The organism is Streptomyces sp. NPDC058231 (assembly GCF_042882275.1).
Lineage (GTDB): Bacteria > Actinomycetota > Actinomycetes > Streptomycetales > Streptomycetaceae > Streptomyces.
In genome coordinates this window covers 1-40,530 of sequence record NZ_JBHVWN010000067.1, presented here as the reverse complement: position 1 = coordinate 40,530, position 40,530 = coordinate 1, and the positions used below count along the sequence as shown (strand labels likewise).

Annotated in this window: 34 protein-coding genes and 1 riboswitch; of the genes, 14 read left to right on the top strand and 20 right to left on the bottom strand. The window is 70.2% G+C overall.

Going from position 1 to position 40,530, the window contains the following annotated elements:
• Positions 1 to 390: 390 nt before the first annotated feature.
• Positions 391 to 1,653: a glycosyltransferase family 4 protein gene (locus tag ACFVXE_RS31255; protein ID WP_389676247.1), complete on the top strand. Its 1,263-nt coding sequence runs from the start codon at positions 391 to 393 to the stop codon at positions 1,651 to 1,653.
• Positions 1,650 to 2,480 carry a hypothetical protein gene (locus ACFVXE_RS31250; protein WP_389676245.1) on the top strand — a complete coding sequence of 277 codons (831 nt, stop codon included), beginning with the start codon at positions 1,650 to 1,652 and terminating at the stop codon, positions 2,478 to 2,480. Before ACFVXE_RS31255 ends, ACFVXE_RS31250 begins: the two co-directional genes overlap by 4 nt.
• Positions 2,481 to 2,499: 19 nt before the next feature.
• Here the strand turns inward: ACFVXE_RS31250 and kdpC are convergent, their stop codons facing one another.
• Genes kdpC through kdpF form a run of 4 tightly spaced genes read right to left on the bottom strand, consistent with a single transcriptional unit; the run spans position 2,500 to position 7,096 of the window.
• On the bottom strand, positions 2,500 to 3,168 hold the full coding sequence (gene kdpC, locus ACFVXE_RS31245) for a potassium-transporting ATPase subunit KdpC (protein ID WP_389676243.1): 669 nt from the start codon (positions 3,166 to 3,168) through the stop codon (positions 2,500 to 2,502).
• Positions 3,169 to 3,200: 32 nt separating this feature from the next.
• Positions 3,201 to 5,330, bottom strand: coding sequence for a potassium-transporting ATPase subunit KdpB (gene kdpB / locus ACFVXE_RS31240; protein ID WP_389676241.1), 2,130 nt, complete (start codon positions 5,328 to 5,330; stop codon positions 3,201 to 3,203).
• A complete protein-coding gene (kdpA, locus tag ACFVXE_RS31235) occupies positions 5,330 to 6,994 on the bottom strand; it encodes a potassium-transporting ATPase subunit KdpA (protein WP_389676239.1) in 1,665 nt (554 codons plus the stop codon). The genes kdpB and kdpA overlap by 1 nt, the downstream gene beginning before the upstream one ends.
• Positions 6,995 to 7,006: 12 nt before the next feature.
• The gene (kdpF, locus tag ACFVXE_RS31230) at positions 7,007 to 7,096 is read right to left on the bottom strand and encodes a K(+)-transporting ATPase subunit F (protein ID WP_389676237.1); all 90 of its coding nucleotides are present in this window, start codon (positions 7,094 to 7,096) and stop codon (positions 7,007 to 7,009) included.
• 618 nt (positions 7,097 to 7,714) lie between these two features.
• Here kdpF and ACFVXE_RS31225 point away from each other — a divergent pair.
• Positions 7,715 to 9,583: an NAD-binding protein gene (locus ACFVXE_RS31225; protein WP_389676235.1), complete on the top strand. Its 1,869-nt coding sequence runs from the start codon at positions 7,715 to 7,717 to the stop codon at positions 9,581 to 9,583.
• 252 nt (positions 9,584 to 9,835) lie between these two features.
• On the opposite strand, the gene lysA is transcribed toward ACFVXE_RS31225, so the two are convergent.
• Together lysA and ACFVXE_RS31215 are read right to left on the bottom strand one after the other, a co-directional pair.
• Entirely contained in the window at positions 9,836 to 11,173 is a 1,338-nt protein-coding gene (gene lysA, locus ACFVXE_RS31220; RefSeq protein WP_389676233.1) for a diaminopimelate decarboxylase, read from the bottom strand.
• A gap of 38 nt (positions 11,174 to 11,211) precedes the next feature.
• Positions 11,212 to 11,643, bottom strand: coding sequence for an SAV_915 family protein (locus ACFVXE_RS31215; RefSeq protein ID WP_389676231.1), 432 nt, complete (start codon positions 11,641 to 11,643; stop codon positions 11,212 to 11,214).
• A gap of 338 nt (positions 11,644 to 11,981) precedes the next feature.
• Between ACFVXE_RS31215 and ACFVXE_RS31210 the strand changes: the two genes are divergently transcribed.
• The gene (locus tag ACFVXE_RS31210) at positions 11,982 to 12,521 is read left to right on the top strand and encodes a universal stress protein (RefSeq protein WP_389676229.1); all 540 of its coding nucleotides are present in this window, start codon (positions 11,982 to 11,984) and stop codon (positions 12,519 to 12,521) included.
• Positions 12,522 to 12,601: 80 nt separating this feature from the next.
• Here ACFVXE_RS31210 and ACFVXE_RS31205 read toward each other — a convergent pair whose 3' ends face one another.
• The 8 genes from ACFVXE_RS31205 to ACFVXE_RS31170 all read right to left on the bottom strand — a co-directional run bounded on the left by ACFVXE_RS31205 (position 12,602) and on the right by ACFVXE_RS31170 (position 25,128).
• Positions 12,602 to 13,315 (bottom strand): DUF402 domain-containing protein, encoded by a 714-nt coding sequence (locus ACFVXE_RS31205; protein WP_389676227.1) that lies wholly within the window; start codon positions 13,313 to 13,315, stop codon positions 12,602 to 12,604.
• Between the two features lie 182 nt (positions 13,316 to 13,497).
• Positions 13,498 to 14,046: a GNAT family N-acetyltransferase gene (locus ACFVXE_RS31200; RefSeq protein WP_389676225.1), complete on the bottom strand. Its 549-nt coding sequence runs from the start codon at positions 14,044 to 14,046 to the stop codon at positions 13,498 to 13,500.
• Positions 14,047 to 14,142: 96 nt separating this feature from the next.
• Positions 14,143 to 14,568: a DUF4190 domain-containing protein gene (locus ACFVXE_RS31195; RefSeq protein WP_389676223.1), complete on the bottom strand. Its 426-nt coding sequence runs from the start codon at positions 14,566 to 14,568 to the stop codon at positions 14,143 to 14,145.
• A 339-nt stretch (positions 14,569 to 14,907) separates the two neighbouring features.
• Positions 14,908 to 18,189: a GH92 family glycosyl hydrolase gene (locus tag ACFVXE_RS31190; RefSeq protein ID WP_389676251.1), complete on the bottom strand. Its 3,282-nt coding sequence runs from the start codon at positions 18,187 to 18,189 to the stop codon at positions 14,908 to 14,910.
• Positions 18,190 to 19,089: 900 nt separating this feature from the next.
• Complete coding sequence (locus ACFVXE_RS31185; RefSeq protein WP_389676221.1) at positions 19,090 to 19,875, bottom strand: SAM-dependent methyltransferase; 786 nt, start codon at positions 19,873 to 19,875, stop codon at positions 19,090 to 19,092.
• Positions 19,876 to 20,088: 213 nt separating this feature from the next.
• Positions 20,089 to 22,299, bottom strand: a complete 2,211-nt coding sequence (locus tag ACFVXE_RS31180; RefSeq protein WP_389676220.1) for an FUSC family protein — start codon at positions 22,297 to 22,299, stop codon at positions 20,089 to 20,091.
• Positions 22,300 to 22,468: 169 nt separating this feature from the next.
• Positions 22,469 to 23,698 carry an MFS transporter gene (locus ACFVXE_RS31175; protein WP_389676218.1) on the bottom strand — a complete coding sequence of 410 codons (1,230 nt, stop codon included), beginning with the start codon at positions 23,696 to 23,698 and terminating at the stop codon, positions 22,469 to 22,471.
• A 104-nt stretch (positions 23,699 to 23,802) separates the two neighbouring features.
• The gene (locus ACFVXE_RS31170) at positions 23,803 to 25,128 is read right to left on the bottom strand and encodes an MFS transporter (RefSeq protein WP_389676216.1); all 1,326 of its coding nucleotides are present in this window, start codon (positions 25,126 to 25,128) and stop codon (positions 23,803 to 23,805) included.
• 264 nt (positions 25,129 to 25,392) lie between these two features.
• Here ACFVXE_RS31170 and ACFVXE_RS31165 point away from each other — a divergent pair, with 264 nt between their 5' ends.
• Entirely contained in the window at positions 25,393 to 26,112 is a 720-nt protein-coding gene (locus ACFVXE_RS31165; RefSeq protein ID WP_389676215.1) for a hypothetical protein, read from the top strand.
• Between the two features lie 343 nt (positions 26,113 to 26,455).
• Positions 26,456 to 27,538 (top strand): AI-2E family transporter, encoded by a 1,083-nt coding sequence (locus tag ACFVXE_RS31160; RefSeq protein ID WP_389676213.1) that lies wholly within the window; start codon positions 26,456 to 26,458, stop codon positions 27,536 to 27,538.
• Positions 27,539 to 27,601: 63 nt separating this feature from the next.
• Here ACFVXE_RS31160 and ACFVXE_RS31155 read toward each other — a convergent pair whose 3' ends face one another.
• Together ACFVXE_RS31155 and ACFVXE_RS31150 are read right to left on the bottom strand one after the other, a co-directional pair.
• Positions 27,602 to 28,063, bottom strand: a complete 462-nt coding sequence (locus ACFVXE_RS31155; protein WP_389676249.1) for a DoxX family protein — start codon at positions 28,061 to 28,063, stop codon at positions 27,602 to 27,604.
• A gap of 625 nt (positions 28,064 to 28,688) precedes the next feature.
• Positions 28,689 to 29,174: a carboxymuconolactone decarboxylase family protein gene (locus tag ACFVXE_RS31150; RefSeq protein ID WP_389676212.1), complete on the bottom strand. Its 486-nt coding sequence runs from the start codon at positions 29,172 to 29,174 to the stop codon at positions 28,689 to 28,691.
• 174 nt (positions 29,175 to 29,348) lie between these two features.
• Here ACFVXE_RS31150 and ACFVXE_RS31145 point away from each other — a divergent pair, with 174 nt between their 5' ends.
• Positions 29,349 to 30,290, top strand: coding sequence for an RNA polymerase sigma-70 factor (locus tag ACFVXE_RS31145; RefSeq protein WP_389676211.1), 942 nt, complete (start codon positions 29,349 to 29,351; stop codon positions 30,288 to 30,290).
• Between the two features lie 380 nt (positions 30,291 to 30,670).
• Here the strand turns inward: ACFVXE_RS31145 and ACFVXE_RS31140 are convergent, their stop codons facing one another.
• Positions 30,671 to 31,204: a GNAT family N-acetyltransferase gene (locus ACFVXE_RS31140; RefSeq protein ID WP_389676210.1), complete on the bottom strand. Its 534-nt coding sequence runs from the start codon at positions 31,202 to 31,204 to the stop codon at positions 30,671 to 30,673.
• Between the two features lie 221 nt (positions 31,205 to 31,425).
• Between ACFVXE_RS31140 and ACFVXE_RS31135 the strand changes: the two genes are divergently transcribed.
• The 5 genes from ACFVXE_RS31135 to ACFVXE_RS31115 all read left to right on the top strand — a co-directional run bounded on the left by ACFVXE_RS31135 (position 31,426) and on the right by ACFVXE_RS31115 (position 36,325).
• Entirely contained in the window at positions 31,426 to 31,929 is a 504-nt protein-coding gene (locus ACFVXE_RS31135) for a DUF1203 domain-containing protein (protein WP_389676208.1), read from the top strand.
• 202 nt (positions 31,930 to 32,131) lie between these two features.
• Positions 32,132 to 32,356, top strand: a complete 225-nt coding sequence (locus ACFVXE_RS31130) for a hypothetical protein (protein ID WP_389676207.1) — start codon at positions 32,132 to 32,134, stop codon at positions 32,354 to 32,356.
• A gap of 376 nt (positions 32,357 to 32,732) precedes the next feature.
• Positions 32,733 to 33,941, top strand: coding sequence for an aromatic acid exporter family protein (locus ACFVXE_RS31125; RefSeq protein ID WP_389676205.1), 1,209 nt, complete (start codon positions 32,733 to 32,735; stop codon positions 33,939 to 33,941).
• A 195-nt stretch (positions 33,942 to 34,136) separates the two neighbouring features.
• Positions 34,137 to 34,496, top strand: coding sequence for a UBP-type zinc finger domain-containing protein (locus tag ACFVXE_RS31120; protein ID WP_389676203.1), 360 nt, complete (start codon positions 34,137 to 34,139; stop codon positions 34,494 to 34,496).
• Between the two features lie 889 nt (positions 34,497 to 35,385).
• Positions 35,386 to 35,571, top strand: a riboswitch (cyclic di-AMP (ydaO/yuaA leader).
• 4 nt (positions 35,572 to 35,575) lie between these two features.
• The gene (locus ACFVXE_RS31115; RefSeq protein WP_389676201.1) at positions 35,576 to 36,325 is read left to right on the top strand and encodes a transglycosylase SLT domain-containing protein; all 750 of its coding nucleotides are present in this window, start codon (positions 35,576 to 35,578) and stop codon (positions 36,323 to 36,325) included.
• Between the two features lie 141 nt (positions 36,326 to 36,466).
• Here ACFVXE_RS31115 and ACFVXE_RS31110 read toward each other — a convergent pair whose 3' ends face one another.
• The gene (locus ACFVXE_RS31110; protein ID WP_389676199.1) at positions 36,467 to 37,666 is read right to left on the bottom strand and encodes an MFS transporter; all 1,200 of its coding nucleotides are present in this window, start codon (positions 37,664 to 37,666) and stop codon (positions 36,467 to 36,469) included.
• 74 nt (positions 37,667 to 37,740) lie between these two features.
• Here ACFVXE_RS31110 and ACFVXE_RS31105 point away from each other — a divergent pair, with 74 nt between their 5' ends.
• Complete coding sequence (locus tag ACFVXE_RS31105) at positions 37,741 to 38,499, top strand: DeoR/GlpR family DNA-binding transcription regulator (protein ID WP_389676198.1); 759 nt, start codon at positions 37,741 to 37,743, stop codon at positions 38,497 to 38,499.
• A 51-nt stretch (positions 38,500 to 38,550) separates the two neighbouring features.
• Here the strand turns inward: ACFVXE_RS31105 and ACFVXE_RS31100 are convergent, their stop codons facing one another.
• Complete coding sequence (locus tag ACFVXE_RS31100) at positions 38,551 to 39,528, bottom strand: phosphotransferase family protein (RefSeq protein WP_389676197.1); 978 nt, start codon at positions 39,526 to 39,528, stop codon at positions 38,551 to 38,553.
• An 88-nt stretch (positions 39,529 to 39,616) separates the two neighbouring features.
• Positions 39,617 to 40,027 carry a DUF6188 family protein gene (locus ACFVXE_RS31095; RefSeq protein WP_389676195.1) on the bottom strand — a complete coding sequence of 137 codons (411 nt, stop codon included), beginning with the start codon at positions 40,025 to 40,027 and terminating at the stop codon, positions 39,617 to 39,619.
• 169 nt (positions 40,028 to 40,196) lie between these two features.
• Here ACFVXE_RS31095 and ACFVXE_RS31090 point away from each other — a divergent pair, with 169 nt between their 5' ends.
• Positions 40,197 to 40,430 (top strand): hypothetical protein, encoded by a 234-nt coding sequence (locus tag ACFVXE_RS31090; RefSeq protein ID WP_389676194.1) that lies wholly within the window; start codon positions 40,197 to 40,199, stop codon positions 40,428 to 40,430.
• Positions 40,431 to 40,530: the final 100 nt, after the last annotated feature.

The window sequence follows — 40,530 nt, the reverse complement described above, 5'->3', positions numbered from 1 at the left end:
ATCGGGGCGACCCTCCGCCTTGCGATCGCACGCACCAGACGCCGCCGAGCCCGCCCTCCGGGCGGACGGCGCTACTTTCGAAACACGCCCTAGGACCGATCCGAAAGGCATCCACGGCATGTGCATGCCTCACCGTCGCCTCGCGCCCTGACCCATCGGCACTCGCGCCAAGTTTCCCGGCATCGTGTGAGTGCGGCGGAACTCCACGGGGTGAACGGTTCCGCTACGGTGAAGTGGCGGAATCACGCCGGTGATGCGCCCGAACAGGTGGCTCCGACGGAAGTCCCCCGGCTACCGCTCGGGCCGGTTCCGGCCGCCGCAGTCGGACCATCTCCCTCACGAAGGCATAACGAGGGCAACTGCCGTCCCCTCTGCATGGTCTAGGGGTTCATGAAGATCTCTTTCCTCTTACACAACGCGTACGGGATCGGAGGGACGATCACCACCACGTTCAATCTGGCCCACGCGCTGGCCGAGCGGCACGAGGTGGAGATCGTCTCCGCTCTCCGGCACCGCGAGGACACCAGCCTCACCCTGGACCCGCGGGTCCGACTGCGCCCCCTCGTGGACCTGCGGCACGAGAAGGACCATCCGCTGCATCTACGGCCCGCGAAGGTGTTCCCCGCCTCCGAGTACCGTTACAAGCAGTACAGCGAGCTGACGGACCGGCGGATCGGCGAGCTGCTCGCGACGACGGACGCCGATGTCGCCATCGGCACCCGTCCGGGCCTCAATGTGCATCTGGCGCTCCAGGCCCCGGAACGAACGGTGCGGATCGGGCAGGAACACCTCACCGTGGACAACCACTCGCCACGGCTGCGCCGTGCGCTGCGCCGGGCCTACCCCCGGCTCGACGCACTGACCACGGTCACCGAGGCGGACGCCACCGCCTACCGGCGCAAGATGCGACTGCCGGGCGTACGGGTGGAGGCACTGCCCAACAGCGTTCCGGACCCGTCGCTCCCGCCCGCCGGCGGAGCCGCGCCGTACGTGGTGGCAGCGGGACGACTGGTGCCGGTGAAGCGGTACGACCTGCTCATCGGGGCGTTCGCCACGGTGGCCGCCGAACGCCCCGACTGGCAACTGCGTATCTACGGCAAGGGAGTGGAGCGCGACCGGCTGAGGTGCCTCATCGACGAACTCGACCTGCACAACAACGTCTTCCTCATGGGCGCCGCGACTCCGATGGAGGCCGAGTGGGTCAAGGGCTCGATCGCCGCGGCAACCTCCGACTTCGAACCCTTCGGCATGACCATCGTCGAGGCGATGCGCTGCGGTCTCCCCGTGGTCAGTACCGACTGCCCACACGGCCCCGCCGAGATCATCCGGGACGGCGAGGACGGTCGGCTCGTTCCGGTCGGTGACCGGAACGCCCTGGCCTCCGCTCTGCTGGAACTCGTCCGGGACGACGACGCACGCCGCCGCATGGGCCGCACCGCGCTGGACAACTCCCGGCGGTACGCACCCGGGCCCGTCGTGGCACAGGCCGAGGCGCTGTTCGACGCGTTGACCGTGGCGAAGGCCACCGGCCGGCCGGCCGCCCCGCCCGCCCGTCCGGGCCGCGCCCTGGTGGCCGGCGCGTACGCGGCCCGGGACGCCGCCCTTGCGGCGACCGACTCCATGGTGAGGACCGTAGGGAAGGCAAAGCGATGAGCGGTGACAACGCGACCGGAGAGGCCGCCGAGCGACCCCGTGCCGACTGCACGGTCGATGGGGAGAACCGGCTGGTCGTGCGCCTCGCGCTGCCGGCGGCGTACCGCCCTCAGCTCCTGCTGCGGCTGCGCCCGCCGAAAGGTGAACCCGAGAGGATCACACGCGTGGTCGACCTGGAACCGGCCGGACAGGACCACTGGCACGCCGTCCTCGACCCGGAGCCCGCCTTCGCGGAGGGGCGGTGGGATCTGTATGTCCTGCGCGCGCCCGGCGAACCCCGCAGCCGGCTGCTGCCCGGTGCCCGGGACCTGCGGGCACTCATGGCCGACAGTGCTCCCGACCGGACGCCGCTGCCGCTCGCGGTCCGTATCCCGTACACCACGCTCGACGGCTACCTCGCCGTACGCGCCTGGCTGCGCACGGCACACGCCGAAGCGGGCCGTATCGGCGTCGGCGGCCGCGCCATGACCGTACGGGCCCGGCTCTTCGGCGCCGAAGCCGGCCACGGCGCGGCGGCCGTGCTGCGCCGAAGGGGCAGGAACAGCACGGAACGGGAGGTCGCGCTCACCGCCGACGGTCGCCACGACATCTCCTTCACCGCCGACTACCGGGAGTTGCTGACCGCGCCGGGGTCCGGCCCCGCCGTGTGGGACGTATTCGTGCGACCCGCGTCGGACACGCCCCGGATCCGGGTGGCCCGCCTCCTGGACGACGTGGCGGACCGCAAGGAGGTCTTCGTGTACCGGGCGACCGAGCTCGACGGCATGACGGTCCGGCCCTACTACACGGTGGACAACGAGCTGTCCGTGGAGGTCGCGGCCGGCTGACGCCTTGCCGCTCGCCCCCTCAGCCGCGTGCGCGTCCGAGGCCCGGGGAGGCCGGATCCGCGATCCGGGCCAGAGCACGGTTGAGCTCGACGACGTTGACGCGCCGCTCGCCCAGAAAGCCCAGTACGCGTTCCTGGACGTGCCGGTCGACCAGGCTTCTGACCCGGGCGGGAGCGAGGCGGCGGGCCTCCGCCACGCGGTCGACCTGTTCGTAGGCGTACGCAGGGGAGATCGCCGGGTCGAGGCCGGAGCCGCCGGCGGTGACGGCGTCCGCGGGGACGGACCTCGGCGGGACGCCGTCGAAGGCGGCGACGGCGGCGCGACGGTCCCGGACGGCCTCGAGCAGTTCGGGGCTGTTCGGGCCGAGGTTGGAGGCTCCGGAGTTCATGGGGTCGTAGCCACCGGCGGACGGACGGGGCTGGAACCACGCGGGGTCCGGACGCAGTGTCTCGTCCGGGGCGCCGGGGTTCTTCTTCGGCAGGGCGAAATTCTGGCCGATCAGGCTGGAGGCCACCGGCCTGCCGTCCGTGGTGAGCAGCGAGCCGTTGGCCTGGTGGGGGAGACCTGCCTGAGCGATACCGGTGACGAGCAGGGGGTACGCCACCCCGGTGATGACGGTGAACACGAGCAGTATCCGCAGCGCCGCCAGATGGGGGCGGAGTACGGGGGGCAGGGCGGTGGGCGCCATGGGGTCGCCTTGTCCTCTCGTGGGGCGGTTCGTCAGCGCAGGCCGGGAACGAACTGGATGACGAGGTCGAGCAGCTTGATGCCGACGAACGGCATGACCAGGCCGCCGAGCCCGTACATCCAGATGTTGCGGCTGAGCAGTTGGGCGGCGGAGGACGGTCGGTAGCGCACGCCACGCAGCGCCAGCGGGATCAGAGCGATGATGATCAGCGCGTTGAAGACGATCGCGGAGGTGATCGCCGATGTGGGGCTGTGCAGACGCATGATGTTGAGCCGGTCGAGGCCCGGATGGACGCTCGCGAACATCGCGGGGATGATCGCGAAGTACTTCGCGACGTCGTTGGCGATCGAGAAGGTCGTCAACGCACCCCGAGTGATGAGAAGTTGCTTGCCGATTTCGACGATCTCGATGAGCTTGGTGGGGTTGGAGTCCAGGTCGACCATGTTCCCGGCCTCCTTGGCGGCCGATGTACCGGTGTTCATGGCCACGCCGACGTCCGCCTGGGCGAGCGCCGGGGCGTCGTTGGTGCCGTCGCCGGTCATCGCGACGAGCTTCCCGCCCTTCTGCTCGCGCCGGATCAGAGCCATCTTGTCCTCGGGTGTGGCTTCCGCGAGAAAGTCGTCCACACCGGCTTCCTGCGCGATGGCGCGTGCGGTGAGCGCGTTGTCCCCGGTGATCATGACGGTCCTGATGCCCATGCGCCTCAGTTCGTCGAAGCGTTCGCGCATGCCTGTCTTGACGACGTCCTTGAGGTGGATCACGCCCAGCACACGAGCGGTCTGCGTCCCGTCGCGCCGGGAGACGACGCCGACGACCAGCGGTGTTCCACCGCTCGCGGAGATGCCGTCGACGAGCTGACCGACGTCGGCGGTCGGATGACCGCCGTGGTCGCGGATCCAGCGCATCACCGCGGTCGCCGCGCCTTTGCGCAGGAGGCGGTGGTCCTGAGGATCGCTGAGGTTCACTCCGCTCATGCGGCTCCGAGCGGTGAAAGGCACGAACTCGGCGTGGTCCAGTTCGCCCTCGCCGCGTCCGCGCAGCGCGTACTGCTGTTTGGCGAGGACGACGATGGAGCGGCCCTCGGGTGTCTCGTCGGCGAGGGAGGACAGCTGGGCGGCGTCGGCGAGTTCGTCGACGCTCACTCCGTGGGCCGGCAGGAATTCGGCGGCCTGGCGGTTGCCGAGAGTGATGGTGCCGGTCTTGTCGAGGAGGAGAGTGTTGACGTCGCCCGCGGCCTCCACGGCGCGACCGGACATCGCGAGCACATTGCGCTGGACGAGCCGGTCCATGCCGGCGATGCCGATCGCCGACAGCAGCGCGCCGATGGTCGTCGGGATCAGCGCCACGACGAGGGCGACGAGAACGACGATGGTCTGCTCGGCCCCCGCGAAGACGGCGAAGGGCTGCAGGGTCACCACGGCGATCAGGAAGACGATGGTCAGGGACGCCAGAAGAATGTTGAGCGCGATCTCGTTCGGCGTCCGCTGACGGGCAGCCCCCTCGACGAGGGCGATCATCCGGTCGATGAAGGTCTCTCCCGGCTTCGAGGTGATCTTCACCACGATCCGGTCCGAAAGCACCCTCGTGCCGCCCGTGACGGCCGACCGGTCGCCGCCCGACTCGCGGATCACCGGTGCCGACTCGCCCGTGACGGCCGATTCGTCGACGCTTGCGACGCCCTCCACCACATCTCCGTCACCCGGAATGATCTGACCGGCTTCGACGACGACATGGTCACCCAGCCGCAGGCCGGCACCCGGCACCTGCTCCTCTGCGGCATCGGTGGCGCCGGGCCGCCAGCCGGTGAGCCGTCGTGCCGTCACGGCCGTCCTGGCGCTGCGCAGCGTCTCTGCCTGCGCCTTGCCGCGCCCCTCGGCCACGGCTTCGGCGAGATTGGCGAAAACAGCCGTCAGCCAGAGCCACGCGGCGATCACCCACGCGAAGACACTGGGGGAGTCGATCGCCGACAGTGTGGTCAGAAGCGCCCCGACGCCCACCACGAACATGACCGGGTTGCGGAACATCGAGCGTGGATCGAGCTTGCGCAAGGCATCGGGGAACGACCTCAGCAACTGCTTGGGATCCAGCAGACCGCCCGAGATGCGGCTCTGCCGGGAACCGGCACCCGGCGGGGTGGGACCGGAAGCGGCGGTCGAGGACATCAGCGCAGCCCCTCTGCGAGAGGTCCCAGTGCGAGGGCCGGGAAATAGGTCAGACCCACGACGATGAGGATCACGCCGGTGAGCAGGCCGACGAACTGTGGTCGGTGGGTCGGCAGGGTGCCCGCGGTGACCGGTACGGGCTGTTGGCCGGCGAGCGACCCGGCGAGCGCCAGGACGAACACCATCGGCAGGAACCGGCCGAGGAGCATGACAACACCGAGCGTGGTGTTGTACCAGACGGTGTTCGCGCTCAGACCGGCGAACGCCGAGCCGTTGTTGTTCGCCGCGGACGTGAAGGCGTACAGCACTTCGGAGAAACCGTGCGCGCCTTTGTTGAGCATGGCAGCCCGCTCGCCGGGGAGGGCCATGGCCAGCCCCGCACCGATGAGCACGAGAACGGGTGTGGTCAGGATGTAGAGCGAGGCGAACTTCATCTCCCGGGCGTGCAGCTTCTTGCCCAGGTACTCGGGCGTGCGGCCGACCATCAGTCCGGCGACGAAGACTGCGACGACGGCCAGCATCAGGATTCCGTAGAGCCCGGAGCCGGTACCGCCCGGCGCGATCTCGCCGAGCATCATGTCGAAGATCGTCATGCCGCCGCCGCCCGGCGTGTAGGAGTCGTGGGAGGAGTTGGCCGCCCCGCACGAGGTGAGGGTGGTGGATACCGCGAACAGTGCCGAGGCCCAGATCCCGAACCGCGTTTCCTTGCCCTCCATCATCGCGCCGGCGGCGTGACCGGCCGTGCTGCTGACGCTGTACAACTCGTTGGCGGTCACGACGGCGACCGAGGCGGCCCAGATCACCACCATCACGGCGAGGATCGCGTAACCCTGGCGGTGGTCGCCGACCATCGCACCGAAGGTCCGCGGCAGGGAGAACGCGATCACCAGCATCAGGTAGATCTCGATCAGGTTGGTGAAGGCGTTGGGGTTCTCGAAGGGGTGCGCGGAGTTCGCGTTGTAGAAACCGACGCCGTTGGTGCCCAGTAGTTTGATGGTCTCCTGCGAGGCCACCGGGCCGCCGGTGAGGCTCTGATGGCCGCCCGCGACGGTGGTGATGGCGTGGGCGCCGTGGAAATTCTGGATGACGCCGGCGGCGACCAGAACGATCGCGAAGACGAACGCGATGGGCAGCAGGACGCGCAGGACGATCCGGGTCAGGTCCACCCAGAAATTGCCGACGCGATCGGTCGTCTTCCGGGTGAAGCCACGGATCAGTGCGGCGACGACGGCGATGCCCATGGCCGCCGAGGTGAAGTTCTGTACTGCGAGGCCCGCCATCTGGACCAGATGGCCCAACGTCGACTCACCGGAATACGCCTGCCAGTCGGTGTTGGTGACGAAGGACGCGGCGGTGTTGAACGACAGGTCCGCGGCGACCGGCTTCATCCCCAGGGAGAGCAGGAGGTGGTTCTGCAGGCGCAGGAACGCGTAGAGGAACAGCATCGACACGACGGAGAAGGCCAGGACACTGCGCAGGTAGACCGGCCAGCTCTGGTCGGCGTCGCCGTGCACGCCACCGGCACGGTAGACCAGACGCTCCACCCTCCAGTGGCGACCGGTGGTCAGGACACGGGCCAGGTGGTCGCCCAGTGGGCGGAAGGAGAGTGCCAGCGCCGCCATCAGGGCGATCACCTGGAGCCAGCCCGCAAGGGTGTCGTTCATCCGGACACGCCCTTAGAACTTCTCGGGGAGGACTAGGCAGACGACCAGATAGATCACCAGGCATACGGCAACGACGAGGCCGACGGTGTTCTCCACGCTCACAAGCGTTCAGCCCCTTTGGCGGCCAGCCCGATGAGGGCGAACACCACGACCGTGAGGCCGATGTACAGAACGTCCGACATGCCCGAGGTACCCCGCAGAGTCGTCAGGGGCGTGACTTCCTGCCGCGCCCACGCGTCGGGCTGTGCCCATGTTTGATGCTATATCGGATGATTTGCCGGACGCTCTGTCATCCTGCGGGCCGATGGGGTGACGGGCCGGGGCGAGGGGCGCGGTGGTATCGGCGGTCGGGCCGTGGACACCGGCCAGGCCGGGACGGTGGGTGCGGCGGGCCGGAGCGGTGAAGGCCGCCCGTTCCCGTGAAGGCGGTCCGGGCAGGCCCGCCCTCCCGCGAGCAGCAGGCCGGCGAGCTCGGTGCCGGTGAGGAGTGAACTGCGCGGCCGATACGGGCCCGACCCGTCGCAGTGATCCTCGCGGATCGCGGCGGCGTTCACCCCGATGGGTCCGGTGAAGGACGGCCGGGGAAGTCCCAGGTCCGATACAGAAGCTTTACGCCGGACCCGTCCGAGTCCGGAACCGGACGGGTCCGGGATCTCGTTCTTGACGTTTGTGACGCCAACTCTCCCTATGCGCGCAGGACTTGATCCAAGATCTCGGCACATGGTGATCTGCGGGGACGACGGTCTCGCGCGCCGCCTCGCCGTGGAACTGGACGCCGTGTGCGGCGAGGCCGTCACCGTCGTCCTGCCCTCCCGGCGCGACGAGCACGGCGCGGAGATCGCCGCGCTGCACCGCGACCCGCATTCGCCCGTGGAACTGCTGGTGGCCGCGCGCCCGGACGAGCAGACCCTGCGGGCGGCGGGTGTGGAGCGGGCCACCGCCCTGGCCCTCACCTACGGCGACGACCAGGTGAACATGACCGCGGCACTGCTGGCCCGTGCCCTCAACCCGTCCGTACGGCTGGTCATCCGTATGTTCAACCGCGAGCGAGGCCGCCACCTGGAACGGCTCCTCGACCGTGAGGCCGTCGTGTCCGGGCGAGCGGACGATCCGATGCTCGACGTCTCCACCACCGTGCTCTCCGACACCGACACCGCCGTGCCGGAACTGGTGTCGGCCGTGGCGGTCGGCCAGGGCCACACCCTCCAGGTCGACGGGAAGGTGTTCCGCGGTGTCGTGCGGCCCGCAGGGGCACCTCCCCGGTCGGCCGATCTCACCACCCTCGCCATACTGTCCGGCGCGCACCGGCACGACCCGGCGAGCGAGGACAGCGCCGAGACCCCCGGCGAGGAGGGTACCCAGCTGCTCCCGGACACCAGGACCGCTTACCACCGGCAGTTCACACACGGCCGGCTGATGCTCGAAGAGGTCACCCATCATCACGCGCCCGATCCGCCCTCACGCCAACGGCGCGGCAGCAGAGGCTGGTTGCGGGCCCGGCTCGCACACCTGCCGTGGAAGGTCTTCCTCGCCCGGGAGGTCATCGCCGTCTTCGGCGCGCTGGCGGCGATCGTGGTCGCGCTCGCAGCAGCGACGGCGTTGTTCGCCCACGAGCATCCGTGGTGGAAGAACGTGTACCTGCCCATGCTCGACATCTTCACCATGGGAGATCCGGCCACCGGCGAACCGGTCGCCCGCCGGGTGCTGCAACTGGTCGCCGGTTTCGTCGGACTCGCCGTGCTGCCGCTCGTCGTCGCCGCGACGATGAACGCCACCGATGCGTTCCGTACGGCGTCCGCGAGCCATCCGCCGGAGGAGCACCTGGACGACCACATCGTCCTGGTCGGCCTCGGCAAGGTAGGCACCCGTGTGCTCGCCCGGCTGCGCACCACCGACCACAAGGTCGTGGTGATCGAGCGCGACCCGCACGCGCGCGGTGTCGCCCTCGCCCGCGAATTCGGCGTGCCGCTGCTCCTTGAGGACGCCACCGCCCCGGGAGTCCTTGACCGGGCGCGCATCCAGCACAGCAAGTCGCTGCTCGTCCTGACCCGGGACGACGGCCAGAACCTGGACATCGTGATGGCGGCCCGCGAGGCCAACCCGGACGTGCGGGTGGTGATGCGGCTGTACGACGACAACTTCGCCGCCACCGTGCAGCGCGCCATGCGGGCTTCGTACCCGGACGCCCTGACCCGCAGTCGCAGCGTATCGGCGCTGGCCGCACCCTCCTTCGCCGCCGCGATGATGGGCCGTCATGTGCTGGGAGTGATGCCCATCGAGCGCGGATCCCTTCTGTTCACCGTCGTGGACGTCGCGGGCCACCCCGAACTCGAAGGGCGCACCGTGCACGAGGCGTTCCGCAGGAACGAGCGGCGGGTCCTCGCTGTCGGATCCCACGACACCGGCCGTCCGGCCTCCTCGACGGACACCCTCGCCGGACTCCGGCTCGACAGGCCCGGCTTCGACTGGCGCCCGGCGCACGGCAGGGTGCTGAGGGCGGGAGACAGGGTCGTGCTGGCCACGACACGGCGCGGCCTGGACATTCTGATGACCGGGGTACGGCCCCGTCCGGCGGACCGGCGGGGATGAGTCCGCCGTGGACGCGGGTGATCGTAGGAACGCCGGGAGGCCGGTGGAGGCTGCCGTCGGGGGCGGTGCGCCGGCGCGGACCTGTGAGAACGCCCTGCCTGGGCCCGGTGGCCGCGGCAGACCCCCGCCGACGCGGCGGGGGCGCTGCGCGTCGGCGGGGGCCGTCGGTGGGGCCGGGGCGGCCGGCCGCGCATCACCTGACGGAACGGGCCCGGCAAGGAGGGCGGTTGTGAACCTTCGGAACCATGGCGCTCACAGGCCGATGTCGCGGCCGCTGAGGTCGGCGAGGGACTCGCGGCGCACCAGGAGTCTGGCACGCCCGTCGGCGACCGCCACCACGGGTGGGCGGCCGACGAGGTTGTATCCGGAAGCCATGGACAGGTGGTAGGCGCCGGCGACCGGCACGGCGAGCAGGTCGCCGGGACGTATGTCGCCGGGGAGCGGCACATCGGCGGCGACGACGTCGCCCGCCTCGCAGTGCCGTCCGACCACGGTCACGGTCTCCGGCCCGGCGAGCGAACGGCGGCCCACCAGGCGTGGCGCGTACCGCACCCCGTACAGTGCGGGCCGCGGGTTGTCGCTCATCCCTCCGTCGACGGCGACGAACGTGTGTGATCCGGTGTGCTTGACGACCAGCACCCGGTACAGGGCGACGCCGGCGGGCCCGGCGATGGCGCGGCCCGGTTCGATGGTGAGGCGGGGTACCGGGATCCCGGCGGCCTGGCAGCCCCCGGCAAGCTCGGCGCGGATCCTGCGGGCCAGCGTCGTGATGTCGAGGGCGTCCTCGCCCGGGCGGTAGGCGATGCCGTGGCCGCCGCCGAGGTCGATCTCGGGGAGGGTGATCGAGTGCTGCTTGTGCAGCCGTGACATCAGCCCGACGACCCGGCGCACCGCCGCGAGGTAGGGCTTGACGCTGGTGATCTGCGAGCCCAGATGGCAGTGGAGGCCGACCAGTTCGAGCTGCGGTTGATCCAGTATCCGGACGATGGCGTGCTGGGCGGATCCGTCCGCGATGGACAGGCCGAACTTCTGGTCCTCGGTTCCCGTGCGGATCTTCTCGTGCCCTCCGGCGACGATGCCGGGCACTACCCGTACCAGCACCTTCTGGTGCCCGTGCGGTCCGACCAGGGCGGCGATCCGTGCGATCTCCGAAGCGCTGTCGATGACGATGCGCCCGACCCCGAGCCGCAACGCGGTGTCCAGGTCGCGGGGGCTCTTGGCGTTGCCGTGCAGCACGATGCGTTCCGGCGGGAAGCCCGTGGTGACCGCGAGTTCCAGCTCGCCGGCCGAGCACACGTCGAGGCCGAGGCCCTCTTCCCGTACCCAGTGCACCATGGCACGGCACAGGAAAGCCTTGGCCGCATAGAGCACTTCGCCGTCCGGGAAGACCTGTCGGTAGGTACGGCAGCGGTCCCGCACCTCGCCCTCGTCCAGTACGTAGGCGGGTGTGCCGAATCGTTCGGCGACCTCGGTGAGCGGGACCGCGCCGACGGCGAGGTCACCGCCGGTGAGACGGGTGGTCGAGGCCGGCCACACGGACAGGTCGTCGTCCGTGGTGAGCGGGGCAGTGGTTTCGGGCAGGGTGGTCATGGTGTGGATGCCTCCTTCAGGAATGCGGCGCGCGGCCGTCAGCCGAGCCACAGGTTCAGGGCGCCGACCAGGGCTGCGGCGCCGGTCACGCGCAGGACGCCGATCGCCTGCGGGTCCCAGTCACGCCAGGTGGAACGGTGCCGGGGAGCCGTCGCGGCGACCGGGGAGGCGGCCGGCGGAGCGACCGGGGAGGCGGCGAACTTCGGATCCACGGTCAGGGCGGTGACGCCGAGCGGCGAGACGAGGGCGCGCAGGGCGGGCTCGGAGAGCCTGATCCATGCCTGCTCGGGCCCGAGGACCGAGGTCAGGAGTGCGGGCGAGGTGAAGCCGACGGCGGTGCGGTCGCCTATCGGGGTGCGGAACAGCCTGGCTGCGCACCCTGCGGGTCCCGGCCGGACGGGGACGCACAGGAGTCCGGCCGGGACGGGTTCGGAAGGCTCCGGATCGTCGGAGCACAGGGCATCGGGCATGAGGTTCCTCCTGGAACTGAAGCCCCTCGCGAGGGCGGTGTCCCGGCCCGGGAAGGGCGTGGACCAGGACCTTCGCCAACGCTATGCCCGCTGTCCCGGCAGGTCGGAACGGCCCTGACGGGACGCTGACGGCGCGAGGGCAGGCATTGACACGATGCATACGGAGAACACGCCGTCAGAGTGTCGTCATGGTCGCCGCGCCCGGCGTCAAGACAGCGCCAATGGCCCGCTCACCGCGCTCGTCAGGCATTTCCATGGACGTATTGCACCCGCCGCCCCGGGGGAATGCCGGGGCCCGGGCCGGTGCCCGTAGGAGCGCAGCAGGAAGCGGTGAGTCGATGGACGCGGCGGAGACCGGACGCGTGGTGGCCGGAGTGAGCGGATCGCTGGGCAGCCTCACGGCCCTGCACCGGGCCGCGGCCGAGGCCCACCGGACCCACGGTGAACTGTGGGCGGTGCTGGCATGGGAACCGCCCGGCGGTGAGTCGGGTGCCCGACACACACTCTTTCCGGCGCAGCTCGACACGTGGCGCACCGCCGCGGCGGGGCAGCTCCTCGAAGCTCTCGACGCCGCCTTCGGCCCCGCCGGCCCCGGGGTACCGCTGCGCCGGCAGGTTGCGCGCGGTTCGGCGGCCAGAGTGCTGGTGGAGACCGCCGACCGTTGCGATGACGTCCTGGTCGTCGGGGCCGGTCACCGCGGTCTCCTGCGCCCGCTGTTCCCGTCCGTGGCCCGCTACTGCGTCGCCCACGCCCGGTGTCCGGTCCTCACCGTCCCCCCGTCACCTCTGGAGCGTGACTGGGAACTGGCGCACCGGCGCAACGTGTGGGGCCTGTCCCTCGACGCCGGATCACTGGACGGAGACAGGCGGAACACATGAGACGCCGCACGGAACGGCCTTGCCGGGCCCGGTCGGTCCGGGGCCGGCGGCCGGGCGGGAGCGCACCGGAGCGCCGGCTGTCAGGCGCGAGACCGGCTGTCGTCACGGCCGGGCGGACGGAGCGGGGATGTCCCTGCGGCCTGCGCGGGGTTGCTCCCCGGCAGACGGGGCGGTGGCCAGGCGGCGTCCCAGCGCCAAGCGGACCAGCGGTCCGCGTCCGCGAACGGTCCCGACCGGTCCTCGAGCATCGCGAGGACCTCGGCGCGGGCGAGTTCGACGGCCCGGTGCTCGGCATCGGAGACGATGCCGAGACGTCGCACCTGGGCGTACTCGTCCTCGTCCTTCCACCGCAGCGTGGTCAGGTCGGTGTCGATGATGAGATCGACGGCCAGATCGAAGGTGTCGAACCCGGTTCGGGTGCGGCGGGTGGGGTGCTCGAAGTTCACGTACCAGTACTGCAGTTGCTGTCCGGTGTCGGCCGCGTAGAAGGCGTCGATGCTGAACCATGCCGCGGGCGGCTTCCACAGTACGAGCACCGTGTCCTGCCACCGGCCGGACGCGAGCTCCCACTCGCCCGCTGACAGCGCCTCGAACGCTTCCGTGCGCAGCGAGGGATCGCCGTCGCTCCGGGCCCTGGCGTACAGGGCGGGCCAGAGCGTCTCCGCGCCTGGACAGCATGCGGTGACCAGAGCGGTATCGGTGTCCTCGATGACCCGCAGCGCCTGCTCGCTCCAGACCCGGCCCCGGTGGACGTCCCGCCGTACGACCGTCTCTCCCGCCTCGAACCTTCTCACCCAGCCACCTCGCTCCTCGTGCCCGACCCGCTGACCGCCGCTCGGTGCGAGCCCGGCCTTCCCGAGCCGGGCCGCAAATCGCCCACAGCGGTAGCACGGCGCTCCGGTCCCGGTGCGCACAAGCCGGGAACGGCCGAGGCCCCACCACGGTTCCGGAGCGACCGTGGGCGATCCGGCAGTGGTCAGAGCGGAGCGAGGAGCATCAGGACCTCGTCGCGGGTGTCGTCGGGAGCGAGCCTGAGCGCCCCCGGCCACCGACCGGTCTCACGCCATCCGAGCCGGCCGTAGAAGTCCTCCAGCCCCTCGCCGCCGCGGGCCGCGAGATGCAGTTGTTCCAGGTGCAGTTCGTCGCGGGCGATCCGCTGCACCTCACGGACGAGGGCGGAGCCGACGCCACGGCCACGGAGGCCGGGGCGGGTCTGAAGGTGATGGACCGTGCCCCAGTGCCCGACGAGACGGTAGGGATCGCGGTTGAGAGTGACCCATCCGGCGAGCCTCCCGTCGAACACGGCGGTGACGAGACGGCTGCGCTGCGGGTCGAGCCGGCCGAGCAGTGTGTCCACGACAGGAACGACATCGTCGGCCGTGACCGGCGGGAACGGGAACCCGGCGGCGCCGCCCGCGTCGGTGACCGCGATCCAGCAGTCGATCATCTGACGTCGGAGTTCGGGACCGACCTGGCGCGGATCGGACGTCTGGGCGAGGGTGAGCGCGACGCTGGTGTGTGGCATGGGAGACAGCATGTCAGCGGGGTCCGACAACGCTGCGGGCTCCGGCCTCGGGGGCGGTACGGCGAAGGGCGGTGGGCGATCAGGTCTGCCGCGCGGTCATCCGTACATGTTGCTGAGTGCCCACCAGCTCCAGGCGACGACGGCGACCGGTACGGTGACGGCCACCGACCCCAGAACGATTCCGGCCAGTGCGCGGCGCCGGTCGGGCTCCTCCTGCTCGCGCATGTCGCGCAGCGCGCCGACGCCGGACACCACCGCGCAGATCCCGAGCGGCACCACGAGATAGACGGGGAAGTACCGGATCCACGGCGCAATGGCGGCGGGCAGCCACGGGCATCCGATCATTGCCACGGCGAGCAGGCCCAGGAGCAGCGAGCAGGTGCCGCTCCGTCCCTGTGCCACGGTCACTTCGGGCTCCTCCGGCATTTTGGTCCCCCGATCGGTCGAGCAGACGGCGCTGCGCAGATCCGTGACCACGCGCATCAGTGGTACGTGCAGGGCCGTGGGCGCGATGCGGCGCATGACGCAAGCGTAGAGGCCCGGCGACAGCCTCCGCCTGCGGACGGCTACTCAACTGGATCTGAGTAGCCCGTAGTTCGCACATCCGGTGCCTCGCGGCGATGCCACCGGGGTCTTTCGCCGCACGCCGCCGATCCGCGTCGCCGTGCCGAACGGCGAACGGGCCGTGGGGGGCGGGGGGGGGGCCCCCGCCCCGCCCGCCCCGGCCATAAAATGATGGGTGCGGGGGGCCCCCCCGAAAAAGTGTAGAAACCCCCCGCCGGGCCCCCGCGCCGCCGGGCTCCGGGGCCGGCCGGGCGGGGTGGGCCCCCCGGCCCCGACGGCCCGTTCCGATCAGATGAGTCAGGCGGTGGCCACCGCGAAAATGTGGATCACGCCGCCGTCCGTGGTGGCGGGCAGGGTCACGCTCGCCAGCTGCTTGCCCGCCTGGAGAGCGATCGGGGCGGTGGCGAAGATCTCGGTGCCCACCGGGTCCTTGCCCCCGCCCTGGACGTCACGGTACGTGGTGTGGACCGCGATCGTGTTGCCGAACGACGGCTGCTGCGTGCCGCCGCCCAGCGTCCAGTCGCTGAAACCGATCTCGGCCTGCTGCGTGGTGCCGTCGGTGTACGTCAGCGTCACCTTGCCGCTGGCCGAGCCCTCGGCCGCGCTGCCCAGCAGGCTCAGCTTGGTGTCGCCCTGCGCGGAGGGGACGTTCAGCACCTGCGGGCTGCCGCCGGCCACCTCGATGTTGTCGGGGTCGCCCGCGCCCACCTTGGGCCAGCTGAATTCGAAGCCACCGGACGAGACCGTTCCGCCGGGTGTCGTGCCCGCCGCGGCGAGCGCCTCGGCCGAGTAGCTCCAGCCCTCACCGTCGAAGTTGGCCTGCGGGTTGTCGTCGTCGGTGGAGATGCCGGTGCTGTTGCGGTTCCACAGCATGCCGTTCTTCTCGGCGACGGTCACCGCGGCCGACGTCTTCGGGAGTTCGGCGCCGGAGGACGACTTCAGCGTCACCGGGATCGTGTAGTGCCCCTCGGCCGTGTCCGCCGCGGCCGACACGGTCAGCTTCGCACTCACCGAACCGCGTGCCGGGACGGTGAAGTCGCCTTCCGCGGGCGTGACGGTGACACCGGCCGGCGGCTTCGCCGTCCAGTGGATCTCGGTGGCCTGGGCCTCCAGGGTCTGCACCTTGACGGTCGTCTCCGCGCTGCCCGAACCGGGCTCGATCTTCAGCTGGTCCGGAGTCGCGCCGGTGAAGTACTTCACCCCACCACCGGGGAAGGACGGCGGGACGTCGGCCGCCGCGCTGCCCCAGGAGGTGTCCGCCGTGGCGCCGAGGGTGTAGTCCAGCGTGCCGCCACGGGTGACGAACGAGGCGGGGACCCACGGCTTGCCGGACGTCCTGCCGTCGACCTTCAGGCCGTGGATGTACGTGTTGTCCGCCGAAGCGGCCGGTGCGTCGACCGTGATGGTCTTCCCGTGCCCGGTGTGCACCACCGCGTGCGGGAACAGCGGAGCGGAGAGGACCAGATCGGCGCGACTCGGGTTCTGCGGGTACATGCCCAGCGCCGAGAAGACGTACCAGGACGACATGGTGCCCGCGTCGTCGTTCCCGGGGATGCCGCCCGGGGTGTCGGTCCACAGCTGGTCCATCTCCGCGCGGACCGTCTCCTGGGTCCTGTACGGAGCTCCCAGGTAGTTGTAGAGGTACGGCGCGTTGATGTCCGGTTCGTTGGTCGCGTCGTAGCGTGTGGCGTCCCGCGCGGTGAAGTCGAACTTCCCGTCCGGGGTGCGGAAGAAGGCGTCGAGTCGCTTCGCCGCGGCGTCGTCGCCGCCCATCGCGCTGGCGAGCCCCGCGATGTCCGAGTAGACCATCCAGGTGTACCGCGCGCTGGACCCCTCGACGAAACCGGTGCCGGTGCCCGGCGTGAAGGTGCCCGCCCAGGTGCCGTCGGCCTTGCGGTCGCGGATGTAACCGCCCTGCGCGGTGGCGTTGGCGTCGAAGACGTTGGTCCAGTTCCCCGAACGGTCCAGGAACTTCTTCGCGTCGGCGGTCTTCCCGATCTGCCGGGAGAGCTCGGAGAGGCCGTAGTCGGCAGCCGCGTCCTCCAGCGTCTCGGCCGCGCCTCCCCAGCAGTGGCAGCCGTCCGCCGGCACGTAACCGAGCTCCATGTACTTGTCGAGCGCGGGCCGCTGGCCCACACACTCGACATTGCAGCCCGAGCTGTCCGAGTCGTTCGCCGTCGGCACCGTCGCCGCCTCGACCAGCGACTTCAGCGCGCCCTCGACGTCGAAGTCATGGCCGCCGAAGGCGTAGATCCCGGCGAGCGCCGCGTCCGAGGGGTCGCCCGACATCACGCTCGTCTTGCCGTTCTCCAGCAGCCAGCGATCCCATTCGCCGCTGCGCTGGCCCGCGTAGTTGTAGAGGGACTGCGCGTAGTCGCTGCCCGCCCGCGGATTGAGCAGCGTCATCAGCTGCACCTGCGCGCGGTACTGGTCCCATCCGGAGAAGGTGCCGTACTGCGCCTTCTGCCCCTTGGCGAGCCGATGCGGCTTGCGGTCGGCGCCGAGATAGCGGCCGTCCACGTCGCTGGTCAGGGTGGGCTCCAGCATGGAGTGGTAGAGCGCGGTGTAGAAGGTGGACCGCTGGGCGTCGGTACCGCCGCCCACCTCGATCGCCTTCAGGGCCTTGTTCCAGACCTTGGCGGCCTGCTCCTTGACGGAGTCGAAGCTCTTCCGGGGCGAGTTCTCCGCGCGGAGGTTCGCCTCGGCGTTCTCCGGGCTGACGTAGGAGACGGCGACCTTGGCCTGGGCGAGGGTGGTTCCGTCGGCGAAGGTGATGTACGCGCCGGAGCCCTTGCCCTCCACGGGGTTGCCGGACGAGCTGTACCCCGTACCTCCGGAGGCGGAGGTGGAGTCGGGCTCGACGGTGCCGTCCGTCCAGGTGCCGACCTTCGCGAACGCCTTGTCGAAGTGGGCGGTGAAGTAGAGCGTGTAGAGGTCCTTGCGGTTGTTCGCGCTCTGCGGACCGCAGAAGTTGCCCGCGGTGACGGAGCCCGTCACCGTCCGGTCCGCCTTGTTGATCTTCACGGTGGCGCCGGTGCTGCCGCTCTCCGAGTTCGAGGTGCGGAAGAGCATGCTCGCAGGCTTGCCCGCCGGGAACCCGAACTGCCCCGAGCCGGTGCGTGCGGTCGTGGTGAGTGCCGCGGAAGCGCCGCTGGCCAGACCCACCTTGTAGTAGCCGGGCGAGGAGGTCTCGTCGGCGTGCGAGAAGGTGCTGGCGTACTTCGCGTCGGTGGTGTCCGCGGTGGGGGAGGAGTCGACGTCACCCACGTACGGCATGATCGGGATGTCGCCGTTGGCGCCGGAACACCCGACGCCGTTGAGATGGGTGAGACTGAAGCCGCGGATCTTCGTCGCGTCGTACTGATAGCCGCCGGGAGCGGGTGTCGAGACCTGCTTGCCCCTCGAGTTCTGCGGGCTCCAGGCCAGCATGCCGAACGGCTGCACGGCGCCCGGGTAGGTGTTGCCCGCGTTCGAGGTGCCGATCAGCGGGTGGACGTACGACACCGGATCCTTGACGGTGTCGTGCGGGGATGCCGCCGAGGCGGGGGCGGCCGTGGCAGCCAACCCCAGCGCGGCCATGGCGGTCACCGCGACGCAGCTGACAGCTCTGAGCCCGGGGTGCGTCCGACGGTTGTGCGTGTCTGACACCGATCCTGCCCTTCGTGTGTGACGGACGGTCAACGGGGTGGGAACGGGTGCGCCGCGACCACTCCGGAACGGCGCCGTTCCGACAACGTTGTCAACGACGTGAGGATGCTCCTCCTGCCGCTTCGGGGTGTCAAGGTTTTGCGGCGTACGACAGTCCGGGCGGGCCTCGTCCCAGCTGGGAAGCTCTGCGCGAACGGTCCGATGAGAACTCCCTGTTACGGACCGGGAGCCGACGGGGGTGGTGTGCCTGCGATGGGCGGATCGATGTCGAGGCGCCCTGATGCGTGGTGTCCGGCGGTGCGCCGTGGACGCCATCTCCCGTTACATGCGGCGGTGTTGAGGTGCGTTGTGGAGATTGTGCCCGCAGGTGTACGGCGGATCCCATGGCTCATCCGAGTGGTGACCGGGACGTGGGATCCGGAGCGAAGGTGACTGTCCGTCACGGGTGCGGCGGCTGCGGGTCGGAGTTCTCCTCGTCGGCCGGAGCGGCTCCGCCCGGGATGGTGGCTGCCGTCGCGAGACACTCCGCACGCGGTTTCGACCGCGCTGAGGCGGTGTCGAGAGCGTCCGCGCGACTGTCGGGTCCGGTGCTGCTGCCGTGGCTGCCGACCTTGCCCGCAGCCCGTGGTGGACGGTCACGGGGCCCGGGCGCCCCGACGGGCCCCCGGAAGGCCCCGCTGCCGGGCGGGTGGCGGCCAGTGGACGGGCCCGCCCGGCGGCGACGCGCGGACTGCCCGTACGCCGCCACCACCGTTGTCGCCGACCCGGGCGTCGAACGGTGCCTGGTACGCGTCTGTGTGAAAAGTGGTCAGTTCCTGTTGTGACCGCGACCTACGGGACGCGTGCGACGGCGACGTACAGGCCGCTGAACTCGGGCTCGGGAGCAGGGGTGTTCCGGAACCATTCGGGCGCCGTCGCCAGACCCGGTTCGACGATGTCGAGGCCGTCGAGGAAGCGGGCGAACTCGTTGCGGGTACGCAGCGCGAGCTGGATGCCGCCCTTGCCGTACTCGGCTGCGCCCTGCTCCCCCCGCTCGGGATTCACATCGGACGCCCCCTGGGACAGCACCACGTAGCTGCCCGGAGCCAGCGTGCTCACCAGGGTGCGGACGATGGTGTACGGATCGTCCGCGTCCGGAAGGAAGTGCAGGAGTCCCAGGAGCGACAAGGCCACCGGCCGGTCGAAGTCCAGAATCCTGCACGCGGCCGACACGATCCCGGCGGGTTCGCGCACGTCCGCCGGGACGTAGTCGGTGGCCCCCTCCGGGCTGCTGATCAGCAGCGCCTCCGCGTGACGCAGGACGATGGGGTCGTTGTCGCAGTAGACGACCCGGGCGGCCGGGTTGATCTCCTGGGCTGTCTGATGCAGGTTCGGAGCGGTCGGGATGCCCGTGCCGATGTCCAGGAACTGGGTGACCCCCTCGCCGGCGAGCCAGGCAGTCGCACGGTTCATGAACGCGCGGTTCTGGTGCGCACCGACCTTCGCCTCGGCGGGCAACTGCTCCGCGACCGCCTGGTCGACGGGGTAGTTGTCCTTCCCGCCCAGGAGCCAGTCGTACACCCGCGCGGAGTGGGGCCTACTGGTGTCGATCGGGGTGTGGGACATCCCTGCCGTCATGACATGCTCCGTTACCGATGAGTCGAACCGCTCCGACGGCGCAGTCTGCCACAGCAACTTCCCTCGGATCCATGCGCGTTGACTGACGCCCCGGAACCCGGCCCGAACCTGTGGCGGTTCGTGCCGCATGCTGGCGACGCAACGGGGTGCGTCCCGGGCCGCGAGGTGTACGGGACCGCCCCTGTGCCGCCCGCGGAGGGTCGACCGGCCGGCTCAGTCTCTCTCCTCCGGCAGCGGCCCGGCCATGGTGGTGGCGGTGGCCGCAGTGATGTGGTCCAGATCGACGGCGAGTCCCCGCAGCCATGCCTCGGCGTCGTAGTAGACCGGCGGGGCGGGGGTGTCTGCCGGCAGGACGTCCGGTTCCGGACGACGGCACCCCGACGGCGGCCGCTGTGCCGATGCCAGGAGGGCGCCGACCAGCACGTACCGTCCGGCCAGTTCGTCACCGTCCCGGGCCACTCCCTCCCGGCACACACCCCCGAGCGACCGGATCCCGTCAGCGTCCCCCGGTTCCAGCAGGCGCTGGGACCCGCGCAGGGCGTGGTGCCCGGTCATCAGCGTCGCCTGCCAGTCCGCCCCCGGGGTACCGGGCCCGCGCGGCTCGCTCTGGTACTGCGCGAACGACGATTCCGCCAGCGTCAGGGCGTGCCGCAGCGCGACTTGGCTGCGCTGTGTCTCCACCGGATCCTCGGCACGGACCGATGTGGTCGAGGCGATCGTCGTACCGATGGCGCGCAGGAGTACGGCGACGTCTCGGCGCAGTTCCTCCTGGGCACCCCGTGGCCAGGCGAGCAGCCCGATGGCCAGACCGATCACGCTGCCGGTGAGAACGTCCAGGAAGCGGACCTCGGCCAGTTGCCAGGTGGCCGGCGCGAGCTGGGCGAAGACGGTGGACACCACCAGGGTGAACATGCCCTGCGCCCATCCCACACCACGCGTCGGACCGATCCAGAACGTGGCCAGCATGATGGCCGGCAGCACCACGGCGTAGGCAGTGGTGCTCCCCCCGGCGAACACCAGCAGGGCCGCGGCTGCCAGCGCACCGAGCAGCGCGCCGACGAGGGCCTGGCGCACGACCGTACCCGTCTGCGCGGCAGTGGTGCGGATCAGGGTGAGAGCGGCCAGCATGGCCCAGAATCCGTGGGGGAGGGAGTCGACTCCGGCCACGGTACGGGCGGCTGCCAGGGCCAGACCGATGCGCATCGCGTTCTGGAAGTACACCGAACGGGGGCTCAGATGCCCCATCAGCCGATGCCCCCACAGGCGGACCGTGGAGCGCCCCGCGTACCAGAAGCTGCCGTCCTGCGTCTCCGAGGGCCCGAGTCGCCGTCCCAGGGCGAGATCGGAGGCGGTGGCGAGCGCCATCCCGGCGTGGGCGGCCTCCATCAGCATCGCCTGACGGCGCATCACCATGGTGGTGGTTCCGGGTGTCGTCGCCTCGTTCAGCGGCCCTGTGCGCGACCGCCGATACACGGCCAGCGCGTTCCACAGACGTCCCGGGCCGGCCGGACGGCCGGTGCGCAGTGCGGCGGCGGTCAGCCGGGCCGATGCCGCGACCTCGTGCAGCAGCGCGAGGGACGGAGGATACGGACTCCGGGGGCCGGGCCCCGGCATCTTCTGCAACCGGGCCAGGAGAACGCGCGCTGCCATACCGGTCTGCGAGAGCGCCCGCTCCCGCCGCCCAGGTCCGGCGGGACGCTCCGATTCCGGCACCCGGAAGGGGCGGAGTGCGTCGCCGGCCGACCGTGCGGCAGCGTGCGTCTCGGGCGACAGCGACCATGGCGGCCGGGCCAGCTCGGTCGCGCACCGCGCCGCGGTCATGGCCGCGTCGGCCGACAGGGCCCGGTAGGAGGCGACGGGCGGGTCGGGCAGCAGCAGGACCTCGGCGAGCACGAGCAGCAGGATGCCCAGCGTCATCCCGCCCAGCCGTTCCCCCAGGGTCTGCGGCGCGTACGGAGGGAAGCACGGCAGGATGTACAGCAGTTGCAGGCCGGGAGCCGCCCCGGCCAGGCGTGGACCGGCCACCGCCGCGAACGAGAGCAGGAAGCCGAAGACCAGTGTCCCCGCGACCGCCGCCCAGGTGTGTACCGCGAGCAGCGTCCCGGCCGTCACGAGCACCCAGCCGACGGGGAGTACCCGGAGCTCGACGACGGCGCGTTGGCGCCCGGTGCCGGGGATACGGGACAGACCGGCCATGGACACTGCCGCGAACAGGCCGTACGTGGCGGCGACGGGATCGTGCAGGCCGTACAGACCGATGTAGAAGGCGACGACGGCCGCGAGCGTCACCCGGACGGCTCTGCGGCCCGCGTAGGCCGAGCCGTCCGTGCCGTGCCGCAGCGCGCTGCCGACCCGGCGCAGGGCCGGGCCGGGGCGTGGACACGCACGGGACGTGGTACCACCGGTGTCCCTCTCAGGGCCCATGGCCGGCCCCCTGCCCGCTCGTCCTTCTCCCAGGATCACATTCGTCCCGGACCACCGCACGGTGCGGCACACGCGTGTCGTCGTGTTCCGCACCGTGGTGCGGCTCCAGCTGCGGGCACCCGCGAACACCCGGGCCGCGGTCGGCAGCGACACCGCCGTTGCGCGTGCTCTACGGACGATCGGTTGCGTCCACCGGCGGCGGTCGCCGTGCGGCGTACGCTCCGGCGCCGGCTGCCAGCAGAATCACACATCCGGTGAAGATCAGTCCGGCTCGGCGCAGCCCGAGCCAGGTGGCCATGGCGCCGACCCCGACCACCGGCACCGAGATCCCGGCGTAGGCGACGACGAAGAACGCCGAAATCGTGCCGCCCCGACGGTGGGCCGGGGCCGCGCCGCTGACCAGGGTGAGTGCCGAGCGGAAGGCCAGCCCCTGGCCGGCGCCGCCGCACACGGCACCCAGGACGAGCAGCGGCATGGATTCGGCGATCAGCGACGACGCCACGAACAGCAGACCCACGATGAGAATGCCGCATCCCAAGGGGAGTGCGAGGCGGACGCCGATCCGCTGGGTCAAGGACTGTCCGACGGTCGATGCGAGGAACACGGAGAAGACCACGGCCCCGGAGACAGCCAGATTGTGCACACCCAGCGTCTGCGCGGCGAAGCTCGGCGCGACTGCGGTGAACAGTCCGAGTAGCGCGAAGCCCGCGAACGCCGCCAGTGACGCGGGCGTGAACACGCTCCTCACCTCCGGTGGCACCGCGACCCCCTGCGGCTTCAGAGGTGGCCACCGCTTCGGCTCGTCCACGGTCTCCGGCAGGAACCAGGTGATCGCACATCCCACAGCCACCAGTCCCAGGTGGACCAGGAACGGCAGCGTCAGCGGCCAGGGCGTGTACTGCGCGAGCAAGCCGGAGAGCAGCGGCCCGCAGCCCAGACCACCCATGTTCGCCGCGGTGGCGGCGAACCCGGCCCGCGCCTTCTGCCCGGGACCGGCGAGTTCGATGACGGCCGCGGTCGCCGCGCCGCTCAGCAGACCGGCCGCGCAGCCGGACAGCAGCCGTCCGACGAAGAGCAGAGGCAGGCCGCTCTCCAGGAGGAAACAACCCGCACTCGCGGCCGACAGAGCCATGGCGAGCAGCAGCACGGGCCGGCGGCCGACCTCGTCGGAGTAGTTCCCCGCGACGAGCAGCACGGTGATGACCGCGACCGCATACACGGCGAAGACGACGGTCACCATCAGCTCGGAGAACCCGATCTGTTCCTGGTAGCGGCCGTACAACGGTGTCGGCAGTGTCGTCCCGGCCATCCCGATGGCGAACACCACCGCCGCGGCCGGATAACCCGGTCGCCAACCACGGCGCGTCCGCACTGCGTCCTCGCGAGCGATCACGCCCATCACCCTACGAGCGGCCGCTCGACGCAGCGGTGCCCGGCGCGAAATGGTGCGCCGTTCCGCACGAATGTGAGCCCGGGGGCTGTCCCGTGGTCCAAGGGGAGCCGCTACTCGTCCGCACTCGGAGCACGGTCCTGACCGGAGCCGCCAGTCGGCGAAGGGACGGGTTCGGCCGACGGGGTCCCGGCGGGTTCGGGCCGAGGAGCCCCGACCTCGGAGAGCAGGGGAATCGTCCGGATGGGACGGCTCGAGGTGAGCGCGAGCGCACCGATGGTCAGTAGCACGGAGAAGGCCAGGACGGTCGGCTGCATCCCGAAGCGGTCAAGGGATGCCCCGCCGAGGACAGGAGCGAGCGGACTGATGCTCATGGCCATGAAGCCAATTGTGCTCTGTGCCCGGCCCTGCATGTGGTCGGGGGTGGTAATTACCTGGTACCCAAAGATTCCTGAATTGAGGGCCGGTACCGTGAAGACCGCCAACGAGAGAAGTGCAACCAGAACGGCCGGACGCGTAGTCATGGATGTGGCAGCGAACGACATGGCAATCATCCAGCCTGCGGCGATGGCTATTCGACCCGTGGTGAAACGGCGAATTACGGAAGGTGCGGCAATGGCGCCCAGGAGTCCGCCGACACCGATTCCTGTCTCCAGCAGGCCGATCACCGGAGCCGGAACACCTTGTCGCTGCAGATTGATGACGAGCACGATCAGGATCGCGCCGACGCAGAAATTGAGCAGGGTCGCCACCAGGGCGATGACGCGGATCGCCTTCTGCTGAATCAGCCAGACGATCCCGCTCCTGATGGCCGGCAGGATCGGCTCGCGGCGGTCTGCGACCGGAGCGGGCAGAGGGCGGCGAATGGTTACGAGTAAGACCGTCATCAGGGCGTACGAGACGGCGTCGACTCCGATCGGAATGACTCGCCCGATGCTGTAGAGCGCACCGCCGAGGGGAGCGCCCACCAGGTTGGCAACGTGCTCACGCCCCTCGTTGGCGGCCATCGCGCTTCCCATGGCACGCTCATCGACAATGTGCCGAAGTGCCGCATTCTGCGCCGGCAGGAAGAACGCCCGGCTGATGCCGCTCGTGAACGACACGAGCACGAGATGCGCGATCGTCAGCCGGTCCGCGTATCCGGCAATTGCGACGGACCCGTACGACAGGCATCCGGCAGTCGAGCAGGCCACGAGAACGCGTTTGCGATTCAGTCTGTCGACAAGCGCGCCGGCGGGGAGTGCCGTGATGGCCGTTCCCAGACCGAACGCTGACGCCACGAGACCGACCTGGGCCAACGAGTCCGTCAGTGTGGTGGCGAGCAGCGTAAAGGCGAACGTACTCATCGCCGAGCCGAGCGAACTGATCGTCTGTCCGCTCAGCAAGCGGACGTAGTCAGGGTTCCGGAGCAGCCGCGAGCGACTGGTGGGTTTCGACATGGGCGGAAGACTGGCACAGGGGGCATGGCTTCCGCCCGGCTGATGACTTCGGGAAGTCGGCACATCCGCCGGCCGGTCGTCGAAACCGGCTCAGTGCGTCCGACCCGGGGCCGGGTGTTCACGGTCAGGTCCACGGGCCACGGTTCGGGATCGGCCAACCACCTTGCGGCGCAGGCCGTTTCGGGATCGCCCACGGTGCCCTGCCGCTGAGGAGAGACTGAAACGCGCGTGCGTTCGACCTCGGTCGATGACACCCTGTGCCGGGTGACCTCAACCAACATCAACTCGCTCGGTGTCGCCGCAGCCCGGAACAACGCCGAATGGTGCGCCACGGTCTCCCGGACCCATGGAACCCCCGGAACCTTCGGTGAGGCGGCCTGGACGAGTGCCCGACGGACGCCGCCGTACTACCCGGACGCCGTCACGCTGCGCCCCGACGCGGTGCCGGCCGACATCCTTCCCGGCATCGACACCGCGTCACCCGGCTGCTCGGTCAAGGACAGTTTCGGCACGCTCGATCTCTCGTCGGACGGTTTCGTCGAGCTCTTCGACGCCGCGTGGATCCACCGCCCGGCCGGCATCCCGGTAGCACCGACCACGGGTCTGCGGACCGAGTGGGTCGTCTCGGCCGGTCGACTCCGTGACTGGCAGGCAGCCTGGCACGGTGACGGCGAGACCCCGGACATCTTCCGGCCGGAACTGCTGGACGACCCGTCCGTGCGGGTGGTGGCCGTTCTGGACGGGGCGAGGTTCGCCGGCGGCGCGGTCCTCAATCACAGCGCGGGTCTGGTGGGCATCTCCAACGTCTTCGCCGTCGACCACAGCGATGTGGCCGCCGTCTGGGCAGGTGCCCTCACCGCAGCCGGAGAACACTTCCCCGGACTGCCGGCCGTCGGCTACGAGCAGGGGGACGATCTCACGCCCGCCCTCGACAACGGTTTCGCCACGCTCGGCCCGCTCCGTATCTGGCTGCACAGCTCCTGACCGTCGTCGCATCCCGACCGTCGACGCCGGGAGGTGTACGACGCACGTCCAGTGACGACGGTCGTACGGCGACAGCCCGCGATCCACCAGGCGACTGCGCCTGTCGGGTGACTTCGCGTGTCTGCGGCCGCGGGAACCGGTACGGTGCGCCGCAGCCTGGTACCAGCAAGGAATGCCCAGGCGATCGCATACGCAGCCCGACAGCTCGGACCCCGGCTCCGCGCCGGCAGGACGGAGGCGCCGGACCCGTGCGGCGCCGCGTGTCGGCGGCCCCGCGGCACGGCGGCGCCCGGGCTCGCACGAGGCGCCGGCCCGCCTGGCACACGCATCGCCGGTGCCTCCGATGCTTCGTACCGCCGCCGCCTACGCCTGGCGGATCCTGGTCGTGGGAGCGGTCGTGTACGCCGTCTTCTCGGCGCTGGGACGGTTCCACGAGATTGCGGTGGCGGTATTTCTCGGCCTGGTCGTCACCGCGATGCTGCGCCCGGTGGTGGACGTCCTCGCCCGGGTGATGCCGCGGCCGCTCGCGGTGGCACTGGCGCTGGTCGGCAGCATCGTCCTGTTCCTCGGAGTCCTGTCGCTCGTCGGCGAGGCGGTCGCCGGGGAACGCGAAGGGTTGGAGCGGCAGTTCAGCGAGGGGCTCGCCAGGATCGAGCGCTGGCTGGAGGAACCACCGTTCCGGCTGGACCCCGGCGCCCTGTCCGACCTGCAGAAGCGGATCGGGCAGTTCCTGTCGAGTCATCAGTCCACTCTGATCAGCACGGCGCTCAGTGGTGTGGGCCGGCTGGTGGAGGTGCTGACCGTGTTCGTTCTCGCGCTGTTCTGCTCGGTCTTCTTCATCCACTCGGGCGACCGGCAGTGGGACTGGCTGCGCGAACAGCTTCCGGTGACGGCGCGGGACCGGGTGGAGATCGCGGGCCGGGCGGCGTGGCGGACGTTCACCGGCTACACCCGCGGCATCGTTCTGGTGGCCGCCACCAACGCCCTGCTCGTCGGACTCGCGCTGTTCGTGCTCCGAGTGCCGCTGGCACTTCCGCTGATGCTGCTGGAGTTCTTCGCCGCCTTCGTACCGCTGATCGGCTCGCCCATCGCCCTCGGCGTCGCCGCCGTGGTGGCGCTGGCGTCGAAGGGCCCGATCGTCGCGGCCGTCGTCATCGCGCTGATTGTCGTGATCGGCCAGATCGAGGGCCACCTGCTGCACCCGATCGTGATGAGCTGGGCCGTCCGCCTGCATCCGGTGGTGGTCGCCCTCTCGGTGATCGGCGGCGCGATCGCGGCGGGGGTGCTGGGTGCGGTGGTCGCAGTGCCCCTCGTGTCCGTCGTCTGGTCGGTGCACCAGACCCTGCGCCGTGAGCGGGTGTCCACACGGTCGGGGACGCCCGGTGCGGGTGCGGCGACCGAGATCCGCGCGACCGGCCGCCGGTGACCCGCGCACAGGGCCGGTCGTCGTCGCTGTGGCGATCGACGCCGAGCGGTGGGGCCGATTCGCTCATAGGCACAGTGCGAGGGCGGCGCCCGCGCCGCCGAGGCCCAGTGCGAGGGCGGCTTCGGACCAACCGCCCTTCCCCCAGCGGAAGGGGCGGTCCAGGGCGTACCGTCCGGGCCCCAGGGCGGCCACGGCGAGCGCGACGACCGCGATGCACACGTTGTACTCCACGCCGCCCTTGAATTCCCATATTCCGTGCACTGCGGTGACGGTCACCATGGCGTTGATCATCACGCCGATCAGGGCGGCCGCTGCCAGTGGCGTGAACAGCCCCAGAGCGAGACCGAGACCTCCCAGGAACTCGGATCCGCCACCGATGACGGCGTAGACCGTGCCGGGGTGGTATCCGAGTGAGGCGAACGCCTTGCTTGTGGCGGTGAGACCGTCGCCCCCGAAGACGCCGAAGAGCTTCTGGGCGCCGTGCCCTGCCATCAGCAGACCGAACGTGAGCCGGAGGAGAAGCAGAGCCCAGTCGCCGGCGGTCGATACGGGCCGCGTACGGACACGGCCGGCAGCGTCGGGGGAGTCGCGAAGGTACTCGGCTAGGTGTTTCACCGGAGGCTCTTCTCTGCTCCGAGATCCCGGGGCGGAGCCGATCGGCCGCCGCGGGAACTGCAGGGCGGGTTGTCCGGCCACCGTGGCACCTGGGACGAATGCCAAGTGGGGAGGACCGCGACGCTGCCCGGACACAGCCGGAGGCATGAAGAACAGGAGGTCACAGCGGCGTTTTCGCTTTCGACCCGGTCAGGCCGCCGGTCGGTTCTCGCCATCGTTGAAGTGACATCGGCTTGTTCACACCATCATTACCCCCTTACCTCGTTCGTGCCGACCGCGCGGTGCCGGGTGCGTGTGCGATTTCCGGCGTGGAAGGGCTGTGCCGGGCAGGGACTGACCGGTTCGCACATTCATGCACCGTGCATTCATCGAGTGGAACGAGCCGATGACCACTCTGAGTTGTGGCTCGCCGCGCTCTGTGCGCGAGCCGGGGGTTCGGCGGTCCGGACACCCCTCCGGTGGGCGGCTCCGGCCTCACCCGGACCGGACCGGCCCGGATCGTGTGATCCCCGGCCGGGCCGGATGCGCCTGCCGATCAGTTGAACGCGGCGGCGAACATCCCGGGTTCGTAGGATCCTCCCCGCTGGTGCACGATCACGGCGAGCCGGTTGGCCGCATTGATCAGGGCGACCAAGCAGACCAGCGCGGCGATCCCGTCGTCGTCGTAGTGCTTGCGTACCTGGGCCCAGGTCTCGTCGGACACGCCCTGGTGGGTGTCGGCGAGCCGGGTGCCCTCCTCGGCGAGCGCCAGCGCGGCCTGCTCGGCCTCGGTGAACACGGTGGACTCGCGCCAGGCGGCGACCAGGTTGAGCCGGACCGCGGACTCACCGGCGGCCACGGCCTCCTTGGTGTGCATGTCGATGCACCAACCGCAGCCGTTGATCTGGCTGGCGCGCAGCGACACCAGCTCCTGCGTGGACTCCGGCAGCGGCGACCGGTGGATCACCAGGGCGGCGTTGGCGAACCGCTTGGCGAACTTGGCGGCGATCTCGTTGTCGAACATGTTGAATCGGGTGTCCATGACTGCTTCCTCACTCGTGGCGTGGCACTGAACGAACACGAGATGCCGGCGGCCCGCCCTCTGTGACGGGGCGGTCGTGTGATGTGCGTCACCACTCACGGGTGTCACAGAGCCGCGGGAACCGGCGTCCTGTGTGCAGGGCACCCGTCGACAGCCAACAGGCAGGAGCAGCCGGTGAAGAGCGAGCACAGCGAGCGTACGGACGACGCGGCCGGACGGGCTGACGGCGGCGGATGCACGGATCCCGCCACCGACGCGTTCGTCGCCCATCGCAATCTGCTGTTCACCGTCGCCTACGAGATGCTCGGCTCGGCCGCCGACGCGGAGGACGTCCTGCAGGAGACCTGGCTGCGGTGGTCGGGTGTCGATCTCGGGACGGTACGGGACCAGCGCGCCTACCTGGTCCGGATCACCACGCGCCAGGCACTGAGCCGGCTGCGCACACTCGGCCGCCGCAGGGAGTCCTACGTCGGCTCCTGGCTGCCCGAGCCGCTGCTCACCGCGCCCGACGTGGCCGAGGACGTCGAGCTGGCCGACAGCGTCTCGATGGCGATGCTGCTGGTGTTGGAGACCCTCGCGCCGACCGAGCGGGCGGTGTTCGTGCTGCGCGAGGTCTTCGACCTCGGGTACGACGAGATCGCCGAAGCCGTCGACAGGAGCCCGGCCGCGGTCCGCCAGATCGCGCACCGGGCGAGGGCCCACGTCGCGGCGCGCCGACCGCGCGGCGTCGTCTCCCCGACCGAGACCCGGGAGGCGCTCGATGCCTTCCGACGGGCGGTCGGGACCGGCGATCTGCAGGGCCTGCTCGACATCCTCGCGCCGGATGTCGTCCTCCTGGGTGACGGTGGCGGAGTCAAGCAGGCCGTGCTCAGGCCCGTCACGGGGGCCGACAAGGTGGCCCGCCTGCTGGCTGCCGGCCTGGGCAGGATCGCCGCGTCGTCGTCGTTGGGGCCGGCACAGGTCAATGGCTCTCCGGCGCTGATCCTCCGGTTCGACGGCGTGATCGACACCGTCGTCGCGGTACGCATCGACGACGGCCTCATCACCGGGCTCTACGCCGTGCGCAATCCCGAGAAACTGTCACACATGCGGCAGGAGACCGACCTGTGCCGTTGAGTCCGGGCCGGGAAACGCATCCGCCGAAGGTGAGGGTGACACGGTCGGACCGGCGAACTCTCCGGAGCCGGCTGCCGGCCGAAGGCCGGACCCTGACTGCAGAGCACTGCGAACTCCCCCTGCCAGGCGGGGAGATACCCGACGACCGCACCGGACCGGAACGACCGCAGCGGTCCCGGACGGCGGAGGCCGGGCGGACCGGCGCCCCCGGATTCGTCGACGGCGGCCGGCAGTTGCCATGCCTTCGGCGTGGAGGCCTTCCACCGTCCCAGCTCAGGAAGGCACTTTTGCGTTCCTGCCCGACCTTCAGCCGCACCCCGACCGGGAACGGCGAGGCCAAGGGCTTGCGGGGAAGCAACACCTTGCTTCCCCGCAAGCCCTCAAGTGGCGGGCCCGTCGGTCAGTTTTCTCTCCCAGAACACTTCGTCGCGCCATGCGCCGTCGGCGTAGAAGTGGTCATGGGCGATGCCCCAGGAACTGAATCCGTGCCTGCGGAGGATCGCCTGAGACGCGAGGTTCTCCAGTTGGGTGTGTGCCTCCAGCCGATGCAGGTTCAGCTCGTCTTCGGCGATCCGCAGCGCCAGGCCGACGGCACGGCTCGTGTGCCCGAGCCCCTGGTGGAGAGAGGAGACCCAGTAGCCGAGGAATCCCTTCTGGAACGGGCCGCGCAGGATCGAGCTGATGTTGACCTGCCCGATGACGGCCTCGTCGGAGAGCACGACGCCGGGCCACGAGAGCCCCTCGCCGTGGGAGGCCAGAAGGGCATCGATGACCGAGGCTTGCCCGTCGGGCGTGTAGAACTCTGCCGGTCTCGCCGGCAGCCAGCGCGCATACGCCTGCTTGTCCCGGGAGAGCAGGCCGGCGAGTGTGGGGCCGTCGGAGGGCTCGATCAAACGGATAGACGTGGAGCTCACGGGTGTCCTGCTGTCTTGTCGGCCGCGGTGGTCGGTCGGTTGCGCGGGAGTCCTACGGGGGGTCGCGCTCGATGGTCGGCTCAAAGATACGCCGCGGGCGCCCCGACCGGGACGGCGAGGCCGTGCGCCTCGGCCGGCCGGTCCGTGCACGGCAGTTGGCCCAGAACGCTCCGTCCGAATTCCGCCGGAACCGTGGGCCCGGCCTCGCCACGATGAAGGGCATGTCCAGCACCTATCAACCTCGGCCCATCACCCCCACGACCCTGAAGGAACTCCGCGTCCGTGACGACGCAGGGCGTCCGATGTCCCCGTACGTCGACGAGGAAGGCGGCTCTCCGCTCCGCTGCTGCCTGCGGCTCAGCGTCGTGGATGACCGGATCGCGCTCGTCTCGTACGCCCCGCTGCGTCGCTGGGCGGCCCGGACGGGGGCGGAGCCCGGGGCGTACGACGAGCAGGGTCCGGTCTTCATACACGCCCATGACTGCGGCGGTCGGGCCCCGGACAGCACCGGCTACCCCTGGGCCCGACCCGGCGCTCTCCGTGCCTTCCGCCGCTACGACGACCGAGGGCGCATCATCGGCGGCCGCATGGTGGAGCTGACTGAGGATGCCGACGCATCCTTCGACCGCGCCCTCACCGAGGCCTTCGCGGACCCGGATACCGCCCAGGTCCACGTGCGAGCTGTCGAATTCGGCTGTTACCACTTCCGCGTGGACCGTCCCTGACGGACCCCGGGGGCCGGACCGCGTCGGCCACGTCGGGGCCCGCCTCTCACGCCTTCGAACGACCGGGTGCCCACGAGAACGCTGCGAGTCACGCGCCCGACCGGCGTGACCGGCCAGCTGCCCTGCTCACGTTGGCCGGCCGGCCCGGGAACCGGCCATCCGGACCGCTCAGCCGCAGGTGAACGGCTCCGTCTTCACGTGCTTGTCGTTCCGCAGTGGGGACCATGCCGAACCGCGTTGCCTGCCGGACATTCACGCGGTCCTGCCCGCTCCGGAGGCGGTGCCCGCCGAGCCCGAGGTGCGCGCTGCGGGCCGGATCGTCCTCGTCGGCGACATCGCCGCCGGGCCGCAACCGGCGCAGGTTCCGGACCTGTTGACCGCGCAGGACGGTCCGCGTCGCCCGGACCGGCGGCGGCGCGGACCGTGAACTCGACGTGACCGTTGTCCGGCCGCCCCGGCGGCGATCGATGACACCACCGTTCCGGACAGCCGAACCTTGTGGGCTGCGACAGGCCGAACGATGCCCGGTCGGGGCGGTCGGTCCTTCCGGGGCGAAGGAGGAGACACCCTGTTCACCCGTACCGCCGGGCGGGGGCACACCGTCGCGACGCAGTGGACCGGGTCAGCGCCGAGACCGTTACCGCGCCCGGCGCCGTCAAGCGGCCGGCTGTCCCCGTGGTCGGGAGGGGCGGAGCCGCGGGACGCACGGCGTACCACGGACCCGTCGAGGCAGAACACGGCACAACAACCCGTCCGGTGGATGGGTGCGGCTGCGAGCAGCCGTACAAGGGAAGGGGAGTGAAATGCCTGAACTCTCCGCACCAGTGATCAATCTCGTACGGCGGACCACCGAACCGGTCGCGGCACAGACCCTGCGTTCGACCGGGGCCTCTGTCATCGCCTATGTCGTAGCGGTGTGGACCCTGCCCCAACCTGCGCCGCTGACGGCCCCGCTGACCGCCCTTCTGGTCGTCCAGGTCACCCTGTACGCGACTCTCACCACGGGCATCCGGCGGGTCAACTCGGTGGTCGTCGGTGTGCTCATCGCCATCGGATTCAGTTCCCTGGTGGGCCTGACCTGGTGGAGCCTCGGCCTGACGATCTTCAGCTCGCTGATCATCGGAAGGATGGTGCGGGTGGGTGAGTTCGTCCCCGAGGTCGCGATCAGCGCGATGCTCGTCCTCGGCGTCTCCCAGGTCGCCGCCACCGCCTGGGACCGCATTCTGGAAACTTTGATCGGTGCCGGTGTCGGCCTGCTGTTCAACCTGCTCTTCGCACCGCCCGTATGGGTGCAGACCGCCGGGGTGTCCATCGAATCGCTGGCCCGGGAGATGGGGATGATGTTCCGTGCCATGGGCGAGGAGCTCGGCGGGCACATCTCGGTACCTCAGGCGGCGGCCAGGCTGCACGATGCCCGGAGGCTGGATCACGACATCGTGGCCGTCGACGCCTCGCTGCGGCAGGCCGAGGAGAGCCTCATGCTCAACCCCCGGGTCCGCCAGGGCCTCCTCTACCGCGTCGTCCTGCGTACCGGTCTCGACACCCTGGAGATCTGTGCGGTGGTACTCCGCGTGCTGGCGCGCACCCTGACGGACCTGGCCAAGGCCCGGACCGACGAGACGCTGTTCCCCGAGGACGTCGCCGTCTCGCTGCGCGAACTCTTCGCGCAGATGGCCGAGGCCATCGAGAACTTCGCCATGCTGATCACCACCCCGGTGTCCGCCAACGCCGAGCAGGCCGAGTTGCGGCTGGCCGTCGCGCTGGCGTCCAGCCGCGCCACCCGGGATGTGGTGGCAGGCCTCTTGCTGGAAGACGTGCAGGAGCACCCCAGGCAGTGGCAGCTGCACGGTGCGCTGCTCGCCGAGATCGATCGCATCCTGGACGAGCTGGACATCGACAAGCGGACCGAACGCCTCACCGAAGAGCTCGGTCGTCACGCCGCCGAAATGCACGAACGTCACCCCAGGATCGCCGCGCTGCGGCGTCGGCTCGGCGGTTCCCGTCCCGCGTAGCCGATGACCGGTCGAGACCGGCACCGCCCGCCGGACGGGGCGCGCCTCCCTCCGGCCCACGCGGACAGCGACATCGGACGCAGGCGCTCCTATTGGTCCAGCCTTACGATGCAGAAGGGGACGCGGATGGCCTCGGCGCATCGAGCCGGGGTACTTCAGGTCACCTGCTCGCGCCTGATCACGGAGGCAAGTCACATGACATCTGACCAGATCCCAGGCATCGATCTCGGCGCGGTCCCCAGTGGTGCGGGATGTGCGGACTGCTTGGCGGGCGACGGACCTGGATGGTGGTTTCATCTGCGGCGCTGTGTCGCGTGCGGACACATCGGATGTTGCGACTCCTCACCCGCGCAGCACTGCACGAAGCACGCACGCGAGGCGGGACACCCCTTCCTGGCCAGCTTCGAACCGGGGGAGAGCTGGGTGTGGAACATCGAGACCGAGAAGTATTACGAGACACCGGAGCTGCTCCCGCCCACCTCGCATCCGGCTTCGCAGCCGGTCCCGGGCCCCCAGGGTGCGGTGCCCGCGGACTGGGAGGAGCAGCTGCACTGACGTGCGGGCATGCGATGAGGGCGCATTCGGCGACCTGACGGCGTGTGGGCATCCTCGGCCCGACGCGTGACGGCTGCGAACGGGCGTGTTCAGCAGGTTGTCCGGTCCGGAGCACGCACTCACCGGCCGGGACCGCGCCGTACGAGGGGGCGTGGTCGACGGGGTGCCGGAATCGTGCACCGGACCGACGGTCCCTGCGCACCGCGCGGTGAATTCCTCCGGCAGGCGCGTGACTTGACTGACGAGCTGCGGATTCCGGTCGGTCTGTTCGGAGTCGTACGCCGTTTGCTCGCACCCTCGCTGGAGGGCCGGCCGGCCTCGGGTCGATGAAATGACCCGGGTGGGTCGATGGCCGCCCGGAAGCCCGGCGCGCCGCCTCACCGAACGCCGGGGGTCTGTCGCTCGGACCTCGGGGCGGGGTCGTGCTGCACGGCTGTCAGCCGTACGGGGGAGGAGACCGCATGGGCCCGCAAGGGCCGCATGCCCACCCCGGCCTTCTTCGGACAGGCGCGCACCGGAGCGCAGACAGTCGTCGTGGCGGGTCGGCGTCGCCACGGCCGGGCAGGACCCGAAGTCAGAATACGGACAAAAGTAACTAAAAGGATGATTGATTAATTTCGCCCTCTTTATTTATAAAGGGGGCTTTTGCATGGAATATGCGCCCGGCGGCGACGGGATGAATCGCCCTTTTCGGGCAGAGTGGCGAGAGTCACGTTCGAGCTGCGAGGAGTCGTGGCGCCCCGCTCGGTTCCCTTCTGCGCCAAGAAATTTGGCTGCGCGCCCGGGGCTGAACCGCCGGTATTTCCGTTACTCGATCTTGAAAATGAATCGCGAAGCGGGAATTCAGGTCTTGTTCTATTCCGAGTTTCTCGCTTACGGTCGCCGCAATCCGGATGGAACGCCGAATCCTGCCGCCGTCCGGGGACCCGACCTCATTCCCATACGGCAGGAACGGGGAACCCAGGCAAGCCGCCGCTCCGGAATCCGGAGCGGATAGGGGTGAAGTCGCACTCATGCGGCCAGACATCTCCAGTCTGAACCCGACAGCTCACCTCGTAGGCGACGGAGAGGAAAACGCCATGCCTGCAAAGGGTAAGCACCGTCGTTTCAAGTCCAGTTCACTGAGGAACGGATTCATCGCCGTGAGCACGGGCGGAGCCGTCCTCGTGCTTCCGCTGATCGGTGCGACCGCTGCGTCGGCCACGCCGGCGCGGGCCGTCGCCGTGCAAAGGGCTGCGGTGCCGACTGCCGTTTCCGTCAAGGAAATTGCTGCGCCGAAGGCCGAGCCGACCGTCTATTCCGTGGTCGCGGGTGACACCCTTTACAAGATCGCCCAGGCGTATTCCGTGAGTGGCGGCTGGCAGCAGCTGTACAACGACAATCGAGCAGCGGTCGGAGAGAATCCGAGCCTCATTCCGGTGGGCCTGAAACTGACCGTCGGTGCCAAGAGCGGGTCCACGGCGACCGGCACCAAGCCCCCCGTCACCGTTGTGAAGCCCGTGACGTACACGAACGACCTCGACGGCTGGATCAAGGAGTCGCTCGCCGTCATGGCTCAGCACGGCATACCCGGCAGCTACGACGGCATCCACCGCAACATCATGCGCGAGTCCTCGGGCAACCCGCGGGCCATCAACAACTGGGACTCGAACGCCGCCGCCGGAACGCCGTCGAAGGGTCTGTTGCAGATCATCGATCCGACGTTCCAGGCCTACCACGTCCCGGGTACCTCGATGGACAGTTACGACCCGGTCGCCAACATCACCGCGGCGTGCAACTACGCCGCCGCCAAGTACGGCTCGATCGACAACGTGTTCGGGGCCTACTGACGCCGAGCGGCGTCGGTCGCGCTCGACGAACGGGCGGTGAAGGACTGTGTCCTTCACCGCCCGTTGCGTGTCACCGCTCCTTCACCTCGGGAGGAGTGTCCGCGGGACGGCTGCCGGCCGACTCGGGGTCTCTCCGGTCGGTCATGCCGGTTCGGCCTCCAGGCGACCGGGAGCGCCGCGTGGTGACCGGAGCACACCGGCTGTGCACGCGGCCACGACGCAGAACGCGAGGGGCAGCAGAAACGTCAGGTTGAGCGGAACGAAGTGGGTCAGCGGCCCGATCGCGGCGGGTCCGGCCAGCATGCCCAGGTAGCCCAGCCCGGCGACGCGCGAGACATTCGTCCCGGCGGCGTTCCGATCGGCGTGACCCGCGGCGCTGAACAGTTGGGGGACACAACCGGACAGTCCGGCCCCGAACACGGCCCAGCCGAGCAGTGCCGGAAGTGCCGAGGTGGAGAACGTGGCGGTGGTCAGGCCGATCGCCGCCACGGCCGCCCCGTACCGGAGGATGGCCACCGGTCCGAAGCGCATCGCCACCCGGTCGGCGAGCAGCCGGCCCGCGGTCATGGCGGTGGAGAAGGCGCCGTAGGCGAGAGCGGCAGTGGCGGCGGGCGCATCCAGGACGTCCCGCAGGTGCAGCGTGCTCCAGTCGTTGGCCACCCCTTCGCAGAGCATCAGCATGAACGCGAGGGTGGCCAGGACCAGGATCCGCCGGGAGGTGCCCCGCGCCGGTCGGGCGGCGCCGACTGCGGCAGCCTCCGAAGCGGGAGCGGCGGTGGCCTGCACGCGCGGCAGCAGTCCACGTGAGGCGAGGGCGGCGACGACGACGCCGAAGAGCGCCACCGAGCCGAGGGTGGCCGCCGGGCTCCAGCCCCAGCTGAGCGTGCGCGCACCGACCAGTGCGGCCAGGACGCCGCCGATCGAGAAGGTGGCGTGGAAGGCGGACATGACGGGGCGCCGGTAGCCGTGCTCGACCTGGATGGCGTGGGCGTTCATGCTGACGTCGAGGCAGCCGTTACCGAGGCCCAGCAGTGCGAGCGCGGCCCCCAGCGTCCAGACACCTGTGGCCAGACCCGGAAGGATCACGGCGGCGCTGCACAGCGCCGCACCGAGCGGTACGACGGTGCGGGCGCCCCAGCGGTCGGTGAGCGGGCCGGCGATCCGCATCCCCGCGAAGGCTCCCGCGCCGAGGAGGAGCAGCAGCCAGCCGAGCACGGCGTGGCTGATTCCTACGTGACGCTCGACGGCGGGGATGTGAACGACCCACATGCCCAGGACGAAGCCGTTGAGGGCGAAGTAGGCGGTCGTGACCAGTCGCCCGGTCCGCAGTGTTCTCTCCATGGCTGCGAACATATCGAACATCTTTATTGTTCGTAAAGTTGCCCTTCGAACATGAATGGTGTTCCATCTCCGTCATGGTGAGTGCAGATCGACTCAGGCAGATCACAGAGGCCGTACGCGGGGCAGGCAGCATCGGCGTCGCGGAGCTGTCTGCCCTGACCGGCGCGTCGGAGATGACCATCCGCCGTGACCTGGAGACCCTGGCCGGCCAGGGCATCCTGGAGCGTTACCGGGGAGGAGCGAGGAGCCTGCTGCTGCGGGGCGACGAACCGCCCTTCGCGCTGCGTGTGCAGGAGGGGCTGGAGGCCAAGCGTCGCATCGCGGCCGAGGTCGCCGGGCTCATCGCCGACGGGGAGTCCGTCGTCCTCGACAGCGGCACCACCTGCCTGGAGGTGGCGCGTGCGCTCGAGCACCGCCGCCTGACGGTGCTGCCGCTGTCCCTGCACGCGGTGAACGCGCTGACCGGAGCACCGCACCTGACGCTGCTGGTGCCCGGCGGCCGGCCCCGGCAGGGTGAGCTCGCACTGACCGGCCCGCTCACCGAGGCGTCACTGGCCGCCCTGCGATTCGACACCGCGGTGATCGGCTGCTGCGGACTGAACGCCGCGAACGGCCTCACCGCCTACGACTTGGACGACGCCGCTGTCAAGCGCACCGCGATCGCATCGGCCCGCCGCATCATCGCCGTCGCCGACGGCGCGAAACTCTCCCGGACGGCCCTCGCCTTCGTCACGCCCGTCTCCGCCCTGCACGCCGTCGTCACCGATGAGGCCGCGCCCGACGGAGAGGTCGACGCGCTGGCCGCGGCGGGCGTGCAGGTGCGTAAGGTGTGAACCGGCCCGCCGCGTGGGACCGGTGGAGGCTGTGGCAGCGGTTGTTGCGGCTCAGCCGTAGCGGTCGAACAGCGTGTGGAGGTACTCCTCCAGCCTGCTGGTGAGCAGCGCCGGGGTGAGATCGGCCCGCCCCAGCTCGCGCCAGGGGACGGCCACCTTCTCGGCATCCGGGGCAAAGGCGAGAGCATCCAGCATCCGCCAGTACAGGTGGTCGGCCGGCTCCTCGGCCAGGACGCCGCCTGCTGCCACGTACCGGTCGGCGAACGACATGGCGACGCGGGACCCGTGCAGCAACGCCAATGCGGTGGAGCAGTGGGCCACGTCCAGGTCCGCCGGTCCCCAGGACGTCTCCACCCAGTCGACGACACCGGTGATCCGGAGCTCGTCGTCCTGACCGGTGAAGAGCACGTTCCCGGGATGGAAGTCCCTGTGCAGGAAACAGGACCGGTGCGCAGGGGGTTCGCGGCGGATGACGTCCACCGAGCGCCGCCACAGTGCGGGCCGAGCGGTGACGTCGGGTATCCGTACCCGGTGGGGGGCGGTCCACGCCTGGTAGCGGCGCGGTCGGTGCTCCGGCGACACCCGTACCCGATGGATGCGGACCAGCTGGCGGGCCAGCAGCTCGGCGCGGCGGTCGGCTCCCTCCTCACCCAGTCGAACGCTTCCGGGGAGCAGTGTCATCAGCAGGGAGGGGTGGTCGCAGTGCGTCGCCGTCGCGTCGACGGCCCTCAACTCGGCGGCGGGTACGTCGGTGCCGCCGAGCAGCCCCAGGATGTCGGCCTCACGGGTGAGCAACCCCTCCGCGTGCTCGACGAAGAACGGCTTGACGAAGGAGCGGAGAACCAACGAGCGGGTCTCACCGGGCCCCGATACGTTCAGGCGTCGCATCTGTGACGTCCACCCGCCACGCAACCGCTCGGCACCGTCGATGCGGTCGCCCCGCGGGAGACCGGACTGCACCCAGGCCCGCGTCCTGGCCCAGTCGTTGTGATCGGTGTCAGAGGTGTCCGCGCCTTCGTTCCCCAGCATTCGATCATCCTATGGCGTTGTGACGTGAGCTTGCGGAGCGGAGCGGGCGAGCCGGAACCGGCGCGTACGCGCGGAACCTGGACTCCGCTCAACTCGCCCCACGTCGATCCGACGTCCTCACGCCGCCACCCGGTTCGGACCTCAGGCAGTATCGGCCCCGGACGGCAACGACCCAGCCGAGGGCGTCGGTTGCCACCGGCACGATCAGCTGCCACCCCTGGGCGAACCGCACCCTCAGCACGCCGGAGTCGGCGACATGGACCTCGGTGACCACCTTGTCGAGGAGCTGTGTCGCCTTGCCCGGATTGATCCGGGCAAGGGCGTGCACCTTGTAGGTCTCACCGCCGCCTGCCGTCAGCTCTGCCGCGCTGTGCACCTCGATCCCGTCCGAGCCCACGTGCAGTCGCAGCACGGTGCCGACGGCCACTTCGCTGACCCCCACCCCGCGCATGGAACGGACGTCCCAGCCGTCCGCCACGCGGTCGATTCCATCCACCATGGCGCAAGACTAAGCACCAGGGCTGACCGACGACGTCGGCCACCCTGCCTCACAGGACCGGGGCACGGGCGCCATGGGCTGTCTCCCGCTCGACCGCGGCGGGCCGCGTGGCGACGGCAATTGCGTTGCGGTCCGCCGGTTCCTCGATCATGATCGCCGCTGATGACGAATGAACGGGGACGACGGGGCCGAGCAACTCCCCCCGGACGCCAGGCCCGAGGCGGAGACCGCCGCGGATGTCGTACGCGCCGACGGCGCGCCGGACCCAGGGGACGGAGCGACGCCGGATGACTCGGACGTGACGCTCGCCGCGTTCGTCACGGCCACCGCGAGTGCCTGGTCCGCCGGCCCGCGCGCCCACCTCGACTCACCCGGCCCGGTACCCAGCTCCCGATTCGCCTAGGGCCTTTCGTATGGATCAGGCTGGATCAGGGAGCGGGGTCTGGTGCCGTGCATCGCAAGGCGGAGGTGGGAGTCTTGGCGGAGCCCTGACGACCGACGAC

Bases quoted from the DNA above. Each gene is read 5' to 3' on its own strand.
- ACFVXE_RS31255 (WP_389676247.1), top strand. From the start codon at position 391: ATGAAGATCTCTTTCCTCTTACACAACGCGTACGGGATCGGAGGGACG.
- ACFVXE_RS31250 (WP_389676245.1), top strand. From the start codon at position 1,650: ATGAGCGGTGACAACGCGACCGGAGAGGCCGCCGAGCGACCCCGTGCC.
- kdpC (WP_389676243.1), bottom strand. From the start codon at position 3,168: ATGGCGCCCACCGCCCTGCCCCCCGTACTCCGCCCCCATCTGGCGGCG.
- kdpB (WP_389676241.1), bottom strand. From the start codon at position 5,330: ATGTCCTCGACCGCCGCTTCCGGTCCCACCCCGCCGGGTGCCGGTTCC.
- kdpA (WP_389676239.1), bottom strand. From the start codon at position 6,994: ATGAACGACACCCTTGCGGGCTGGCTCCAGGTGATCGCCCTGATGGCG.
- ACFVXE_RS31225 (WP_389676235.1), top strand. From the start codon at position 7,715: ATGGTGATCTGCGGGGACGACGGTCTCGCGCGCCGCCTCGCCGTGGAA.
- lysA (WP_389676233.1), bottom strand. From the start codon at position 11,173: ATGACCACCCTGCCCGAAACCACTGCCCCGCTCACCACGGACGACGAC.
- ACFVXE_RS31215 (WP_389676231.1), bottom strand. From the start codon at position 11,643: ATGCCCGATGCCCTGTGCTCCGACGATCCGGAGCCTTCCGAACCCGTC.
- ACFVXE_RS31210 (WP_389676229.1), top strand. From the start codon at position 11,982: ATGGACGCGGCGGAGACCGGACGCGTGGTGGCCGGAGTGAGCGGATCG.
- ACFVXE_RS31200 (WP_389676225.1), bottom strand. From the start codon at position 14,046: ATGCCACACACCAGCGTCGCGCTCACCCTCGCCCAGACGTCCGATCCG.
- ACFVXE_RS31195 (WP_389676223.1), bottom strand. From the start codon at position 14,568: ATGCGCCGCATCGCGCCCACGGCCCTGCACGTACCACTGATGCGCGTG.
- ACFVXE_RS31190 (WP_389676251.1), bottom strand. From the start codon at position 18,189: ATGGCCGCGCTGGGGTTGGCTGCCACGGCCGCCCCCGCCTCGGCGGCA.
- ACFVXE_RS31185 (WP_389676221.1), bottom strand. From the start codon at position 19,875: ATGACGGCAGGGATGTCCCACACCCCGATCGACACCAGTAGGCCCCAC.
- ACFVXE_RS31180 (WP_389676220.1), bottom strand. From the start codon at position 22,299: ATGGGCCCTGAGAGGGACACCGGTGGTACCACGTCCCGTGCGTGTCCA.
- ACFVXE_RS31175 (WP_389676218.1), bottom strand. From the start codon at position 23,698: ATGGGCGTGATCGCTCGCGAGGACGCAGTGCGGACGCGCCGTGGTTGG.
- ACFVXE_RS31170 (WP_389676216.1), bottom strand. From the start codon at position 25,128: ATGTCGAAACCCACCAGTCGCTCGCGGCTGCTCCGGAACCCTGACTAC.
- ACFVXE_RS31160 (WP_389676213.1), top strand. From the start codon at position 26,456: ATGCTTCGTACCGCCGCCGCCTACGCCTGGCGGATCCTGGTCGTGGGA.
- ACFVXE_RS31150 (WP_389676212.1), bottom strand. From the start codon at position 29,174: ATGGACACCCGATTCAACATGTTCGACAACGAGATCGCCGCCAAGTTC.
- ACFVXE_RS31135 (WP_389676208.1), top strand. From the start codon at position 31,426: ATGTCCAGCACCTATCAACCTCGGCCCATCACCCCCACGACCCTGAAG.
- ACFVXE_RS31125 (WP_389676205.1), top strand. From the start codon at position 32,733: ATGCCTGAACTCTCCGCACCAGTGATCAATCTCGTACGGCGGACCACC.
- ACFVXE_RS31120 (WP_389676203.1), top strand. From the start codon at position 34,137: ATGACATCTGACCAGATCCCAGGCATCGATCTCGGCGCGGTCCCCAGT.
- ACFVXE_RS31115 (WP_389676201.1), top strand. From the start codon at position 35,576: ATGCCTGCAAAGGGTAAGCACCGTCGTTTCAAGTCCAGTTCACTGAGG.
- ACFVXE_RS31110 (WP_389676199.1), bottom strand. From the start codon at position 37,666: ATGGAGAGAACACTGCGGACCGGGCGACTGGTCACGACCGCCTACTTC.
- ACFVXE_RS31105 (WP_389676198.1), top strand. From the start codon at position 37,741: ATGGTGAGTGCAGATCGACTCAGGCAGATCACAGAGGCCGTACGCGGG.
- ACFVXE_RS31100 (WP_389676197.1), bottom strand. From the start codon at position 39,528: ATGCTGGGGAACGAAGGCGCGGACACCTCTGACACCGATCACAACGAC.
- ACFVXE_RS31095 (WP_389676195.1), bottom strand. From the start codon at position 40,027: ATGGTGGATGGAATCGACCGCGTGGCGGACGGCTGGGACGTCCGTTCC.
- ACFVXE_RS31090 (WP_389676194.1), top strand. From the start codon at position 40,197: ATGAACGGGGACGACGGGGCCGAGCAACTCCCCCCGGACGCCAGGCCC.